Genomic DNA, 56,069 nt, shown 5'->3' with positions numbered 1-56,069 from the left:
GGCCTGCTGACCGGGCAATTTGCAAGATTCGCCAAAAAAGCAGAATTCTGGTCGGATTGTCCTACAAAACCGCTCTATCTCCTACATTACAGCCTATAGCGCGATGTTAATTTTATTGATACTTTCCGCAGCGGTGATCACCCCGGAGTTCTAATAATGAAAAAAGTAATGCTCAAGACCACACTTAGCCTCGCCGTTGCCATGGCATCCTCCCAACTGTTCGCAAGCGGTTTCGCACTGAACGAACAGAGCGTCAGCGGGATGGGTACGGGTTTCGCAGGTCGCTCCTCTTCTGCCGATGATGCAAGCACTGTCTACGGTAACCCGGCCGGTATGTCCCGCCTGAATGGCCAGCAAATCACCGGCGGTGTTGCTGCCATTGATGCGTCGACCGACATCAGCAATACCGGTGGCAACTCTCGCGGTACCAACAAAGGCGATATGGTTCCGTTCACCGCAGTGCCATTCGGTTTCTACACCAACAAACTCAACGATCAGTGGGCCATAGGCTTCGGTGTATACGCACCGTTCGGCCTGGTGACCGACTATGAAAACGGCTTCCAGGGCCGTGGCTTTGGCAGCAAGAGCGAAGTGAAGGTCATGACCTTCCAGCCAACTGTCAGCTACGCGTTCAACGACCGTGTATCCATCGGTTTTGGCCCGACCATCAACCGGATTTCCGGTGTGCTCGAGTCGGACAAGACCCTCAGCCCGCTTGCCTCCGATACCAACGTAAAAATCAAGGGTGACGATACAGCCCTGGGTTTCAACGTCGGCGTATTGGTCCAGGCCACCGACACCACACGCGTGGGCCTGACCTACCACTCGAAGGTCAAGTACAAGCTCGAAGGCCACACCACCGTCAGCGGCCCAGCGGCCACTCAGCCGTTCCTGCGTAACAACCGTTACGACGCCTCGCTGAAAATCGACACCCCAGAGTCCTACGACCTGTCCGTCACCCAAGACCTGACCGACGCCTGGAAACTCTATGGCGGTGCAACCTGGACGCGTTGGAGTCGCCTGAAAGAGATCACTGTCAACAACGAAGGCGTAACGGCCGCAGGCGGCTTACTGGCGCCAAGCCAACTAGGTTCCATCACCGAAGAACAAAATTGGCACGACACCTGGGCCTACGCCGTGGGTACCTCGTATCAGTTGACCAAGCAAGTCGTGCTGCGTACCGGCCTGACCTTCGACCAATCCCCGACCAACAACACCGATCGTTCGCCGCGCATCCCGACTGGCGACCGTACGATCTTCAGCGTGGGCCTGGGCTACAAAGTCATGGATAACATGACAGTCGACCTGGCGTATTCGTATCTGAAAGAAGAAGACGTCAAGATCAACCAAACTGCTGACGCCCCGTCGACAGCCAGTTACCGCGCCAAATACGAAAACAGTGCCAACGGTTTCGGCCTGGGCATGACCTACACCTTCTGATCCAGACGGGTGTAAAAAAGCCCCGACCTCCTGCAAAGGAGGCGGGGCTTTTTAGTGACCGATAATCAGGGTTTAGACGCTATAGCCTGCTCCACAGCCTTGATCAGATCCGGGCTGTCTGGCTTGGTGAGGCTGGAGAAATCGGCAATCACCTTGCCCTGGCGATCCACCACGTACTTGTAGAAATTCCACTTCGGCGCGTTGCTCTGCTGCGCCAATACCTTGAACAGGTGCACCGCGTCCGGTCCCTTGACCTTCTGCGGCTCGGTCATGGTGAAGGTCACGCCGTAATTCACGTAGCAGACCTTGGCGGTTTCTTCGCCGGTCTTGGCTTCCTGCTTGAAGTCATCGGATGGCACGCCGATCACCTCCAACCCTTCATCCTTGTAGCGCTGATACAGCACTTCGAGGCCTTTGAATTGCGGCGCGAACCCGCAAAAGCTCGCCGTGTTGACGATAACCAAGGGCTTGCCGGCAAAACGTTGGCACAGGTCGATGGATTCCTTGGCGCGCAGCTTGGGCAATTGACCCTCCAGCAACGGCGGGCAATCGGCAGCCAACGCCACGCCGCCAAAAGCAGCCATCAGCACGGGTACAGCAAGCCAGCGCATCTGCATGTCGAAACGTCCTTTAAAAAGTTCAGGGATCGAACTTAACAGATCGACGTACCCAGTTGCATCAACGCCAGGCCACCGCGCTGCCAGCCCCACCAGGCCAGGGCCAGCAACAGCGCTATCGCTGCTGCCCCGCCGAACCAATACCAGGTCGCACTCATGCCGCCTCCATCTGCGCCTGCAATCGCGCCACCGGCCGCTCACGCACCGGCCAATTCAAGGCTGCGGCGAGCACACTCAACAGGATCGCCACTTGCCAGATCAAATCGTAGTTACCGGTTCGATCATAGACTACCCCGCCCAACCAACCGCCAAGGAACGAGCCGAGCTGGTGGAAAAGGAACACGATCCCACCCAGCATGGACAGGTTTCGTACCCCAAACAACGTGGCGACCGTGCCGTTGGTCAGCGGTACCGTGGACAACCACAGAAAGCCCATTGCCATGCCGAACAGGTAGGCCGTGACCTCGGTCACCGGCGCCCACAGGAACAGTATGATCACCACCGCGCGCAGCAGGTACAACCCGGTCAACAAGCGCGGCTTGGACATGCGCCCGCCGAGCCAGCCGGCGGTGTAGGTGCCGAAGATATTGAACAGCCCGATCAACGCCAACACCGTGGTGCCGACCGTGGCAGGCAAGTGCTGGTCCACCAGGTAAGCTGGCAGGTGCACACCAATAAACACCACCTGGAAGCCACAGACGAAAAAGCCGAAGGCCAGCAGCCAGAACCCGGAGTGGGAGCAGGCTTCCTTCAAGGCTTCACGCAGGGTTTGCTGGCCAGCCATCACCGGCAGCGGGCGGTCCTTGAGCATGCTTACCAGAGGCAGGATCAGCGCCACCATCAGGCCCAGCGTCAGCAGGGCGGCCGACCAGCCCAGCCAACTGATCAAGCCCAAGGTGCCCGGCACCATGGCGAACTGGCCAAACGAACCGGCGGCGCTGGCAATGCCCATGGCCATGCTGCGCTTTTCGGGCGCCACGGCGCGGCCGACCACACCCAGAATCACCGAGAACGATGTACCCGACAGGCCGATACCGATCAGCAGGCCCGCACTCAAGGACAACGACCACGCCGAATCCGACATGCCCATCAACACCAGGCCTGCGGCGTATAACACCCCGCCGACAAACACCGCCTTGGTGGCGCCGAACCGGTCGGCCAGGGCACCGGTAAACGGCTGCGCCAGGCCCCAGATCAGGTTCTGCAAGGCGATGGCAAAGGCAAAGGTCTCACGGCCCCAGCCGAATTCGCTGCTCATCGGCTCCAGGAACAGGCCGAAACCGTGCCGCACGCCCAAGGACAACGCCAGGATCAGCGCACTCCCTAAAAGGATCCAACCGCTGGTGCGCCACATCGACGTCATTTCTTATTCTCCGCTCACGGGTATATACCCGCTTGTGTTCGAACAAACCCGCGTTCAGGCGAGTTCATCCAGCAAGGCCAACAGGGTTTCGCGTTTTTCCGCGCCGAGTTGATCGATCAATTTCTGTTGCGCCGCCTCCCAGGCGGGTAACGCTGCGGCCAGGCGCTCTTCACCGGCTGCGGTCAACAGCACCAGGCGGTTGCGCAGGTCATCGCCCTCCACCATCTGCACCAGGCCCTCACCTTCCAACACCCGCAGGTTGCGCCCCAAAGTGCTGCGATCCAGGCCCATGGCGTCGGCCAGGCTGGAAATGCTCGGTTGATCGAGGCGCTGCAAGTTGCACAGCAAGGAATACTGGGCGACGTTGATCCCGAAGCCGTCGAGGGCGCCGTCGTAATGCCTGCTGACGCCCCGGGCGGCACGTCGCAGGTTGGTGCATAAACATTGGGAGGCAAGCATGGAACGTGTATATACCCGCGATTAAGGAAATGCAAGAAAGTGTTACAACGCCAAACCGACCAGAACAGCGACTTCCAACAGCTCCAGCAGCGCGCCAGCGGTGTCGCCGGTGGTGCCGCCGAGACGATTGACCATCAGTTGACGCAGTCCCATGAAACACACAGCCGCGAGCAGCACGGCGAGCCCCCCGCTGAAACCGCCGATCAGGATGCAGGCCAGGCCACTGAGGATCAGCACCTGTTGACCGACGATGCGCGGTAAATGATCCGACAGCGCCTGGCCCAACCCACCCGCTCGCACATAACGCGTGGTCAGGAACAACCCTAGCATCGACGCCCGCCCGATCAACGGCGCGAGAATCAACGCCACACCGTTGTGCTGTTCGATCAAAGCCACCAGCGCGGTGAACTTGAGCAGCAACACCAGGCCCAGGGTGACCACGGCAATCGGCCCGCTACGCGGGTCTTTCATGATGCTGAGGGTGCGCTCGCGGTCGCCGAAGCCACCCAGCCAGGCATCGGCAGTGTCCGCCAGGCCATCGAGGTGCAGGCCGCCGCTGAGCAACACCCAGGCCGTCAGCAGCAGCGCGGCGTGCAACAACAGCGGTGATCCGGTCAATAGTGTGTTCAGGCCCCACAGCAGCACGCCGAACAGCAACCCGACCACGGGATAAAACAGCAACGAGCGCCCCAGCTCCTGCGGTTGCGGCATACCCGGCAGGCGAATCGGCAAACTGCTCAGGAACTGCACGGCGATCCAGAACGGCAGCATGCTCAGATTCCTTCCTTCAACACGCCATCGGCGGCGACTTGCAGGTTGAACAACCCGCCATGACCGACTTCGACATTCAGCAACTGCTCACGGGGCAGCCCCCGAGCCTGGGCCAACAGCAAACGCATCACCCCTCCGTGGCTGATCAACAGCACACGCTCACCGGCATACGCCTTATGCAGGCGTAGGACGGCGCCCAAAACCCGCTGGGAAAACTCGCTGACCGGTTCGCCCTCGGGCGGCGTGAAGCTATACGGATCGGCCCAGAACCGGCCCAAACCTTCGGAGTCGGTCTCCATCAGCGCCGCCGCACTCTGCCCTTCCCATGCACCGAAGTGCAGTTCTTGCAGATCCTTTTCCAGGCTCACCGGCAGATGCAGCCGCGCACCCAACTCATCCGCGAAGCGCGCGCAGCGTTGCAGCGGCGAGCTGATCAGCCGATCCCAAGGCCCCTGCGCCACCACGGCGGCGCGCATCTGTTCCCAGCCCTTGGCAGTCAATGCATCGTCCAGGCTGCCGCGCAGGCCACCCCCCAGTTCGGTTTCGCCATGGCGCAGCAGGTCCAGGTGCAAGGTCATGCCGGACGGTCTGCCACGGCCGCTTCGGCAAACGTCGCCATCTGCCCGTGCAGCGCACAGGCCAGGCGCAGCAACGGCACCGCCAACGCAGCGCCACTGCCCTCGCCCAGGCGCAGGCCCAGTTCCAGCAACGGCTGTGCGTCGAGGCTATGCAAGACATGGCGATGGCCAGGCTCCGCGCCGCGATGACCGAACAGCAGCCAGTCGCGGCACGCCGGGTTCAAGCGCGTGGCGACCAGCGCAGCGACGGTGCAGATAAACCCATCCACCAACACCACAATGCCTTCCTGGGCGCAGGCCAGATAAGCGCCCACCAAGGCAGCGATTTCAAATCCACCGAGATTGCACAGGGTTTGCAGCGCATCCCCGCGCTGCGCGGCATGCAAGGCCAGCGCGCGCTCGATCACCGCCACCTTGTGACTGACGCCTTGGGCATTCAACCCGGTGCCCGGGCCTGTCAGGTCGGTCACCTGGCAATCGAGCAAAGCGCAGGCCAGCGCACTGGCGGCGGTGGTGTTGCCGATGCCCATCTCGCCGCCGACAAACAACTGCGCACCGCTTTCACGGGCGCGCAGCACACTGTCGCGCCCCGCCTGCAATGCCAATCGGCCCTGGGCGCCGGTCATTGCCGAGCCCTTGACGAAATTGGCGGTGCCCGCGCCGAGATTCAGGTGACGGACGCCAGGCAGGCTCAGCGAAGGACTCACCGTGCCGAGGTCGACCACTTCCAACTGCGCATCCAGTTGCCGCGCCAATACGCTGATGGCCGCGCCACCGGTGACAAAGTTATGCAGCATCTGCCCGGTCACTTCCTGGGGAAACGCCGATACACCCTCGGCAACCACACCATGGTCACCGGCAAAGATGGCAATCCACAGCTGATCCACCGACGGTTTGACCTGGCCCTGCAAGCCGGCCAATTGCACCGCCAGCGCTTCCAGCTGGCCCAGGGAACCGGCCGGTTTGGTCAATTGCTGCTGGCGCGCCAGGGCTTGTTCGTACGCCGAGGCGTCAATGGCCTTACAAGGGTTGAGCCACCAGGTGTCAGTCATAACGCAGTACCTTTCAACGTCAGGGGCAGGCCGGCAACCGTCAGGACAACACGCTGACACTGCTCGGCCAAGGCTTGATGCAGCCAACCGGCTTCATCCACATAGCGGCGAGTCAATTCGCCCAGCGGCACGACACCCAGACCGGTCTCGTTGCTGACAAAAATAATTTCACCCGGCAGCACGGCCAGGGTTTCCAGCAATTGATCACGCTCAAACGCCAGGCGCTGCGCGTCTTCGAGCATCAGCAGATTGGTCAGCCACAGGGTCAGGCAATCCACCAGCAGGCAACGACCGGGCGCGGCGTTTTCGCGTAGCACCCGTGCCAGCTCGACAGGTTCTTCGATCAAACCCCAGTGATCAGGACGACGCTCACGATGCAAGGCAACGCGGGCATTCATCTCGCCGTCAAGCGGCTGGCTGGTGGCGATATAGATGACGGGCAAAGCGCTGTCGCTGGCGAGCTTTTCGGCCAGACGGCTTTTACCGGAACGAGCGCCGCCTAAAATCAGTTGAAGCATGAGACACCCCTTACCCAACCACCCATCCACGATGCGAAGCGAGTCGTTTTTGATCTGAAATCGCCCCGTAAACCACGCTGGCCGAACGCAGGAATGGGTATGTACACCCTTAAACCCCACACAGCTTGCGCAACAAATCGGTGTCCAAATGGTTCTCCACCAGATCCGCCAGGCGCTCGATATCGCGCTCGCGCAGGGCGTGGTAGTCCACCTCCTGCACAGCCTGCAACCCGGCCCAACGCAGCAACGCACTGCAGGCCGCCGGGGTCTCGAACAAGCCGTGCAGATACGTGCCGAGAATCTGCCCGTCAGCGCTTTGCGCGCCGTCACTGCGACCGTCCTCCAGCAGTACGGCGGCGTTCGACAGGGCAGCGCCGCACGTCACGCCCGCATGAATTTCATACCCGCTGACCTCGGCATCCTCCAGCAACAAACGCCCGCGAACATTACGCAGTTGCTTCTCTTCTTCCAGGGTGGTGCTGAACGCCAGCAGCCCCAGGCCGTCGCTGGAACCCGCTGGCCCTTCCAGGCCCAACGGGTCGTGCACCTGCTCACCGAGCATCTGCAAGCCGCCGCAAATCCCCAGCACCTTGCCGCCGTAGCGCAAGTGCCGCGCCACGGCGGTGTCCCAGCCATTGGCACGCAGGTAGGCGAGGTCGCTGCGCACGCTTTTCGAGCCGGGCAGGATGATCAGGTCGGCGGCCGGAATCGGCTGGCCCGGCCCGATGAACTGCAAGTCCACTTGGGGATGCAGGCGCAGCGGATCAAAATCCGTATGGTTGCTGATGCGCGGCAACACCGGCACAACTACCTTGAGCACCTGCGCCGCCTTGTCGGTTTGGCGCCGGTCGATGCCGTCCTCGGCTTCCAGGTGCAGGTCCATCACGTAGGGCAATACGCCGACCACCGGTTTGCCGGTGCGTGCTTGCAACCAATCCAGGCCGGGTTGCAGCAGTGCAATGTCGCCGCGAAAACGGTTGATGATGAAACCTTTGACCCGCGCCTGTTCGCTGGGCGAGAGCAATTCCAGGGTGCCGACCAGATGGGCGAACACCCCGCCGCGATTGATGTCGGCAATCAGCAGCACCGGGCAATCCACCGCTTCGGCGAAACCCATGTTGGCGATGTCGTTGGCGCGCAGGTTGATCTCGGCCGGGGAGCCTGCGCCTTCCACCATCACCACCGGGTAGGCTTCGCTCAACCGCGCGTGGGAAGCCAGCACTGCCTGCATCGCGGTGGCTTTGTAGTCGTGATAGACCACCGCGTTCATGCTGGTCACGGCGCGGCCATGGATGATCACCTGGGAGCCGGTGTCGCTGTTGGGCTTGAGCAGAACCGGGTTCATATCGGTATGGGGCGCCAGGTTGGCCGCCTGGGCCTGCACCGCCTGGGCCCGGCCGATCTCGCCGCCCTCGGCCGTCACCGCACTGTTAAGCGCCATGTTCTGTGGTTTGAACGGCACCACGGCAATGCCCTGGCGTACCAGCCAACGGCACAACGCGGTCACCAGGGTACTTTTGCCGGCATCGGAGGTGGTGCCTTGCACCATCAGCGTACTCATGAGGCGTCCTTGTAGGCTGCCAGCGCTTCGTCAAGGCGCAGCCAATCGGCCTCGGTGTCGGGCAGGCCAAACCGGACGCTGCTGTTGTGCACAAACAGGCGCAGCAAGATGCCGCGTTGCGCCATGAATTCGTGCATGCGCTCGGCGTGCGGGGTGATCAACCATTGGAACAACGCGCAGCCGCCCTGGGGTTGAAAGCCACGGCGTTCGAGCATTTCAAACAAACGCTGGGCGGCCTCGGTGCAGCGTGCCCGCTGCCGTGCATGGCCGGCGGTATCGCGCAGGCACACTTGGCCCAGCACCCGCGTCGGCCCGCTGACGGCCCACGGCCCGACCTGTTCGGCCAGCAGTTTGAGCAGCCTGCGTTCGGCCAGCACAAAGCCCAGGCGCACCCCGGCCAGGCCGAAAAACTTGCCGAACGAACGCAGCACAATCAGGCCGACCTGATGGGCCTGGTTCGCCAGGCTCAACTGCGGGGTGACATCCATGAACGCTTCGTCCACCACCAGCCAGCCGCCGCGCTGGGCCAGCCTTGTGTGCCAGTCCAGCAGGCGCTGCGGGGTCAGGCTAAGTCCGGTGGGGTTATTGGGATTGACCACCACCAGCACGTCGAGGCCGTCGAGGAAGAAGTCGACTTCCTGCTCCTGCACTTCACGCACCACGTAACCAGCGCGACGCCAGGCCTCGGCGTGCTCGGCGTAGCACGGCGACAGCACGCCGACCTTGCCGGCACGGCGCAGGCGTGGCAGCAATTGAATCGCCGCCTGGGAGCCGGGCACCGGCAGAACATGCGCGGCGCCGTAATACTCGCTGGCCGCCTGTTCCAGGCCGTCGTCCGATTCCGGCAAGCGCGCCCAGGCCCGCAGCGGAATCTCGGGGATCGGCCACGGCCAGGGCGCGAGGCCGCTGGAAAGGTCGAGCCAATCGGCCTCGGCAATCCCGTACTGAATCGCTGCCTTGCGCAGCCGGCCACCGTGCTCAAGCATAAAATTGCCCTCCCACGCATAGAATCAGCAACCACAACCATACGCCGCGCTGCACCAGTTGCCAGCCACGGTCGATGGAGTCGGCATCCGCCGCCGGGCCTTCGCCCAGTTGCGGACGATGGTGCACCTCGCCGTGGTAAATCGCGGCGCCACCCAGCTCAACGCCCAACGCGCCTGCACCGGATGCCATCACCGGCCCGGCATTGGGGCTGTCCCAGGTCGGCCCCTGGGTGCGCCAGCATTTGAGGGCCAGGCGGGTTTTGCCCAGCACGGCGTAGGTCAAAGCCACCAGGCGTGCAGGAATATAGTTGAGTACATCGTCGATCTTGGCCGCGGCCCACCCGAAGCGCTCGAAGCGTTCATTGCGATAGCCCCACATGGCGTCGAGGGTGTTGCTCAGGCGGTAGAGCACTACGCCTGGCACACCGGCGACGACAAACCAGAACAGCGCGGCAAACACCGCATCGCTGCCGTTTTCCAGCACCGATTCGGTGGCGGCGCGGGCGACTTCGGTGCGGTCCAGCTCACTGGTCTGGCGGCTGACCAGGTAGCTCACCCTTGTGCGGGCTGCGTCGAGGTCATCGCTGCGCAGGGCCTGGGCCACCGGGATCACATGCTCGCCGAGGCTGCGCATGCCGAGGGCGCAGTACAACGCGAGGATCTCCAGAACCCAGCCGATATACGGCGCCCACGACAACGCGGTGGCCAGCAGGGTCAACGGCACCACGGCGATAAACCACGCGGTCACGCCATGGCTGCGCCAGCCACGGCCACCGCTGTTGAAACGCTGCTCGATGCGCCCGGCAAAATTGCCGAACGCCACCAGCGGATGCCAGCGCCTGGGCTCGCCCAGCAGCGCATCCAGCGCCACCGCAGCGACACACAGCAAGGCCACACTCATTGACTCACTCCCCACACATTCTCATACAACATGTCACTCAACGGCCGAGGCTCGGTCCAGCCTTCGAGCTGCAACATCGGTGCCGGGTAAAATTCCGTCACCGGCCCCAGGCACAAGACCGCCAGGGGTTTCGCACCGGGCGGCAGGCCCAGCAGGTCGGCCAGGGCCTGGGGTTCGAACAGCGAGACCCAGCCCATGCCCAGCCCCTCGACCCGCGCGGCCAGCCACAGGTTCTGGATCGCACAGGACAGCGACGCCAGGTCCATCTCCGGCAGGGTACGCCGCCCGAAGATGTGGCGCTCGCGATCATCCATCAACGCCGCCACCAGCACTTCGGCGCAGTCGTGGATACCTTCGACCTTGAGCTTCATGAACGCGTCGGAGCGCTCGCCCAACGCCTCGGCGGTGCGCACGCGCTCTTCTTCCACCAACTGTTGAATCTGGCTTCGCAACGCGCGGTCGCTGATGCGGATAAACCGCCAAGGCTGCATCAGGCCGACGCTGGGGGCCTGGTGCGCGGCCTGGAGCAGGCGATGCAGCAATTCGGGGGCGACCATGCCGCCGCTGAAGTGACGCATGTCGCGGCGTTCGGCGATGGCGCGGTAGACGGCGTCGCGGTCGGCCTGGGGGAAAGCGTTGTCGGTCATAGCCCTATTGGGGGCAAGCCCCCTCCCACAGTGGATAGGGTTTCAGCTCGGTCCGGCGCAAACAAGGCGGCTACCGCCGTCGGATTCGACGGGAAATAGAAGTGCACGTAAGAGGCGGTCATCCGCCCCTGTCGGAAGACCGCTTCGGCACCGCGCCCGCCGTTCGGGCTGAGGCCACGGGCAATCGGCTGGCACTCGGTGCTGGTCAGGGAATGATGATACGTGTGCCCGCGCAGCACGCCTTCCGGCAGTTCGACGCTTTGCAGGGCCAGGGCGGCCAGTTTCTTTTGCATCACCGCATCGCCTTGCAGCAGGCCGACCAGTTCGGCGCGGATGCCGTCGACATCGGTGAGCGAATCCAGCAGGTAGAGCATGCCGCCGCACTCAGCGAGCAAGGGCTTGCCGGCGGCATGGTGGTTACGAATAGCTTCAAGCATCGGGGTGTTTTCCGACAGCGCCTGGTGATGAAGTTCCGGGTAACCGCCGGGCAAATAGAGGCTGTCAGCCTCGGGCAGCTGGCGATCATGGATCGGCGAGAAAAACGTCAGTTCGGCCCCCATCGCTCGCAGCAGGTCAAGGCTGGCGCCATAGGTAAAGGCGAAGGCTTCGTCACGGGCCACCGCAATGCGTACACCGGCCAGCAACGGCTCGGCCGCGATCACTTCCGGCGCGGCGAAGGTCACCGGTGGCGGCAATGCAACTTCACAGCTGCTGCCCAATGCCTGGGCGGCGGCGTCCAGGCGCACGTCGAGATCGTTCAGCTCGCTGGCTTGCACCAGGCCCAAATGGCGGCTGGGCAGTTCGATCCCGGTTTCGCGGGACAGTGCGCCATACCAGCGCAGGCCTTCGGTCAGGCTACCTTCCAGCAGTTGCGCATGGCGCAGGGTACCGACGCGGTTGGCCAGCACCCCGGCGAATGGCAGGTCCGGCTGATAGCGCGCCAGGCCTAGGGCCAGGGCGCCAAAGGTCTGGGCCATGGCGGTGCCGTCGATTACTGCGAGCACCGGCACGCCGAAGTGCCGCGCCAGGTCGGCGCTGGACGGTGTGCCATCGAACAGACCCATCACGCCTTCGATCAGGATCAGGTCGGCCTCGCCCGCCGCTTCCCACAGCAGGCGACGACTTTCCTGCTCGCCCACCATCCACATGTCCAACTGATACACCGGCGCACCGCTGGCGCGCTCGTGGATCATCGGGTCCAAGAAGTCCGGGCCGCATTTGAACACGCGCACCTTGCGCCCCAGGTTGCGGTGCAAACGGGCCAGCGCGGCGGTGACGGTGGTTTTGCCCTGGCCGGACGCCGGTGCGGCGATCAGGACGGCCGGGCAATGACGGGGCTGATTCAAAGTTCGACGCCCTTCTGTGCCTTGATACCGGCCTGGAACGCGTGCTTGAGCATGCCCATTTCGGTGACGGTGTCGCCCATTTCGATCAATTCAGGCTTGGCGCCACGGCCGGTGACCACCACGTGTTGCATCGGCGGACGGGCCTGCAGGTCGCTCAGAACCTGATCGAGGTCCAGGTAGCCATGCTTGAGGGCGATGTTCAGCTCATCCAGCACCACCAGGCCGATGGTGGGGTCTTGCAGCAGTTCACGGGAGACGGCCCAGGCGGCTTCGGCGGCGGCGATATCGCGTTGGCGGTCCTGGGTCTCCCAGGTGAAGCCTTCGCCCATCACGTGGAAACGCACCTGTTCGGGGAAGCGACGGAAGAACAACTCCTCACCGGTGCTGTTGCGCCCCTTGATGAACTGCACCACACCACACTGCATGCCGTGGCCCATGGCGCGCGCGAGCATGCCGAATGCGGAGCTGCTCTTGCCTTTGCCGTTGCCGGTCAGCACCAGCAGCAAGCCGCACTCATTGGGGGAATTGGCGATGCGCTCGTCGATCACGGCTTTTTTGCGCAGCATGCGCGCCAGGTGGCGTTCGTCGCGGTCGGGGGTATCGGTCATGGCAGCTCTCCGTTGGGGCTGGACAAAAACGGCAGGCAGGAAAAAACAGACAGCCAAGCATCGCCCACCGTGATGCTGTTGGATGATCCAGGCCGGTCTCCGGGCTCATGAGTGGCGCGCTTGCTCATCTACAGAGCGAACACGCCGACGGCGCGCCTTCCCATATCGCGGGCGATACAGTGGCAAAAGGCACCGTCTTGACTCATTTACCGTTGCGGGGGCAGCGCCGGAATCGCGGCAGCACTGTGTACAAGTGCGCTCGCTCACCGGCTTCCCTGTTTCACTCGGTCGACCCATGGGTCACAGAGCACCTGGAACAAGCCGCGAAGGTTAGTGGGTTGGGGGTGGAGCGTCAATTAAAGCTGGCCTTGCACTTGAACCATCGCACCAGCGCCCTCCTCTACCCTTACAGGTATCAAGGAGAACACCATGCATAAAACCAGACTCGCCCTACTCATCATGCTCGCCGGCACCCTCGCGGCCTGCGGTGAAAGCTCCACCCTGCAGGTGTCAGACGGCACCGGGCCATCGCCCAAGCTACCGGAGCCAAACAACACCCTGATTCCCACCGTGAACATTGCCCCGGCAATCGGTTGGCCAGAGGGCGTGAAGCCGACCGCAGCGGCCGGCACCCAAGTGGCGGCGTTCGCCGAAGGCCTGGACCACCCGCGCTGGCTGTATGTGCTGCCCAACGGCGATGTGCTGGTGGCAGAAACCAATGCGCCGCCCAAACCGGATGATTCCACGGGCATTCGCGGCTGGGTCATGGAGAAGGTCATGGGCCGCGCCGGCGCCGGGGTGCCAAGCCCGAACCGCATCACCCTGTTGCGCGATGCCGATCACGATGGCGTCGCCGAGACCCGCACGGTGTTCCTGGAAAACCTCAACTCGCCCTTCGGCATGACACTGGTCGGCAATGACCTGTACGTGGCCGATTCGGACAAGCTGTTGCGCTTCCCCTATCAAGCGGGCGAAACCGCGATCAAGGCACCTGGCACCAAGGTGGTCGACCTGCCGGGCGGCCCCCTGAATCACCACTGGACCAAGAACGTGATCGCCAGCAAGGACGGCAGCAAGTTGTACGTGAGCGTTGGCTCCAACAGCAACGTCGGTGAGAACGGTCTTGAAGCGGAACAGGGCCGCGCGGCTATCTGGAAAGTGGATCGCGCCAGCGGCCAGCACCGCATTTTCGCTTCCGGCCTGCGCAACCCTAACGGCATGGCCTGGGAACCCCAGAGCGGCAAGCTATGGACAGCGGTAAACGAGCGCGATGAGATCGGCAGCGACCTGGTGCCGGACTACATCACCTCGGTCAAGGATGGCGGGTTCTATGGCTGGCCCTTCAGCTATTACGGCCAGCATGTGGATGTGCGCGTCACACCGCAGAACCTGGACCTGGTCGCCAAGGCAATTGCGCCGGACTATGCGGTAGGGCCGCACACGGCGTCTTTGGGCCTGACGTTCGCCGAGGGCAGCAAACTCCCGGCGCCGTTCAGCAACGGCGCATTCATCGGCCAGCATGGCTCGTGGAATCGCAAGCCACACAGTGGCTACAAGGTGATCTTCGTACCGTTCGAGGCAGGCCAGCCTAAGGGCCAGCCAGTGGATGTGCTGACCGGGTTCCTCGATAACGATGAGAAAGCCATGGGCCGGCCCGTGGGCGTGGTGATTGATCAGCAGGGTGATCTGCTGGTGGCGGATGATGTGGGGAATAAGGTGTGGCGGGTGTCGGCGGCTAAATAAACGCTCCTAGAAGCAACACAAACCCAATGTGGGAGGTGGCTTGCTCCCTCCCACATTGAGCTTGGTGTTTGACTCAGGGATTACGTGCCAGATTTGCTGGCAACACACGCTTGGCGCTCAGATAAGCATTCTGCCAATACGCCTTGGACAAGGTATCCAGCTTCACCGTACCGCCGGTTTGCGGCGCATGGACAAAGCGGCCTTCGCCCACATAGATCCCGGCGTGGCTGACCTGGGAACCGCCACCGGTGGCGAAGAACAGCAAATCGCCGGTCTGCAGGTTCTGCTCGCTGACGTCCTGGGCGCGCATCACGATCAGTTCGCGGGTGGTGCGCGGCAGGGAGATGCCGGCGGCGTCGCGGAAGACAAAGCCGATCAGGCCGCTGCAATCAAAACCCGAGTCCGGCGTGTTGCCGCCCCAACGGTAAGGCGTGCCGACCAGACCCAGCGCACGAAAGAGCACGTCTTCGGCCGCAGGCGAGAAATTCTGGGTGGAATAGTTGAATACCGGCTTGGGCTTGACCGCAACGGGAGCAGGCGGCGGCCGGCTGGCGCAGGCGCTGATAAGCGCGGCGCAGAGAATAAGGAGCAGGCGGGCTGTGGTCGACATGTGCAGAACAATCCTGGTCTGGATGCGGCTATCGCTGCCGAACGCTGAAAACCAGAACGCGCAAGCAAAGCTCGCGCGAACGGATTACAACAATGTCCAGGGATTCTAGCGCTTACACGTCAAACTTCAAGTATCACTTTAAGTTTACTTACTGGCGGTAACCGTAGTCGGGGCCATGGCGAGTGCGCGCTTGGCTTCGATGAAGGTTTTGCTCCAGTAGCTGTCGCCCAGGCTGTCGACTCGAACACCGCCACTGCGACGACTGCTGGAGTGGATAAACTGGTTATCGCCCAGGTAGATACCGGCGTGGCTTACGCGACCACGGCCTGCTGTACTGAAGAAAAGCAGATCACCGGGCTTGAGGTTATTGCGCGCGACCAACGGTGCTTTAACGTTGATCATTTCGCGAGTGGAGCGTGGCAGGTTCATGCCAGCTTCTTCACGAAACAGGTAGCCGATAAAACCGCTGCAGTCGAAACCGGCCTCAGAGGTACCGCCGAAACGGTAACGGGTACCGATCAGGGACATGCCGCGTTCGAGGATGCTGTCGGCCAGAACTGGAAGCTGGTAAGGCTTGTTGCCGGAAAAATCGGCCAGTTCCTTTTCGGTTGCTTGCTCTTCTTTATAAAGCGTTTCTTCATAAACAGAAGCAGATTGTGCAGCAACGAATTTTGCCTGGGACTGTTGTTGAGTTTTTTGCTGCTCAACCACCTGTTGAGGGTGGGAGGCGCAACCAAACAACAGGGTAACGAGTGCGAGGGGCACGAGGGGTGCGAAGCGATTTAGCATGGGCACGACCGTGGCTGGTATGTAAAGAAGTCGAGACTATGCCTTCTATCACATCGATTTGCAAATTCAATCGTGATCTATGTGACTTCGCGATTGGACTATGACATCTAAGCCGTAATTCCATTTATCGGTTCAAATGCGTAGCCAACGTGGCTTAAACGCAGGATTTCTGGCGCCTGTAAATTGCCGAATCCCGTAGATTCAACCAGTTACCAGCCCAAAGTTTCTTTGAGAAAAGGGATCGTCAATTTTCGTTGAGCCTGCAAAGAGGCCTGATCGAGCTGTTCGAGCAAATCGAACAACGCGCTCATGCTGCGGGTGCCACGGGTGAGGATAAAGTGCCCGACTTCATCGGTGAGGTGCAGGCCGCGACGGGATGCGCGCAATTGCAGGGCGCGCAATTTGTCTTCGTCGGACAGCGGGCGCATCTGGAAGATCAGCGCCAGGGTCAGGCGCGACTTGAGGTCGGCCAGCTTCACCGGCAACTCGCGTGGCGAGGTAGAGGCAGCAATCAACAAGCGCCGGCCGCTGTCACGCAAGCGGTTGAACAGATGGAACAGCGCCTCTTCCCAATCCGCCTTGCCGGCCACCGCCTGCAGATCGTCCAGGCACACCAGTTCGTATTGCTCAAGGTTGTCGAAGATCCCGATGCCCCGATCCATCAACTCGGCCAGGGGCAGGTAGACCGCCGGCTCGCCCATCTGCTCGAAACGCAGGCACGCAGCCTGCAACAGGTGGGTACGCCCCACGCCGTGCTTGCCCCACAGATAGATCAGGCTTTCGGTCCACCCGGCGTCGGCTTCGCAGAGCCGCTCGACATAGCCGAGTGCAGCGGCATTGGCGCCTGGGTAGTAATTGATAAAGGTAGCGTCATCACGCAGACGCACACCTAAGGGCAGCTGAATCGGTTTCATGCTGACTGAACGGCTCCCATCGAACCGTTAGTGGCCTCTGTGTAAAGTTTGCAAAGTTTATACCCGTGACGCCGGCCGCACAATGCAGCAGACCACAAGCAAAATCAAAGGTTTGCGTTAACTCGCCGGTTTTAAGCGGATTGTTTGACGCCGTAGCCCCATAAACAACAAACCCGGCCGAAGCCGGGTTTATGACGCAGCGGTTACAGCTCGGGGTCTTCGACCCCCGTATAGGCGTCGGAATCCTTGTACAAATCGTGCATGTGGCGCACCAGCACCATGATCACCGCCGCCACCGGCAGGGCCAGCAGGATGCCGGTAAAGCCGAACAGCTCGCCGCCCGCCAGGATCGCAAAGATCACCGCCACCGGGTGCATGCCAATCCGGTCCCCCACCAGCAACGGCGTGAGCACCATGCCCTCTAAGGCCTGGCCGACCATGAACACCGCGACAATCCCCAGCATCGGGTACAGGTCGCCGCCAAACTGGAACAGCCCGGCTACCAACGCCGCGCCGATACCGATCACAAAGCCCATATACGGCACGATAGCGGCAAGGCCGGCAATCAGGCCGATCAACAGGCCCAGCTCCAGGCCGATGGCCATCAAGCCTGCCGCGTAGATGACCCCCAGTGCCAGCATCACCAGCAACTGCCCGCGCACAAAGGCGCCAAGCACCTCATGGCACTCGCCGGCCAGGGCCACGATGCGCTCTTCGCGGCTGCGTGGTAGCAGGCTGCGGATCTTGGCCATCATGATGTCCCAATCGCGCAGCAGGTAAAACGCCACCACCGGGATCAGCACCAGGTTGGTCAGCCAGCCGATCAGCGCCAGGCTGGAGGCGGTCGCCTGACTGAGGATCACCCCCACAATATCGGTGGTCTGCCCCATGTGCTCGCTGATCGCCGCCTTGACCTTGTCGAACTTCCAGAAACCGTCCGCCAGCCCGAGCTTGGTTTGGGCCCACGGCATCGCCGTGTGCTGCAGCCAGTCGAGCATCTGCGGCGCCAGCTCATAGAGCCGAAACAGTTGCTTGGCCAGCATTGGCACCAGCACCAGCACCAGCGCGGTGATGATCAACGTGAACAACGCAAACACTGCAACCACACCCAAGGTCCGCGACAGACCGGCTTTTTCCAGGCGATCCACCACGGGATCGAACAGATAGGCGAGCAGCAACGCAACCAGGAACGGCGTCAGGATCGAATGCAGCAAGAACACAAAAACGCACAGCAGGACTATCCCGCCAAGCCACACCCAACGACGCGTATCCGCCATAAACCACTCCATTACTTGCTTCTATCTATATAGGAAGAACTTTTACCAGCGAAAACGCAGTTGCGCCTGAGGCTCCGGGGCGGCGACCGGTTGCGTACCATCGACGACCGGTTGCTGAGTTGGGGCCTCACCCGCAGGCACCTCCTGCAATTTGGCCAGGCTCAACTGGGTACGCAACTGATCGGCGCTGCCGTTGACCCGGTACACAATACGATTGCCATCCACCCATTGCGGCTGACCGCCAAACGGCTCAAGCAGGTGCCCCAACGCCGCGTACCGCTCCAGGTTCATGCCCTGCACTTCCAGCAATTGTTCGGTACTCACACCGGGCTTGACCGCAAAGCGCGGCGCCAGTTTTTGGCTGACAGCCAGCATGACCGCATCGGCCAGCGCGCCAGTGTCGGCGCCTTGCGCGGTGCCCTGCTCGCTCTTGTCGCCCAGCCATAGTCGCCATTTGGCCTGCCATTGATTGCCTTCCTGGCGTGCATGCACGGCAAGCAAGGCGTCGGCACCGTAGCGCTCGGACGCGGCACGCAACGGTGTGGCGTCGGCACTTTCCAGATTCGGCGCCGTGGCGACGACCTGCTCATCCAGATCCCCCAGCGGCAGGCGCAACGGCAAGCCACGGTGTTGTGCCGCACGGCGCAACGCCTGGGCGACAGCCTGACCATCGCCGACCAGGCTGCTGCCTTCGGTGGAGTCGTTCAGCCACCAGCCGAGGATCGATGGCCGGTTGCTGCCCCAGATCGACAGGCCGGCGTCACGCAAGGCGCGATCAGTGCTGACCGGATCGAAGTCCACTTGCAAGCTCTCGGGCGGGCCGGCGTCGTAACCGTATTGAGTGATGATTTGCTGCGGATCCTTGCGAATCGCCGCCAGGCCCGGGCCTTCGGCGGCCTTGGCATCGCCGGTGAGGCGGATGACCAGGGTCTGCACCGCACGCTGAGTGGCCTGGTCGCGCTCTTGCGGGGACTGGCTGCTGACCGGTTCAAGTACTTGATAAAGGCCATTGAGAGTTTCGGCATGACTCGCCAGGCTGATCAACGACAAGCAGCCTACAAAAAAGACATTACACAGACGCATGGAAGATTCCCGAACGACAAATTTAGCGGCTGGAACAGACCGCGTGAAATCGGCATAGCCAGGCTGTGACCACAGCGACAACTAAAACATTCACGGGGTCCCGGTAAGTTTTCGCCATGTCATTAACGACAGCGGTTTAAAGGCTATACCTTAATACGTGCCTGAACAGACCCGATTAGCATTTTTTTAACCTGCTTTTTTAAATCTATGTGCCCTGCCCGTCGGCCCGAGGATGGCCGCTGCCCCTCAAGCCTGATAAAATCGCGCGCCTTCGCAGACCGTCAACGGCTGGGCCTTTTACCAAAAGCGCCTGCCCGCTCGGTCGTTACCCCTGAATCCCCCCTAAAGGCCTGGATCATGAGCAAGCAACCCTCCCTGAGCTACAAGGACGCCGGTGTAGACATCGACGCCGGTGAAGCATTGGTCGAACGCATCAAGAGCGTTGCCAAGCGCACTGCGCGCCCCGAAGTCATGGGCGGCCTGGGCGGTTTTGGCGCCCTCTGCGAGATCCCGGCCGGCTACAAGCAGCCTGTATTGGTTTCCGGCACTGACGGTGTGGGCACCAAGCTGCGCCTGGCACTGAACCTGAACAAGCACGACAGCATCGGCATCGACCTGGTGGCCATGTGCGTCAACGACCTGGTGGTATGCGGTGCCGAGCCGTTGTTCTTCCTCGACTACTATGCCACCGGCAAGCTGAACGTCGAGACCGCCACCCAGGTGGTGACCGGCATCGGCGCCGGCTGCGAACTGTCGGGTTGCTCCCTGGTCGGCGGCGAAACCGCTGAAATGCCAGGTATGTACGAAGGCGAAGACTACGACCTGGCCGGCTTCTGTGTCGGCGTCGTGGAAAAAGCCGAGATCATCGACGGCTCCAAAGTGGCTGCCGGTGACGCCCTGCTCGCCCTGCCATCGTCCGGCCCGCACTCCAACGGCTACTCGCTGATCCGCAAGATCATCGAAGTGTCCGGCGCCGACATCGAGAACATCCAACTCGACGGCAAACCGCTGACCGACCTGCTGATGGCCCCGACCCGCATTTACGTCAAGCCGCTGCTCAAGCTGATCAAGGACACCGGCGCCGTCAAGGCCATGGCCCACATCACCGGTGGCGGCCTGCTGGACAACATCCCGCGCGTACTGCCAAAAGGCGCCCAGGCGATCGTCGACGTGGCCAGCTGGCAGCGTCCTGCGGTATTCGACTGGCTGCAAGAGAAAGGCAACGTCAACGAAACCGAAATGCACCGCGTGCTGAACTGCGGCGTGGGCATGGTCATCTGCGTGGCGCAAGAACACGTTGAAACCGCGCTGAACGTTCTGCGTGAAGCCGGCGAGCAGCCTTGGGTCATCGGCCAGATCGCCACCGCCGCCGAAGGCGCGGCTCAGGTTGAACTGAAGAACCTCAAGGCGCATTGATGTCCCAGACCTGTGATGTCGTGGTGCTGCTCTCCGGCACCGGCAGTAACTTGCAGGCCCTGATCGACAGCACGCGCACCGGCGACAGCCCGGTGCGCATCGCTGCGGTGATCTCCAACCGCAGCGACGCCTACGGCCTGCAACGCGCCAGGGACGCGGGTATCGAAACCCGCTCGCTGGATCACAAGGCTTTCGAAGGCCGCGAGGCCTTCGACAGCGCCCTGATCGACCTGATCGACGCCTTCAACCCCAAACTCGTGGTACTGGCCGGTTTCATGCGCATCCTCAGCGCTGATTTCGTGCGCCACTATGAAGGGCGCCTGCTGAATATCCACCCGTCCCTGCTGCCCAAATACAAAGGCATGCACACGCACCAGCGCGCGCTGGATGCCGGTGACAGCGAGCATGGCTGCAGCGTGCACTTCGTCACCGAGGAACTCGATGGCGGGCCTCTGGTCGTACAGGCAGTGGTTCCGGTAGAGTCTGACGACTCCGCGCAGACACTTGCGCAGCGGGTTCATACCCAGGAACACAGGATTTACCCGCTGGCTGTGCGCTGGTTTGCCGAGGGGCGGTTGATTCTTGGTGACCAGGGTGCATTATTGGACGGCCAGTTACTTGCGGCCAGCGGCCACTTGATTCGAACCTAGGAGATTTTATGCGTCGCGCCTTGCTCTTCGCTTTTGCGCTGTTCGCCTTGCCTGCCGTGCAAGCGGCAGATCTACACCCGTTCTCCGCCAGCTACACCGCCGACTGGAAACAGTTGCCCATGAGTGGTTCGGCAGAACGCAGCCTGACCAAGAACGGTGACGGCACCTGGACCTTGAACTTCAAGGCTTCCATGATGATCGCCAGCCTGACCGAAACCAGCGTGATCCTGTTTGATAAGGACACTCTGCAACCCAAGAGCTACACCTTCGAACGCGGCGGTTTGGGCAAGGCCAAAAAGATCAACCTGGACTTCGATCCGTCGACCAAAAAAGTAACGGGTTTTGAAAACAAAGACCCGGTCAACGTCCCTCTGCAAAGCGGCATGCTCGACAAATCGACGTACCAGCTGGCCCTGCAACGCGACGTCGCAGCGGGCAAGAAAAGCATGAGCTACAACGTGGTTGAAGGCACTGACGTCGACACCTACGACTTCCGCGTGATCGGCCCGGAAAAAGTCCAGACCAAGGTCGGCAGCATTGACGCGATCAAGGTTGAGCGCGTACGCGACCCGACTCAAAGCAAGCGCATCACCCAGATGTGGTTTGCCAAGGACCTGGGCGGCATTTTGGTAGCCCTGCGCCAGGTGGAAACCGACGGCAAGGAATACAACATCATGCTGCAGGACGGCACCGTTGACGGCAAGGCCATCAAGGGCAGCTGATTGGCTTGATGAGCTGAAAAGAGCCTCGCTGAATGCGGGGCTTTTTTTCGTCTGGGGGTTTTGGGTTCAAGTGTCTGCCGTCATCGGGAGCAAGCCCCCTCCCACATTTGAACTGCGAACACTTTCCCCTGTGGGAGGGGGCTTGCTCCCGATGGCGCCGGCATGACCAACACAGCCGGTATCAAGCTGCCGCCCAACATGAAACTTCTGTCATAAACCTCTAAAGCGGTTTACTTAGCAAGCTAACAAACCGTATAAAAAGACCTGCGACGACTTGCCGCATACCCACCAGAAATTGGAGCAAGCAGATGACTGTAAAAGTAACTGAACGCGACGACGAACATATGTCCCACGAAGCGCTGGGCCATGGGATTCATATCTGGGATGTCCACCAACAAGACCTGCTGGTCGGCATGTTTCACAACGAGAGCGATGCTCATAATTATAAAAACGAGCTTGAATCGCTTGAGTTGAAGCGCCAGGCACAAAGCTCCTGAAACTTCGAAATCCTGTAGGCCCCCCAGCCCCACGCAGCTGGGGTGCCTATCAAACACAAACCCCGCCTTTTGAGCGGGGTTTGTGTGTTCTGGGGCTGCTCCGCAGCCCAACGCAGGGCAAGCATGCTCGCCACCATTCGTTGCTACAGCCTTACCACATCAGATCATCCGGGATCTGGTAAGCGGCGTACGGATCGTCCTCATCCGGCACCTGGCTTTCGGTGAGGATGTTGAGCTGCACGATACGCTCCGGTGCACGCTCCTGGATCTTCAGCGCCGCTTCACGCGGGATCACCTCGTAGCCACCGCCGTGATGCACGATGGCCAGGGAGCCGTTGCTCAGCTTGTTGCGCATCAACGTGTTGACCGACAGGCGCTTGACCTTCTTGTCATCCACGAAGTTGTAGTAGTCCTCGGTGGTCAGCTTAGGCAGGCGCGAGGTCTCGATCAGTTGCTTGACCTGGGCCGTACGGGCCTTGGCCTCGGCTTTTTCCTGCTGCTGGCGGTTGAGTTCCTGGTCACGCTTGACCTTCTCGGCGTGCGCCTCGGCGGCCAGGCGAGCCTGGGTGTCATCGGCCTCGATCTGGCCCTTGTGGACCAGCCGCTGCTGCTTCTGTTTTTCTTTGCCGACCTGCTTGGCCTGCTTTTGGTTGACCAGACCTGCTTTGAGCAACTGGTCGCGAAGGGAAAGGCTCATGGTGCTTACTCACTTAGGCAACTGCTCAACCGCAGCTGGACACGTTCTTTTCCTGACGTTTGGCTTCGCCCCACAGGGCGTCCAACTCTTCGAGGGTGCAATCTTCTATGGGTTGGTGGGTGTCGCGCAATGCCTGTTCGATAAATCGGAAACGTCGTTCGAACTTTGCATTGGCGCCACGCAGTGCTGTTTCCGGATCGACCTTGAGGTGACGGGCCAAGTTGACCGCCGCGAACAGCAGGTCACCGACTTCATCGGCGATGGCCTCCGGGTCGTTGTCAGCCATGGCTTCGAGCACTTCATCCAGCTCTTCGCGCACGTTATCCACCACCGGCAACGCCGATGGCCAGTCGAAGCCGACCTGGCTGGCGCGCTTCTGCAACTTGGCGGCCCGGGACAAGGACGGCAACGCAGTCGGCACATCGTCCAGCAGGGACAGTTGCTCCGGCGCGTCGGATTTTTCCGCACGCTCCTCGGCCTTGATCTGCTCCCAGCGCTCCTTGACCTGTTCTTCGCTGAGCTGAGGTATATCCAGCGGCGCATACAGATCGCCGGTCGGGAACACATGGGGATGACGGCGAATCAGCTTGCGGGTGATGCTGTCGATCACCCCGGCAAATTCGAAACGCCCTTCTTCCCGCGCCAGCTGGCTGTAATACACCACTTGGAACAACAGGTCGCCCAACTCACCCTGCAGATGATCGAAGTCGCCGCGCTCGATGGCGTCGGCCACTTCGTAGGCCTCTTCCAGGGTGTGCGGGACAATGGTGGCGTAGGTTTGCTTGATGTCCCACGGGCACCCGTATTTCGGGTCTCGCAGGCGGCTCATCAGGTGCAGCAGGTCTTCAAGTGAATACATCTTTCTGTGTCCGATCAGTGTGGGAGGGGGCTTGCTCCCGATAGCGGTGCGTCAGCCACCAGATGTATCAACTGACAGCCTGCTATCGGGAGCAAGCCCCCTCCCACCTTTAGCCTGCATTCATTCCGCGAATCATGGGGTACGGTTGCGCCGCGTCTCAATGATGTTCGGCAACTGGGAAATCCGTCCCAGCAACCGCCCCAGTGCGTCCAGCCCCGGAATCTCGATGGTCAGGGACATCAGCGCAGTGTTGTCCTCTTTGTTCGAGCGGGTGTTGACCGCCAGCACGTTGATGCGCTCATTGAGCAGCACTTGCGAGACGTCACGCAGCAGGCCGGAACGGTCGTAGGCACGGATGATGATGTCCACCGGGTAGGTGAGCACCGGCACCGGGCCCCAGCTGACCTGGATAATCCGCTCCGGCTCGCGCCCGCCCAGTTGCAGCACCGAGGCGCAGTCCTGGCGGTGAATGCTCACGCCACGGCCCTGGGTGATGTAGCCGACGATGGCATCCCCCGGCAACGGCTGGCAGCAGCCGGCGATTTGCGTCAACAGGTTACCGACGCCCTGGATCTGGATATCGCCGCGCTTGCCGGGCTTGTAGCCGGTGGCTTTGCGTGGGATCAGCTCCAGTTGTTCGTTGCCGCGCTCCGGCTCGACCAGTTGCTGGGCCAGGTTAACCAGTTGCGCCAGGCGCAGGTCGCCGGCACCGAGGGCGGCGAACATGTCTTCGGCAATCTTCATGTTGGCTTTTTCGGCCAGCTTGTCGAAGTCCACCTGCGGCAGGCCCAAGCGGCCCAGCTCGCGTTCGAGCAGGGTCTTGCCGGCGGCGACGTTCTGGTCGCGTGCCTGCAACTTGAACCAATGCACGATCTTCGCCCGCGCCCGCGATGTGGTGATGTAGCCCAGGTTCGGGTTCAGCCAGTCGCGGCTCGGCGTGCCGTGCTTGCTGGTGATGATCTCGACCTGCTCGCCGGTTTGCAGGCTGTAGTTGAGCGGTACGATGCGCCCATTGATCTTCGCGCCCCGGCAGTTATGGCCGATCTCGGTGTGCACACGGTAGGCGAAGTCCAGCGGCGTGGCGCCCTTGGGCAAGTCGATGGCATGGCCGTCGGGGGTAAAGATGTAGACCCGGTCCGGCTCGATATCCACCCGCAGCTGTTCGGCCAGGCCGCCGATGTCGCCGAGTTCTTCGTGCCACTCCAGCACTTGGCGCAGCCAGGAGATTTTCTCTTCGTACTGGTTGGACCCGGCCTTGACGTCGGTGCCCTTGTAGCGCCAGTGCGCGCACACGCCCAGCTCTGCCTCTTCGTGCATGGCGTGGGTGCGGATCTGCACTTCCAGCACCTTGCCCTCGGGGCCGATCACGGCGGTGTGCAGCGAGCGGTAGCCGTTTTCCTTGGGGTTGGCGATGTAGTCGTCGAACTCCTTGGGAATGTGCCGCCACAGTGTATGGACGATACCCAGCGCGGTGTAGCAGTCGCGCATTTCCGGTACCAGAACGCGCACGGCGCGCACATCGTAGATCTGGCTGAAGGCCAGGCCCTTGCGCTGCATTTTGCGCCAGATCGAATAAATGTGTTTGGCACGACCGCTGATGTCGGCATCGACCCCGGTGGCCTGCAACTCGGCGCGCAACTGGCCCATCACGTCGCTGATAAAGCGCTCGCGGTCGAGCCGCCGCTCATGCAGCAACGTGGCGATCTGTTTGTATTGATCCGGTTCGAGGTAACGGAAGGACAAGTCCTCCAGCTCCCACTTGATATGGCCGATACCCAGGCGGTGGGCCAGCGGCGCATAGATGTCGAAGACTTCGCGGGCGACGCGGTTGCGCTTTTCGTCGTCGGCGGTCTTCACCGCACGGATCGCGCAGGTGCGCTCGGCCAGCTTGATCAGGGCGACACGCACATCGTCGACCATCGCCACCAGCATCTTGCGCAGGTTTTCCACCTGGCCCTGGGTGCCCAGCACCATGGACTGGCGCGGGCTGAGGCTGGCGCTGATGGCGGCCATGCGCAGCACGCCGTCGATCAGCTTGGCCACAACCGCGCCAAAACGCTGGCTGACGGTCGGCAACTGAATGTGCCCTTCACGCACGCCGCGATAGAGCACGGCGGCGATCAGTGAATCCTGGTCCAGCTTGAGATCGGCGAGGATCTCGGCGATTTCCAACCCGGTTCGAAAGCTGGAAGTGCCTTCGGCCCAAAGGTTCTTGGCTGCATTGTCTTGTTGCTCAGACTCGCGAGCGAACTCGCAGGCTGCTTTCAAGGCTTCACGGTCCAGTGCCGGGTCGACACTGATGGCATGATCCAGCCATGCCTCGAGATTGATACTGCCGTCGGTGTTGATCGGCTGGTGTGCTCTCACCTGTACCATCTTGCTTACCTTCCCTACGACGCACCTTGGATGCGCCAAAATCATCGCCGACCTTTTTACTGCGAACTCCGTGGCAGATCATAGGCCTTGGAGAACGCAGGCCAGTCGGATTAAACGGGCATCCTAGCCCGCTTCAAATAACGCCATGGCCTCGACATGCGCTGTCTGCGGAAACATGTCGAGGATCCCGGCACGTTTTAGCCGGTAGCCTTGCTTGACCAGCTCAACCGTGTCCCGCGCCAGCGTCGCCGGGTTGCAGGACACATACACCAGGCGCTTGGCCCCCAGGGTGGCGAGCTTGCGCACAACCTCTTGGGCACCATCGCGGGGTGGGTCCAAGAGTACCGCAGAAAAGCCCTGTTTGGCCCATTCCGCGTCAGTCAAAGGCTGGGACAAATCGGCCTGAAAAAACTGCGCATTATGCAAATTATTGTTGATGGCGTTCTGCGCAGCCCGGCCCACCATGGTCTGCACACCTTCCACCGCCACCACTTCGCGCACCTGTTTCGCCAGTGGCAGGGCAAAGTTGCCCAGGCCGCAGAACAGGTCCAGCACCCGCTCATCAGGCTGCGGCGCCAGCCAGTCCAGGGCCTGGGCAACCATCGCCTCGTTGACTCCGGCGTTGACCTGGACAAAATCCCCTGGTCGGTACGCCAACTCCAAATTCCACGTGTCCAATCGGAAACCTAGTGATTGATCGGGCTCAATCGGTTCCGGCTGACCTTCCCCATGCAGCCACAGCTGGGCTTCATGGAAGCTGCAAAATTCTTTCAGGATCAGCAGGTCCGCGTCCGACAACGGCGCCATATGCCGCAGCAGCACGGCGACGGACGAGCCACTGAACAACTCCACATGTCCCAGGGCCTGAGGTTTGCTCAAGCGACGCAGCATGTTCGGCAGGCGCTGCATGATCGGTTGCAAGGCCTGTACCAGCACCGGGCAATCATCGATGGCGACGATGTCCTGGCTGGCCACGGCGCGGAAACCCACCTCGAGTTTTTTCGCCTTGGCATCCCAGCGCACGGCCACGCGGGCGCGGCGTCGGTAAGCGAATTCCGGCCCGCTCAGCGGTGCAGCCCACTCCTGCGGTTCGACACCGGCCACGCGGGACAGTTGCTCGGCGAGCATGCGCTGTTTCAGGGCAAGTTGTTCGTCATGGGGCAAGTGCTGCACGCTGCAACCACCACAGCGGCCGAAGTGCGCGCACGGTGCCGGACGACGCAGCTCGCTGGCCTTGAACACGCGTTCGGTGCGGGCCTCGACCACTTTGCCGTGGGTGCCCAACACTCGCGCTTCAACCTCTTCGCCGGCCAGCGCACCGTTCACAAACCAGGTGCGGCCTTCAAAGAACACGATGCCGCGGCCGTCGTTGGCCAGGCGCTCGATGGTCAGGCGTTGCTTCTTGCCCACGGGAATCTGTGGGGCCCGGCTGCCGCCCGTCGGTTGGAAGCGCAGGCCTCTCTCGTGCTTGGCCATCAGTTGGGTTCGTCGAAAATGCCGGTCGACAAGTAACGGTCGCCTCGGTCACAGATGATCGCGACGATCACCGCGTTTTCCACTTCCTTGGACAAGCGCAACATACCCGCCACGGCACCGCCGGACGACACGCCGCAGAAGATGCCTTCTTCACGCGCCAGGCGGCGGGTGGTGTCTTCGGCTTCACGCTGGGCCATGTCGATGATGCGGTCCACGCGCGTCGCGTTGTAGATCTTCGGCAAATACTCTTCGGGCCAGCGCCGAATCCCCGGGATGGCCGCGCCTTCCATCGGTTGCAGGCCGACGATCTGGATCGCCGGGTTCTGCTCCTTGAGGTAGCGCGAGTTGCCCATGATGGTGCCGGTGGTGCCCATGGAACTGACGAAATGGGTGATGGTGCCCTGGGTCTGGCGCCAGATTTCCGGACCGGTGGTGGTGTAGTGCGCTTCGGGGTTGTCCCCATTGGCGAACTGGTCCAGCACCTGGCCACGGCCTTCGGCGGCCATGCGCTCAGCGAGGTCGCGGGCGCCTTCCATGCCTTCTTCCTGGGTGACCAGCACCAACTCGGCGCCATAAGCGGTCATCGCCGCCTTGCGCTCGGCGCTGCCGTTGTCGGGCATGATCAGCACCATCTTGTAACCCTTGATCGCGGCGGCCATGGCCAGGGCGATCCCGGTGTTACCGGAGGTGGCTTCGATCAGGGTGTCACCGGGCTTGATCTGCCCACGCAGCTCGGCGCGGGTGATCATCGACAGCGCCGGGCGGTCTTTTACCGAGCCGGCCGGGTTGTTCCCTTCGAGCTTGAGCAACAGGGTATTGCTGGTTTCACCCGCCATGCGTTGCAAGCGGACCAGGGGCGTGTTGCCGACGCAATCGGCGATTGTAGGGTACTGCAAGGTCATGGCGTATTCGCAATCCAGACTGCGGGGGCGAACATCATACCGGGAAAGGTCGGCGGGCCATATCACGCAAAGTGCGGTGCTTATGGCTTAAAGGAATAAGCGGAAAAGAGGGTGAGCTCGAGGGCCCCATCGGGAGCGAGCCCCCTCCCACACTGGACCGCATTCTCATGCTGGAACTCGTTCGAATGTGGGAGGGGGCTTACTTCCGACGGCCGCGCGTCGATACCCCGCCTAGCCCAAATGCCCATCGCCATGATTTTTCTGAAAGACCTCCTCCCCCATCGCCGCAATCTGCCCTTCGATCAAGGCGTCAAACGGCTTGAGCAACGGTTCAAACGACACCGGCGCCTCCAGCACCTGCAACGCCTGCACAATCGCCTCCACCGTCGACAACGCCCCTGGCCCGGGCGCCTTGCGTAATCGGTAGCGAGACACGGCGCCCTCGACCAGCGTCACTCGAGGCAGCGCCGCCAACAACGGATTGAGGTGCAGCAGTTTGCGCGCCTTGCGCCAGGTGCCGTCGGGCACCACCAGCAACAGCGGCTGATCGCCGGGGGCATAGGCTTGCAACGGCTGTGCATCGTCAGCCGGAAACAACAGCCGCGCCTGATAGCCGGGCGGGCTCAACAAGGTTGGCAGGTCATCAAAGACCTCGCCCACTACCAACTGCGCATTGTTCAACCCCAGCGCCGCCAGCCGCGCGGTGTTGAGCGCATGGTTGACCTCGCTCGGGTGCTGCAACAGCAACACGCGGGTACGGCTGTCGAGATTGGGGATCAGCGCGCACAGGCAATGGACAACAGGCCTGAGGCAGCGGGAGCATTGGGGTCGGGACATGGTTGTTCAGGCCTGATTGAGCTGGGCTTTGAGTAAATCGCGGAAGGTCTGGATCAACGGCTCGCGACTGCGGCCCCGGCGCATGATCATCGAGAACGGCGCCTGGTAGCCGAAGGTGGCCGGCAGCAATACGCGCAGGTCGCCCTTGTCGGCCCAGGCCTGGGCGTAGTGTTCGGGCAGGTAGCCGATGTAGGCACCGGAGAGCACCAGGATCAGTTGCGCCTCCATACTTTCCACGGTAGCGGCGCTGTGCTTGAAGCCGTGGCGCGCCAGTTCGGCCTGGCTCCAGTAACCGCGGCCGACCATGCGTTGCTGGGTGATCACTTGTTCAGGGATGCGACGCTCGTTGAACAACGGATGGCGGGTGCTGCAATACAACCAGTGTTGCTCGCGGTACAGCGGCATGTAGATCAGCCCGCTCATGCGATTGGAAAAGGCGCCGATGGCCAGGTCCAGGCGGTTGTCCTGCACACCGAGTTGCAGTTCGTAAGGGCTCATCACCGATAAATTCAGGTGCACCGCCGGGTGCTCCAGGCTGTAGGCGCCGATAACCTCGGCGAACGGCAAGGCGTTATCGCTTACGGTGGAGTCGAGCACGCCGAGCTTGAGCGTGCCGCGTAGCTCGCCCTTGAGCGCGGCGGCGTATTGCTCGAAGCCTTCCAGCTCACCCAGCAGGCGCAAGGTTTCCTGGTGAAACAGCTCGCCTTTGCTGGTCAGGCTGAACCCACCCCGCCCGCGATGGCACAGCACCAGGCCCAACGCGCTTTCCAACTGGCTCATATAGGTGCTGATGGCCGAAGTGGACAGGTTGAGTTCGTGCTGGGCGTTGGCAAAGCCCTGGTGGCGCACGACGCTGACGAAGATGCGCAGGAGTTTCAGGTCGGGCAAGGCGTTGGCCATGGTTGGCTCCGGGTATAGATCTCAGCAGTCTACCTGCGCGCTTTAGTTTAGAAAAATCTGAACTAAGTATTTGCCCCTGCCGATTCTTCCCACCACGGGCTTTTCGCAGAATCGGCCCCTGATAAACACAACAACGATGAGGCAATCCCGTGGACAAGATTTTCCACCAACCACTGGGCGGCAACGAAATGCCGCGCTTCGCCGGCATCGCCACCATGATGCGTCTTCCCCACCTGCAATCGGCCAAGGGCCTGGATGCGGCCTTTATCGGCGTGCCCCTGGACATCGGCACCTCGCTGCGTGCCGGCACCCGCTTCGGACCGCGTGAAATCCGCGCCGAGTCGGTGATGATCCGCCCCTACAACATGGCCACCGGCGCCGCGCCATTCGACTCGCTGTCAGTAGCGGATATTGGCGACGTTGCGATCAACACCTTCAACCTGCTGGACGCCGTGCGCATCATCGAAGAGGCCTACGATGAGATTCTCGAGCACAACGTGATCCCGATGACTTTGGGCGGCGACCACACGATTACCTTGCCGATCCTGCGGGCGATCCACAAAAAACACGGCAAGGTCGGGCTGGTGCACATCGATGCCCACGCCGACGTCAACGACCATATGTTCGGCGAGAAAATCGCCCACGGCACCACCTTCCGCCGCGCCGTGGAAGAAGGCCTGCTTGATTGCGACCGCGTGGTGCAGATCGGCCTGCGTGCCCAGGGCTACACCGCCGAGGACTTTAACTGGAGCCGCAAACAGGGCTTCCGTGTGGTGCAGGCCGAAGAATGCTGGCACCACTCCCTCGCGCCACTGATGGCCGAGGTGCGGGAAAAAGTCGGCGGCGGCCCGGTGTACCTGAGCTTCGATATCGACGGCATCGACCCGGCCTGGGCGCCCGGCACCGGCACCCCGGAAATCGGCGGGCTGACCACCATCCAGGCGATCGAAATCATCCGTGGCTGCCAGGGCCTCGACCTGGTTGGTTGCGATCTGGTAGAAGTTTCGCCGCCCTACGACACCACCGGCAACACCTCGCTGCTGGGCGCCAACCTGCTGTACGAGATGCTCTGCGTACTGCCTGGCGTGGCGCACCGTTGATGAGCGTGCCGCAGGTATTGAAAGCCGCCGCCGACCTGGTGTCGGCGTTTGCGCGCAACGACCGCGCCGCCTACTTCGGCGCGTTCACGGCCGATGCCAGCTTTGTGTTTTACACCCTCCCCCAGCCGCTGCTCAGTCGCGATGCCTACCAGGCGTTGTGGGACAGCTGGCGTCGGGATGAAGGGTTCGAGGTGCTGTCCTGCACCTCGAGCAACGCCGTGGTCAGCCTGCAGGGGGACGTGGCGATATTTATTCATGACGTGGCCACCGAGCTGCGCATGAACGGGGAGCAATTCTTTAGCCAGGAACGCGAGACCATTGTCTTCAAACGCCAAGGATCTCGCACAGAACAACAAGAAGGCCTGTGGCTGGCCTGTCACGAACATTTGTCCGCTATGCCGGAAGGGCTGCCGCCCCCTTAGCCACTGTGATCGGAGCTGATCATGAATAATAAAAACAACGATAAAAGTATTCGCAAAATAGAAACCAACGGGGTCGAACAGATCCCGGACAACGAGCGTACGGCCACCCCCAAGGATCTGTTCCGCCTGATCTTCGGCGGCGCCAATACCTTTGCCACCGCTGTGCTAGGTTCCTTTCCGGTGTTGTTCGGCCTGTCGTTCCAGGCTGGCGTCTGGGCGATTGTGCTGGGTGTGCTGGTGGGTGCGTTGATCCTCGCCCCCATGGGCCTGTTCGGGCCAATCAATGGCACCAACAACGCGGTGTCTTCCGGTGCGCACTTCGGCGTGCACGGGCGGATTGTCGGTTCGTTTCTGTCACTGCTGACGGCGATTGCCTTCTTCTCACTGTCGGTGTGGAGTTCAGGCGATGCGCTGGTCGGCGGTGCGAAACGGCTGATCGGCCTGCCGGAAACCGACCTGACCCTGGGCCTGGCCTACGGCGTATTCGCCATGCTTGTCCTGACGGTGTGCATCTACGGCTTTCGCTTCATGCTGTGGGTCAACCGCATTGCGGTCTGGGCGGCAAGCCTGCTGTTTCTGTTGGGCATCTTCGCGTTCGCGCCGACCTTCGACAGCCACTTCGCCGGCACCGTAGCCCTGGGCCAGACCGGCTTCTGGGCGGCCTTTATCGGCGCGGCGCTGGTGGCCATGAGCAACCCGATTTCCTTCGGGGCGTTCCTGGGTGACTGGTCACGTTATATCCCGCGTGAGACGCCGAAAATGCGCATCATGCTGGCGGTGGTCCTGGCACAAATCGCCACCTTGATCCCGTTCCTGTTCGGCCTGGCCACCGCGACCATCGTGGCGATCAAGGCGCCGGACTACATCGCGGCCAACAACTACGTCGGCGGCCTGCTGGCGGTGGCACCCGCCTGGTTCTTCCTGCCGGTGTGCCTGATCGCAGTGATTGGCGGCATGTCCACCGGCACCACCTCGCTGTATGGCACCGGCTTGGACATGTCCAGCGTGTTCCCGCGCGTGCTGTCGCGGGTCAAGGCCACGCTGCTGATCGGGGTGATGTCGATTGCCTTCATCTTTATCGGACGTTTCGCCGCCAACCTGGTGCAGAGCGTATCGACCTTCGCCGTGCTGATCATCACCTGCACCACGCCGTGGATGGTGATGATGATCATCGGCCTGATCGTACGTCGCGGCTTCTACTGCCCGGATGACCTGCAGGTCTTCACCCGTGGTGAAACCGGCGGCCGCTACTGGTTCAGCCATGGCTGGAACTGGCGCGGGCTGGGGGCCTGGATCCCGAGCGCGCTGGTGGGCCTGTGCTTTGTCAACTTGCCGGGACAGTTTGTCGGGCCGCTGGGCAACCTGGCGAACGGCATCGATATCAGCCTGCCGGTGACGCTGGGGTTGGCGTCGGTGGTTTACCTGACGTTACTGCGTGTGTTTCCGGAGCCGGCTTCGGTGTATGGCCCCAATAGTCCGCTTCGCAGCCCTGCGGGAGCAAGCTCCGCTCCCACAGCAAGTTCGCCTGTTACCTAAAACAATAATCGGAGACCCGCCGTCATGGCTTTGGATTTATTCGTCGTACTCATCTACGCCGCCGGCATGCTCGTGCTCGGCTATTACGGCATGCGCCGCGCCAAGACCCACGAAGACTACCTGGTGGCCGGTCGGAACCTGGGCCCGTCGCTGTACATGGGCACTATGGCCGCCACGGTACTGGGGGGTGCATCCACCGTCGGTACTGTGCGCCTGGGTTACGTGCATGGCATCTCCGGCTTCTGGCTGTGTGCCGCGCTGGGCATGGGGATCATCGCGCTGAACCTGTTCCTGGCCAAGCCGCTGTTGAAGCTGAAAATCTTCACCGTCACCCAGGTGCTGGAAAAGCGCTACAACCCCATGGCCCGCCAAGCGAGTGCGGTGATCATGCTGGCCTACGCGCTGATGATCGGCGTGACCTCGATCCTGGCCATCGGCACGGTGCTGCAAGTGCTGTTCGGCCTGCCGTTCTGGATCTCGGTGTTGCTGGGCGGTGGTGTGGTGGTGGTCTACTCGACCATCGGCGGCATGTGGTCGTTGACCCTCACTGACATCGTGCAGTTCGTGATCAAGACCGTCGGCCTGATGTTTATCCTGCTGCCGATCTGCCTGTACCGCGTCGGCGGCTGGGATGAGCTGGTGGCCAAGCTGCCGGCATCGAGCTTCAGCTTCACCGCGATCGGCTGGGACACGATCATTACCTACTTCATGATCTACTTCTTCGGCATCCTGATCGGCCAGGACATCTGGCAGCGAGTGTTCACCGCCCGTGACGAAAAGGTTGCCAAGTACGCAGGCACTTTCGCCGGTTTCTACTGCATCCTCTACGGCCTGGCCTGTGCACTGATCGGCATGGCGGCCCATGTACTGATTCCGGACCTGGATAACGTCAACAACGCGTTTGCGGCCATCGTCAAAGCCTCGCTGCCAGACGGGATTCGTGGCCTGGTGATCGCTGCGGCACTGGCGGCGATGATGTCCACCGCCAGCGCCGGCTTGCTCGCCGCCTCCACCGTATTGACCGAAGACCTGCTGCCACGTTTGCGCGGCGGTAAACAATCGAGCCTGGCAATCAACCGCCTGTTCACCATGCTGACCGGTATCGTCGTGCTGGGCATCGCATTGGTGGTCAATGACGTGATCAGCGCCCTGACCCTGGCCTACAACCTGCTGGTGGGTGGCATGCTGATCCCGCTGATCGGCGCGATCTTCTGGAAGCGGGCGACCACCTCGGGGGCGATTACGTCCATGACCCTGGGCTTCGTGACGGCGCTGGTGTTCATGTTCAAGGATGGGTTGGATGCGAACACGCCGATCTACTACAGCCTGGCGGTGGCGCTGGTGAGTTTTGTGCTGGTGAGTGTGTTGTCACGCCGGCCACAGGCGCAGGTGGCTCGGACGGTGTAAGAAATAGGGGGTTTAGAGCGGTTTTTTCAGCGGGTGCGACGTCGGATGTCGCACCCGTTTTTTCATTAATACCGTGCCGAACCTGCAGACGCCTTTGCCTGGATGATCTCCTGGACCAATGAAGCCCACACCAATCCCTGCGTCGTCCCCCCGGCATATGTGCCTCCGGCGGCAATGCGGTTGTAGGCGGAGCAATAGACTATCGACAGTCCATCCGGAGTGCCAGGCCTGGCACATTCGATAATTTGCAAGTCGCCACTTTCGATTGCCCGGCGGTAAGACTTTGGAAAGTGACGAGAGACGGCGGTCTGACATGCCGTCAGTATCTGCTCCTTGTACGTGGTCGTGGAATCGGTCGGAACCTGCCCACCGGAGACAAGAATATAGTCCCCGTCTAATCGACAGTTCATGACGCCGATGGGCAGATCGTACTGCAGTTTGAGTCCGCGCATTCCGACACCTTCACTACCAACAGCAGGCATCTTGAAAAACCAGCCGATGATCGCGATGACTTCTTCTTCCTCGATCCCCATGGCAGTGACGACGAAGTGTTCTCTGCTCAACTCAGCAATTTGGACAGGGCTTAGATGCTGGGGTAGGAACTGAACCCCAGAGCGCGCCAACAGAGCCACTATCTCATCCCTCAGATGGGAAAATTCCAGATCGTAGCCCGATACTTCAATAGCCCGACCAATCCCTGGGACGCCATAACTTGCCTGGAATTGCAGGCGACTGATCTCTGCAAGTTCACATCCTGGCTTGCCACTCGGCCAAGGCCTTTTTTCGATATCGCGTTGCTCGTGGATCGCAATCTCTACGCCACTAGCGTCGTCCATATACGCTCTTACAATCCGAGACCGTGCAAATCGTGCCAACGATGGATTGTCGGTCAGAAACTTTTCAAACAGCTCAATGCCTGCGCGATTGCACTCTACGGCCAAGTACTGATTTCCAGGCGTTAGATAATCGTTACTCAGCGGCTTTGCAGTCGTCTCCGTGGCTGACAGATGGCGCATGTTCACCTGCTTATGACTGGCTCCATCGCTCTGCTGATGTCCTCCGTAGACCGAGACCTGATAGTTGGCCAGGCGCAACATCACGGCTTGGAGCAGGCCGTTGATACCTCGACCGATGATCGATACGCGCGGCGCGCCAGCATCTGCCTGTTGCGCGGGGATCGTCAATGAGTGGGCAAGTTTGCGCCTGACCAGGCAGCGCAAGGCGGTCAGACTCAGTTGAATTGAGACGGCATAGTCAAGGTCGCCATGGCAGGCTTCAGTCATTGCCGCCTGGGTTGTAAGGGTCGCCGGTTTACGCCACTTGGAGACACTGCAGCCGAGTGCCTGCGCGCGCCCCCGAAATGCATCGAGTGTCCCAGGCCCGTAGTCCAATACAAGCTGGATACCTTCAGCCCTTGCCAGGGCCCGCAACGCGTCGTCGCTGAAGACATCCGGCTTGGCGACGCAGACCAGGCGAGCTTGCGTGTGCAGGCACTGAATGAGGGCCTGATCAATGCGATGGGTGGACTCATCATTCAGGGATAAACAGATAGCGACAGCACGAGCCCCCTCCAGCACCTCGTGCCAGTCCAGACCAAAGGACACTCGACTGTCGGAACAGGCTTTGCCGAGAGTGTCCGGCCTCGGACCCTGTCGATCCAATACCTGGATCCGAACCTCAGGATCCCGATCAAGCAACACCTTGACCAGCTCTCTGCCCACGTTGCCGTATCCCAGTACACAGATGTCACGGGGCAGGGAGCCATCGGCGAGTGTCAGCCAGCGTGCCATATAGGCGGCAACATGCGGCGCGTTGACCCCCGGCGTATTGACCACGCGGATGTCGTTGGAACCGCAAAGGTCCATTCGCACCTTATCCAGGCTCGTACCTCTGCGGATCAAATGGAGCTCGCCAAACGGGTGGGATATGCGCCATTGGGCGATGACGTCGGCATCGATCGCCTGGTCCCCGACAATGATCGCCGATGGACTCAGGAGACCGATCTGTATGAGCAGATCGTGTTTGGTCAATGTCGGGGGAAAGAACACTACATTGCTGGGTGCGTGAGCCTTCCAGGCTCTCGACACCGGTGCGAGATGCAGGATATTTCCGGTTATGGCGATAAGGGACGCGGCGACTGGCGGAATGGAAGAGAGCCTCATAGCTGTGTCTCCAGCAATTCTGACTGACTAATGCCTCGCAGAGAGCCATTCAATGAAGGGTGGGGCGTTATTAAAATGCCCTTGAGGAACTCAACCTACGCTCATCGTTTGAATTGAATAAGCCAGCCGTTTCTGATGAACAAGTAGCCTGATTCCGACACTTGAAAGTCAAAAGCCTGACTGACCTGCATAGATTCGGACTACTCCCCGTGTCACAGAGGAACAACAGACATATCCTGGAAGCAGACGCTTCCATCGGAACGATTGTTCAGATCACCTGGGGCGAGTGAGTGTTGTGGAGTGAGGGGGTTATCGCGAGGGGTGACTCGGGCGGCGGGAGATAGGACTGGTGCAAAACAAACTGTGAGAGCGGGCTCGCCCGCGAAAGCGCTGGATCAGTCAATCATTCCGTTAACTGACACGCCGCATTCGCGAGCAAGCCCGCTCCCACCTTTAATCCTGCTTCGACCGGAGATTATCTGCGGCGAGGACGACGCTGCTCGTCATCGGTACGAATGGGCACCGGTTGCAGCGGTGGCTCGATCAGGCCCAGCGCAACGCCGAGGTCGTGGAGCCAGTTTTGAATTTTCTCTTTCATGGTTTGCCCCCTTTGAGGGTAATGCTGGTAGGCGCAAGTTCTGTCGCCTTTTCCTACACTGATAGTAGCCCTAAGTCCTACGTATTGCTTGAACGAAACCACAACGAACTATTACTGAATTGGTCCAAATCCTGACGGATCGTTCAAGCAATCGCACGTGCGTCTTGCAGGACCTCGGCCCTGCCCTCTTGCTGCAGGTCGATCCATGCATTGAGGTTAGCGCCGAGCATACCCTTTCGCCACATCAGCCAGGTGGTCGCAGTGGCAAAATGCCCTGTCAGCGGATGAACGGACACGCTGTCCTTGCCCGGCAAGCTGTCGAGCATGGATTCGGCCATCAGCGCCACGCCAGAACCGGCGATGACACAGGCAAGCATGCCTTGATAAGACTCGATCTCAATCGCTCGCCCCATGGCGACGTGCTCGTGGGAAAACCAGGTTTCCAGGCGCGTGCGATAGGCGCAACTGCGGCGGAAAGTGAACACCGAACGGCCCGCAACGTCCTGTGGCCCGCGCACCGGCGGATGGTCGGCTTCGCATATGAGCACCAGGCGCTCTTCGCACAGGGCTACACCGTCCAACGAGGCGATAGTGATGGGCCCGTCCACAAAAGCAGCATCCAGGCGCCCGGTAATTAACCCTTCGAGCAATTCACCGCTGGGCGCCGATTGCACCTGCAAGTTAACCATCGGGTACGCCTTGTGATAACGCGCCAACAACTTCGGCAAATGCACCGCCGCCGTGCTGTACATGCTGCCCAGTACAAAATCGCCGGCCGGTTGCCCGCCTTGCACGGCGCCATGGGCTTCATCGTGCAGCGCCAGCAGACGGGTGCTGTAGTCCAGCAATACCTTGCCTGCCGGAGAAAGCTGCAAGCGCTGGCGTTCGCGCACAAACAACTCCACGCCCAGCTGTTCTTCCATCTGCTTGAGCCGGGTCGACAAGTTCGATGGTACTCGATGCAGGCGCTCGGCAGCGCGGGTGATGGAGCCCTCTTCCGCGACGGCCTGGAAAATCCGCAATTGACTGAATTCCACACCTTTCTCCAAAACTGAACAAGTTGCTCACTATTATTCATTTTTACAGAAAGTCAATCCGCTTTAGCCTGACGGTATTCGCTTACCAGCAGGACACCTGACCATGTCACCCCCGATCCGCTTACTCGCCAGCTTTATCGCCCTGATGATGGCCATGGGCATCGGCCGCTTCGCCCTCACCCCGCAAATGCCCCACTTGCTCAGTGAAGGACAGATCGACCTGACCGGCGCCGGACTGATCGCGGCGGCCAATTACCTGGGCTACTTCGTGGGCGCGGTGGATTCGATTTTTGCGCGCAGCCATCACCATGTGCGGGGTCGCCTGTATGGCGGGCTATGGTTGTGCGTGTTGCTGACCCTGGCGTCGTACTGGGCCCATGGGTTCTGGCCGCACTTGCTGCTGCGTTTCGGAACCGGCGTTGCGAGTGCCTGGGCACTGGTGATGATCACCAGCCTGAGCCAGCCGCTGGCGATTGCCGCCGGGCGTGCACGCCTGGGTGCCCTGGTGTTTGCCGGGCCGGGGCTGGGGATTGTGCTGACCGGGTTACTCGCGCTGGGCTCCAACCTGTTGGACCAGAGCTCTGCAACGTTGTGGCTGATCTATGGTGGGGTGGCGCTGGTGATGCTACTGGCAATCTTGCCCTTCCTGCCCCAGCCGTCCGCCGTTACTGCGCCTGTGGCAAGCCACGCCGACACGGCCAGCAACGGCAGCACTACCCACCTGTGCTGGATCTATGTGTTGTTCGGCCTGGGCTACATCATTCCCGCGACGTTCCTGTCACAAATGGCCAGCGCGCAATTCAAGGGCGCCTGGCAGGCCGATCTGTTCTGGCCCTGCTTTGGTTTGGCGGCGGCGATTGGCGTGGTGGTCGCAAGCCTGCGTCCCAAGGATCCGGACACCACCCGTCGCTGGCTGATGACTACGTTGTGGCTGCAAGCGGCCGGCGTATTCGCCTGCCTGCTGGGTAACGGTTGGGGGCTGGCGCTGGGGGTGTTGCTGTGCGGCGCGCCATTCCTGGCCTGCATGCAGTTGGTGATGGCGCGCCTGCGGGAGATTGCGCCCCACGGCTATCAGCGCAACACCGGGCTGTTGACCGCCAGCTTTGCCATCGGCCAATTGAGTGGACCGTTGCTGGCGTCGGTGAGCAGCCACCTGAGCGGTGGCCTGCAACCCGCGCTGGTGATCGCCGGTGCAGGCCTGTTAGCGGCGGGAGGGGTGTTGGTCAGCCCGCGACCAACGGTGCCGGCGCGCGAACCTGCTCTCGCCGCGCCAACACCAGGAAAAACAGCCCACCCAGGAAGCAACCGGTAAACCAGGCAAAGTTAGCCATGCCCTGCAACGCCGGCGTGAAGGTGATCGCGACACCCACCAGTGTCGCGGGCACCAATGCCTTGACCGCCGTCCAGTTCACACCGCCATCGAAGTAGTAGCGCCCGCTCGGGCTGTCATCGAACAGCGCGTCCACGTCGATCTTCTGCTTTTTGATCAGGTAGAAGTCCACCAGCAAAATCCCGAACAACGGGCCGATAAAGGCCGCGAGGATATCCAGGGTGTAGTGGATCATCAGCGGGTTATTGAACAGGTTCCACGGGGTGATGAAGATCGAAGCCACGGCGGCGATCATGCCGCCGGCGCGCCAGCTGATTTTGCTCGGTGCGACGTTGGCGAAGTCGAACGCCGGGGAAACGAAGTTGGCGACAATGTTGATGCCAATGGTGGCCGTGACAAAGGCAAAAGCGCCGAGCAGCACCGCCATGCTGTTATCAATACGCGAGACGGTCGCGATCGGGTCATGGAGCATTTCACCAAACACCGGCAAGGTGCCCGAGACGATGACCACGGTCACCAGGGAAAACGCCAGGAAGTTCACCGGCAGGCCCCAGAAGTTGCCGCGCCGCACATCCTGCATACTGCGGCAGTAACGGCTGAAATCACCGAAATTCAGGGTCGGCCCGGAAAAGTACGACACCACCAGCGCCGTCGCCACGATCACCTGACCGACCGCCTGCCAACCCGACAGGGATTTTTCCGACAGGGTAAAACTGATATTCGCCCACCCTGCCTTCCACACGATCCAGCCGGCCAGGGCAAACATCACCGCGTAGACCACCGGCCCCGCCCAATCGATAAAGCGGCGAATGGACTCCATGCCGGCCCAGAACACGGCCGCCTGCAACACCCATAAACTGAGGAAACCAAACCAGCCCAAGTAAGACAGGCCAGCAAAATGCGGCTCTGCATACACCGCCATCTGTGGGAAAAAGCGCAGTACCACAATGATCAAGGCACTCGACGCCAGGTAGGTCTGAATTCCGTACCAAGCCACCGCAATCAGACCGCGAATCACCGCGGGAATATTCGCGCCGAACACACCAAACGCCAACCGGCAGATCACTGGATAGGGCACGGCGGCCTGCTGGCTGGGCTTGGCCACCAGGTTGGCAATCAATTGCACGATGCAAATGCCTGCCAGCAAGGCAATCAACACCTGCCAACTGGCCAGCCCCAGGGCGAACAGACTGGCGGCGAACACATAGCCACCCACGCTGTGCACGTCACTCATCCAGAAGGCAAAGATGTTGTACCAGGTCCACTTTTGCGGCAATGGGCCCAGGTCCTGGTTGTAAAGGCGTGGGCTATAGCCTTTGGGCAATTGTTCGATCATCGCTGGGCTCCTCGTAATACCGGCCTGCGCTTCCGTCACGGGGTGCATACGGGAGGCGGCCTGGTTTGTATACGAGATAGTCAGCAGAATACGTGCCAATAGAACACAATCCCTCTGCAACGGCGTTTCAAAGGGGTATACGGAGGTTTAGTAACGAGGATTGCGCTCAGCAACGGTGCAGATCAATCCTGTACACAATCATCGGTGCACCCGATGTGCACAAAAGTACCCGACCGTGCAGCACGCCGCTGTGAGGAAGGCGCCCCAGGCCATGTCCATCATCGCCAATCCGCTAGACCAGCCTTGCAGCGTGGCCCAGTTGCTCAGGTCGTAGGTGCCGTAGGCCACCAGACCCAGCAACGCACCCAGTCGGGCTGCGCGTTGCCAGCTGGCGCTGGGCAAGACCACGAACACCACGCAACCGAGGACATACAAGAGATAAAACAGCACGGCAGGCAACAGGCGAGGCTGATCAAGCATCAGCGGGCCCAGCAGGGATTTGTAGGTCGGGCCCATGAGGACACCGAGCCAGAGGCCGTCGAGGATCAGGAAGGCAAGCAAGGTGCCGAGGTAGGCGAAGACAGACTTCTTGGGCATTGATGCAGCCTCTGCAGGAGCGAGCTTGCTCGCGAAAACATTCCAGGCGCATCACGGTGTCGGATGTACCTTTTTCGCGAGCAAGCTCGCTCCTACAGAGAGCAAAGCGCACTCAGCTTAGTTCAATGCGATCCGCGTGAATCACGATCTGGCCCTGCTTGTAGAGCGCACCAATGGCCTTCTTGAAGTTGCCTTTGCTCACGCCAAACAAGTTGCTGATCACCGCCGGGTCACTCTTGTCGCTGACCGGCAAACTGCCGTTGTTTTCACGCAACTTGGCGAGGATCTTCGAGTTGAGGCTGGAGGCCGCTTCCTGGCCAACCGGTTGCAGGCTCAGGCTGATGTTGCCATCGGCGCGGATCTCTTTGATAAAGCCTTTCTCTTCCTTGCCCGGGCGGAGGAACTTGAACACTTCGTTCTTGTGGATCAGGCCCCAGTGCTTGTTGTTGATGATCGCCTTGAAGCCCATGTCGGTGGCTTCGGCGACCAGCAGGTCGACTTCCTGGCCCACGACGTAGTTGGCCGGCGTCTTGTCCAGGTAGCGGTCAAGGCGCGCGGTGGCGGTAATACGCTTGGTGTGTTTGTCGAGATAGACATGCACCACGCAGTATTCACCGGCGGTCATCTGACGTTTTTCTTCCGAGTACGGGAGCAACAGATCCTTTGGCAAACCCCAGTCGAGGAACACGCCAATGCTGTTGACTTCCACGACTTTCAAACTGGCAAATTCGCCAACTTGAACTTTCGGTTTTTCGGTAGTGGCGATAAGTTTGTCATCGCTGTCCAGATAAATGAAAACGTTAAGCCAATCTTCATCTTCACTGGGAATATCCTTGGGGATATACCGATTAGGCAAGAGGATTTCGCCATCTTGCGCACCATCGAGGTACAAACCAAAGTTAGTGTGTTTAACCACTTGCAAGCTGTTGTAGCGCCCGACTAAAGCCATTTCCAATACCCTCATTGCGTGGGCGGCATTCTACCCGAGTTGCGCCTGCCACGCGCGCGCGCCTGAAAAATCGCGGGTTTACCTGGCGTTCCAGTGGCACCGCCCCGCTCGTCCGATCATTCGGCTGAATTTTGCCACGCCACCCGTGCCGGCTCAGCCCGTGGTTTCGAGTTAAAACAGGAAGTTAGGGGCTAATTTCAAAGATAAACTTTGGCTGTTTTCAGCTGCTGCTTTTATTCCCGGGGGATATTTACCAAGCAATTGTCAAGTATTTCCTGTACGATGCCTGGCCAAGTTAATTTTCTACAGGTTAGTGGCCGCCATGCGTGTAAAAGCATCCAACAGCAAAGCAAAGCCAGCTCCCGCCGTTGAAACCAGCGAATCGATCAACAGCCAGATTGCTGCTTTCCTCAAGTCCGGTGGCGAAATCCAGCAAATTGCCAAGGGCGTGAGCGGCCAGACTTTCGGCCCGTCCAAGCAGATCAGCCTGGGTAAAAAGTAATACCGCGCAGCACATCTGGTCCCTAAGCGTCTTACCTTCAAGGCGCTAGGACTAGAGCCCGAAATACCCTCTCGCATCACCTTCAGAACGTGCAAATCGACGAACGGGGCTCACCTCCTGAGATTCGCCGGTATGCTTGCACACGTCTAGCACGGGCATCTGCCCTATTTCTCCGTTACTGCTCCTCGCTTTTCATGGAGTGAAGCATGCTTAAACGCTGCATTTTCGTGGCCAGTATCCTGGCGGCCAGCCCTCTCGCCGAAGCGCAGATTTTCCAGCGTGAACTGGGCGACTTCGACCTGAAATTGGGCACCACCCCCAGCCGCAGCATGGCCCAAGGCCTGGTCAAGCCGACCTCGCCGGGCAATGACTCATTTCATGGCGGGCTGGACCTGAGTCATGACAGCGGCCTGTACTTTGGCCAGTTTTCTCCGAACATGGGCCTGTCGCCGGCCAGCACTCTCGAAGTCGATTCGTATATGGGATTCAAGCACCCTTTCGACCGGACACTGGGCTACGAAGTCGGTCTGATCCACTACAGCTACCCCAAGCTCAGCCCCCTCGACAGCCAGGAGCTCTACGGCGGCCTCAACCTGCTGGGCAATCGCTTCGGCGCTTCCTTCAGCAACGACCCGGACCGCCAGGACAGCACCCTGTTCGCCGACCTCAGCGGCACCCAGCCCTTCGGCATCGGCGTCAGTATGAAATACACCACCCATCAACTGGGCACCCCGACCTCAGTGGAGGGGGGGTCCATCAGCAGCTTCAGCGACTGGTCGATACAGTTCTCCCGCGCCTGGAAGGGCATCGACCTGGACCTGATCTACAGCGATTCCAGCCTCAGCGGCGGCGATTGCTCGGCCTATTCCGGACACAATTCGCAATGCGATGGCCTGTTGACCTTGAAGGCGATGCGGTCGTTTTATTGATGGGCTGAACTGTCGCGTGCGCCGCGGGTTCACATGCATTAACTCCCTCTGCGCAAGGACACGCCCATGCTGCATCGGCTCAAACTGCTGGTGGTATTCCTGACCCTGAGCCTGGTGCTCGCGGGCTGCAACCGCGTGGGCCTGGCCTATCGCAACCTGGACGTGATCATCCCCTGGACCCTCAACGACTACTTGGACATGAATGCCGGGCAGAAGAGCTGGTTCAACGACACACTCAAGGAACACCTGGCCTGGCACTGCACCACACAATTGCCGGGTTACCTCGACTGGCTCGACCGCCTGCAAGCAATGGTCGAGAGCAACCAGGTCACCGATGCAGCGCTGCAAACCCGCACGGTTGAGGCCAAGCAGGCAATTGCCGAAGTGGCGCGGGAAATCACACCGTCGGCGATCGAATTGTTACAAGGGCTGGATGACCAACAGGTCAACGACATGAACGATGCCCTGGCCAAGGACCTGCGCAAACGCCAGGACGACTATCTTAAGCCGCCGCTGGCCAAGCAGATCCAGGACCGCGCCGAGCGCATGAACAAGCGCCTGAATGCGTGGATGGGGCCGCTGAGCGATAGCCAGAAAAACCGGGTGATGGCCTGGTCCATCAGCCTGGGCGAGCAGAACGAGCAGTGGATCGGCAACCGTGCCCACTGGCAGGCACAATTCATCGACGCCGTGCAGCAGCGCCACGACACCGACTTCCCGCAGAAGATGCAGCAATTGCTGGTAGACCGCGAAAGCCTGTGGACACCGGAGTACCGCGCCGCTTATGCACAGACCGAAGCCGCTGCGCGCAGTCTGATCGTCGACTTGATGGCCGAAAGTACCGTACAGCAGCGCCTGAAATTAACGCAGAAAATCGACGGCGTACGCAGCGACTTCAAAGCACTTAAATGCCTCAAGGCCGCTGCGAATTAATGTGGGAGGTGCCCGCTCAGGCAATCTGCGCCTTCGAAGCCACTTCGGAAAAAGTCGCGGGGTCCAACGCATCCGCCTGCTCATCCAGCACCTGACGCGGGTGATCATTGCCCGGGATGGAGCTGTCGATCAGCGCCAATAGCTGCGCACCCAGTGCGGTGAGAATGAAATTCTCACCATTGCCGCCTTCTTCCTCAGGGCGCGACTCGATAAACCCACGCTTGAACAACAGCGCCTCGTAATCGGCAGCCGTCTTTTTCAACGCATCCAGATTGCCCGTGGATTCGCCCGCCGTGGCCTTCTCGGCCGCTTCCTGCTCGGCGTATTTGCGCGGGGCAAAACTGCCTTCGCCGTTCTGCACTTCGTGCAGCAGACGTTCGATCAGATCCCAATTGTAAGTCGTCATCCTGATTCCTCCTGCAGGCCTAAGGAAAGTAGCCTGCCTGTAGGAGTGACCCTGCGCGCCTGTGGCCGTTCAGACCAACCGACGGACGTCATTTCTCTGAACTTTCCAGACGTTCACCACCTCAACTGAGCATCACCGCCAAGGAGGTCCGATCATGAAAACCCTGAAAAACCTGGCCATCGCCGCCACGCTGCTCACCGCCCTGCCCGCCTGGGCCTGCACCCCGGAAGAGGCCACGGCCAAGCGCGAGCAGTTGGCCCAGGAAGTGGCCAAACTCACTGAGCAGAACCCGACCAAGGCCAAGGAGATGAACGACGAGCTGCAGAAGATGGACCTGGATACTGAAAGCGCAGAGTTCCCCGACAAGTGCCAGTTGATCGACGCCCGGCTCAAGGAATTGAAAGAAGCTGCCGCCAAAGCGAAAAACTGAGGTTATAAAAAAACCGGACAACGTCCGGTTTTTTCACATCCCTCAAGCCTTACTCGGCAGCGGGTGCTTCTGGCTTGCGACGCTTGAGCGGCGCCATACCATCCTTGCTGACGAGCGAGAGGTTGTCGGTCTTCGGCCGGTTGGCGATCTTGCGCTTGGTCGGCGACTTGGCACCGGCCTTTTTCTTGTCGCCCTTGGCGTCGGTCTTTTTCTTCTTCACGCCAACCGCCTTGCCCGACGCCTTGACCTTTTTCGGCCCGGTGTAGGTGCCTTTGACCTCCTTGATGGTGCGGCGCTCGAACGACTGCTTGAGGTAGCGCTCGATGCTCGACATCAGGTTCCAGTCGCCGTGGCAGATCAGCGAAATCGCCAGGCCATCGTTGCCGGCACGCCCGGTACGGCCGATACGGTGCACGTACTCGTCGCCGCTGCGTGGCATGTCGAAGTTGATGACCATGTCCAGGCCGTCCACGTCCAGGCCGCGCGCGGCAACGTCGGTGGCGACCAGGATCTTCACGCCGCCGGCCTTGAGGCGGTCGATGGCCAGTTTACGGTCCTTCTGGTCTTTCTCGCCGTGCAGCACGAACGCTTTGTAGTCCTGGGCCACCAGACGACCGTATATGCGGTCTGCGGCAGCGCGGGTGTTGGTGAACACGATGGCCTTCTGATAGGTCTCGTTGGCCAGCAGCCAGTTGAGGATCTGTTCCTTGTGCACGTTGTGGTCAGCGGTGACGATCTGCTGGCGCGTGGTGGCGTTCAGGTCGCTGACGTTGTTGACCTGCAGGTGCTCAGGATTGTTCAGGACCTTGGCGACCATGTCACGCAGGGTCGAACCGCCGGTGGTGGCGGAGAACAGCATGGTCTGCTGGCGATTCACGCATTCAGCCACCAGGCGCTGCACGTCGTCGGCAAAGCCCATGTCGAGCATGCGGTCGGCTTCGTCGAGTACCAGCACTTCGACTTCCTTGAGGTCAAGGTTACCGGCGTTGAGTTGCTCGATCATGCGGCCCGGCGTACCGATCAGGATGTCCGGCACCTTGCGCAGCATGGCGGCCTGGACCTTGAAGTCTTCGCCACCGGTGATCAGGCCGGACTTGATGAAGGTGAACTGCGAGAAGCGCTCGACCTCCTTCAAGGTTTGCTGGGCCAGCTCGCGGGTTGGCAGCAGGATCAGGGTCTTGATGCTGACGCGGACTTTGGCCGGGCCGATCAGGCGATTGAGAATCGGCAGGACGAAAGCGGCGGTCTTGCCACTCCCGGTTTGAGCCGTCACCCGCAGGTCACGCCCTTCGAGCGCGAGCGGGATGGCCGCTGCTTGCACAGGCGTAGGCTCGACAAATTTCAGCTCGGCCACGGCTTTGAGCAGGCGTTCGTGCAGGGCGAATTGGGAAAACACGGGTGCTACCTCGAAGAAATACAAAAAATCAGCTGCATAGGGTACCGGTTTCGGGCGTCCAAACCGAGTGTCTTTACGCGAACGGCGCTAATCAATTGCTTTTTTGTCAGAGTATTTGTCCACGGCATCAACTTTGTTGCACTTAAATGCTCTAATCGCGCCGTCTTGTCTTACAGAAGAATCGGTTTCATCCATGGATATCAAACAGCTCTGGCTCAACGTCCAAGACCTTTGGGGCACCCTCGACGAACACCCGCTGCTGCATGCCAGCCTCGGTTTCCTGGTGTTGCTGGTGGTGGCCCTGCTGCTCGGGCGGGTGGCCCGTTACCTGATCCTCCACGCCGTCAAATTGCTCGGCCGGCAACCGGCGCTGCACTGGCTCAACGACCTGCGGCACAACAAAGTCTTCCATCGCCTGGCGCAGATGACGCCCTCGCTGGTGATCCAGTTCGGCCTGTACCTGGTGCCCGCCCTGAGCAAGACCGCGATCCTGTTTATCGGCAACGTGGCCCTGGCATTGACCATCCTGTTCCTGGTGCTGGCCCTGAGCGCGCTGCTCAACGCCCTGCTGGACATCTACGCCCGCACCGAACACGCGCGTACCCGCTCGATCAAAGGTTATGTGCAGTTGGCGAAAATGGTGCTGTTCGTGTTTGGCGCGATCATCATCGTCGCCACATTGATTGACCGTTCACCACTGTTGCTGCTGTCAGGCCTGGGCGCCATGTCGGCAGTGATCCTGTTGGTCTACAAGGACACCCTGCTGTCGTTCGTCGCCAGCGTGCAGCTCACCAGCAACGACATGCTGCGCGTCGGCGACTGGATCGAAATGCCCCAGGTCGGCGCTGACGGCGATGTGGTGGACATCACCCTGCACACGGTCAAGGTGCAGAACTTCGACAAGACCATCGTCTCCATCCCGACCTGGCGCCTGATGTCCGAGTCGTTCAAGAACTGGCGCGGCATGCAGGCCTCCGGTGGGCGACGCATCAAGCGCAGCCTGTTTATCGATGCCAGCGGCGTGCGCTTCCTGCGTGACGATGAAGAAGTGCGCATGACCCAAGTGCACCTGCTCACCGACTACATCGGGCGCAAGCAGGCCGAACTCAAGGCCTGGAACGAAGCCCAGGGTCACAGCGCGCAACTGTCGGCCAACCGCCGGCGCATGACCAACCTCGGCACCTTCCGCGCGTATGCCCTGGCCTACCTCAAAAGCCATCCGGACATCCAGCCGAACATGACCTGCATGGTGCGCCAGATGCAAACCACCGCCGAGGGCGTGCCGCTCGAGATCTACTGCTTCACACGCACCACCGTATGGGCCGATTACGAGCGGATCCAGGGGGATATCTTCGACTACCTGCTGGCCGTATTGCCGGAGTTCGGACTGAACCTGTACCAGCAACCCAGCGGCACCGATCTGCGCACCGGGATACTGGCGCTGGCACACAATACCCGAACCGCGGAAACCCCGGAGTACTGACAACAATACCGGCGAGGGGCTGGCAAGCGCCTCGCCGGAAGGTGCTAGAAGCGTTGGAACGGTATTGATCCAATACACCACTGATAAGGCGGCAAGTTCACGTGCAACTTGAGCCACCGCTGACGCCCCCCCCACAATAAAAGCCGGCAACTATGTGTAGCCGCTGCTGCCGATTATTCAACCGACTTACCCCATAAAGAAAATTCTTCCTATACCTTTAGTGAATTTCACTACTTGCGCGCACTATTTCTAATCTGTTTTAAAAAAAACCAACGCCTTAGCATCTGGCCATCAAACAACGCCAGCAGAAGGCCAACCTCATGTTATGGACAACTCAGCTTTCCGATAATGCAGCAGACTTTGTATTAAGCTCGAATGCCGAAGCATTGACCCAATATTGTGGTGCTGGCGCCTTTGCTCAACCCTGCGACTTTTATACCCAAAGCCCCTACCAGCGACCTTCGCGGCCGCAGGACGTAACCGATTCAATCATCACCACCTGCTTGACCAGCGACCAGCTTTCAAACAGTCAGCATCTATTGGCGCAACGGTTGTTATTGAATATCTACGAGCAAGACCTGGTCTTCTTGCCCAAGCCGCCATTGGAACTGGACTTCAAGGCGTTCAAGCGCTTCTATGATCCGCAGCATGCGGCCAGTGGCAAAAAGATCCGCCCGTTGCTGGAACACTACCTGTACAACTGGCTCAAGGAAGAAGTGCATATCAACGGCCCTTGGTGCCTGGACTCTTTTATCGCCCACACCGATAAAGTATTGGATGACGTCGCCCAGTCCGAATCCAAACTCCATGAAGTGCTGACCACCAGCCGCCACCCCGAACGTGCCGCCAGGTTTTTCATGACGCAATGCGCAGGAGACTTCCTCAGTGAAGCGTCGGCCATGGCCCGCAACGTGCTGGGTAACAGCGGCGTGTACACCAGCGAATTGTTCAAGATCCTGATCGACGAGTACGGCTACGGCGTCGACAAAAAGAAACACAGCACTATTTTTGAAGACATGCTCCAGGACATGGGCATGTCCCATCACGTGCACCATTACTGGCAGTTCTATACCCCGGCGTCGCTGTCGCTGACCAACTACTTCCACTACGTATCGGCCAACCATGGCGAGCTGTTCCGCTATATCGGCGCCATGTACTACACCGAAGCCACATTGGCCCTGACGACCAAGCACCAGTCACGCGCGATCAAGACCATCTTCAACGGCAGCGTCTCCACGGACTATTTCGATGAGCATGCCCACATCGATGTGCACCACGGAAGAATGGCCCTCCAGCGCCTGATCATTCCCATGATCAAGCAGTTCGGCACCAAGATCATCCCCGACCTTATTCGCGGCTTTGAAGAGTTCAGGCTGCTTCAGGACATCGCCGACGAAGAGTTGTATGCCCATATCAAATGGCATGACGCGTTCGATGAGCATCGGGCACAGGCAGCGGCGCTCCAGGGCCACAAACCCGTGGACCTGAGGATTACCGAGCCTGAACACGAGTTGTCGGTGCTGCATACCCACCCGAATGACGAACTGTTCTGGGTCGAATCAGGCGAGCTGGAGTTTGTCGCCAGCCCCGAACTGACGGTGCGCCTCAAGGCCGGCGAAGGCGTGGTGATTCCCAAGGGAATGCTGCATGGCACCCGCATCACCAGCCCGTCCTGCACGTACACCGTCACCGCCATCTGAGTGGGCAACCCAATGAAAGCCATCAGCCTGAATCTCAACCACGCCAACTATGTGGCCGTGGAGGAAAGAACCTACTTTCTCAAGCGCCATGCGTATTCGACGCAATTGCTGCCCACCGCGTGCCCCCATCGTGGCGGCCCGCTGCATATGGGCGAAGTGACAGGCGACGGCCAAAGTGTGATCTGTCCCTGGCACGACAACGCCTACAAGGTCTGCAACCTGGAAAAGAAGGCGCTGCCCACTGTGCGCGTCAGAAACCAGATAAGCACCGTCGTCGGCGACACCGAGCGCTGTGTGCCGCTGCTTAAAATCTCCCGTTACGACTGATGAAGCCCATGAATACTAAATCGACACTGACCGCGTTCTATTCAATCGTGACCCTCTTCACCGGCCTCGACATGGCGATTGTCATCGCTATGGTCTGGTTCGGCCTGGAGACCACCGGCTCAACATTCCTGGTCGGCGCCACCTTGTGCGTGGCGACTGTAGTGCCGTATTTATGCGAGCAGTACATCGGCCGGTTCTTTACCATTGAACTCAGCCTGAAACGGCTGCTGTACATTCGCCTGGCGGCCTTCGCCGCGGTACTGGGGCTGTCGTTTACCCAGGCCGCCCTGCTACCGATCGGCTTCCTGGCCATCGCGTTCGTGGTGGGCGTCACCGACTACTTCACCATCAGCACCCTGGAATCGAAAAATACCAAGCTGGTGCTGGCCGGCCTCACCGACAGCGATACCTGCGCGCGGTTGATGCAAACCTCCATACAGATCGGTGCCTTCGGCGGTGCGCTCCTGGGCGGGTTGATCGTGGATGTGTTTTCGGTCAACCAGACGCTGCAAATCATCAGCCTGGCGGCGATTCTCTCGCTCGCGGCCATCCTCCTGGTGGCCGACAACCCCAACGAGCACGCCGCCGAACAGGCCACAGGGCCCTCCACTGCGCGTCCGCTGGACCTGCCGCGCAACCTCTACATCCTGATCATCGTGTTGAGCATGATCGGTTTCCATATCGGCGCGTTCAACAGCCTGGTGCCCATCGTTTTTCAAAAGCTCAATGAGTGGAATGCCACCCTGTTTGGCGTCGCCAGTGGCCTGGCAGGCCTGGGCGCCTTCAGCGCCGCCGTGTTGCCGCGCATCAAGCTCAACAGCTACGGGGCCATCGCGCTGGTGATACTGGCGGACGTGGCAATCGTCTACTTCCAGAACCTCTACGTGATGATGGCCGCGGCCTTCCTGCTGGGTTTTTGCATCAACAGCCTGCGGATCCAGTTGCGTAAAACCCTGATCGAGTCGGCGCCCAACGCCCGGGTAGCTGACGTGATCGCGGCCAAAAGTTCGCTCTACTACCTGCTGGTCAGTGGCTCGGCACCTATGATCCTGACGTTCTTCACCACCTCCGGATTTCTCGGACTCGAAGGCGCCCGCCTGTTGATGGTCGTCTCCGCCGGCCTGTTGGCCACCGCCGTACTGGCGTGGAACCTGACCCCGGCCGCCGCGCCCACCGCCACCACGGAATAAGGAATGCACGACGTGAAAACCGTACTGATCGTTGACCCGTTCTCCACGGGCAAACTCTACGCGCCCTTGCTCAATGCGCAGGGCATACGGTGCATCGCCGTGATCTCCACACGCGCCTTGCCTGAACACTTCACCAACGACCTGATCACAGAAAACTTCCATGAGGTGTATGCCTGGGAAGAGAGCCTGTTGATAACCCTGGAAACCTTGTCACCGAGCGCCGTGATCGCCGGTTGCGAAACCGCGATCTACCTCACGGACTACCTGACGGAGCTGCTCGACATCCCAGGCAACAGCCGTATCACCAGCGACCTGCGGCGCAACAAGTTCTCCATGCAGCAGGCGCTGAAAAAATACCAGCTGGCTCACATCGATTCGCACCTGCTGAGCTCACCGAGCCGCATCGGTGAAGTGCTGGCCAAACTCGACGAGGCGGCCACCTATGTGGTCAAGCCGCTGAACTCGGCCGCCACCGAAGGGGTGGTGTTTGCCCGGGGCAAGCGCGAAGTGGAGACCGCCTTGAAAAACGCGGCCTGGCAGCAGAAAAACGACCTGGGCGAAGTCAACCTCGGTTTTATCGTGCAGTCGTTCATCGCGGGACCGGAGTACGTGGTGGATATGGTCGCCTTTGACGGAACCTACATCGTTGCCAGCGTCTGCAAGTACACCAAGATCCAAAAGAACGGCAGCATGTTTGTCTACGAAAGCCTCGACACCCTCGACCCTCGGGCTGCAGAACTGCAACCGCTGACCGATTACGCCCGCCAGGCGGCAGCGGCCCTGGGCGTGCGGGTGGGGCCGATTCACATGGAAATCATCTGGTCTGAGGCCGGGCCGGTGATGATCGAGGCCGGCGGTCGCTTGCACGGGGGCATCGCGCCCCTGCTGTTCCAGCAGGTGTATCACCCCGACTTGCTGTCACTGTCGATCGACAGCTACCTCGGCCACCCACGCCCCCAGGCCGATGCGGTCAGCCAGATCAGCCATGGCCGGATCGGTTTCTTCTGCTCCGATGAACGCCATACCTTCGATCTTCCCTCACCCCAGGCCATACAAAGCGCCCAGGCAGACGAGGCCTATTGCGGGCACCGTTATTTCATCAGCGCCGGCGATACCACGCCGGTCACGATCGACTTCGCCACCTGTCCGGGGCTGTTCTGGCTGCAAAGTCCTTCGGCGCAGCAACTGGACGTCAGTACCGTCAACCTGCGAAAAACACTGTGGGGCTAAGGTTATGAAAAGTCGTTTGATCATCAGAAAGTCAGCCTGTGAGCTGGGCATCAATAATGCGTGCGCCGCCGTTATCGAAGACATCACCGTCTCGGATGACCAGAGCTTCGTCGGGGTACTGCAAAGTAACCTGAACCACGTGGCCTCGCGCCTTAACGAGCTGGACTCGAACGTCGTGTACGAAGGGTTTGCCAGGCAGCTCAAAAAACTCGGCTACGAAAATACCGTCAGTGCCAACGAAAAGCTGCTGCGACGCTTCATCGCCAAAGGCGTGTATCCCATCAACAACATCGTCGACGCCTATAACGCGGTCGCGATCCGGCATGGGGTCAGCATTGGCGTGCACACCTATCATCAGAAGGACGACATCTACGTGATGCGCTCGGATAAGCCGAGGGTGCTACGCCCACTGTTCGCCAAGAAGGCCATCACGATTCCCGTTGGCGATATCGTCTATACCTGCGGTGATGTGCCGTTGGCGAGCATCGGCAAGGTGGATGCCGATGCCCATGACTTCCGGCTGACGAAAGACTCGTCGAGGTTGTTGGTGGTGATCCTGGGGCATGACGACACATCGTTCCAATTCAACCAGGCGGTCATCGAAGAACTCGTGGACACCCTGCGTCAGAAAATGCCGAACCTGAGCCATCATTTTCTTGAAACCGTTCGCGATCACGCCTGAAGCATAGGTCCAGCAGATAGGGCTATTGTGGCCGGCGCCTAACGCCAGGCCTTCAGCACGGGATTGACCACGACTTCTTTCACATGCTCGATCTTCAGCAGGCTGTCCTTGAAGACCATCAGTTCTTCAAAGCTCCTGTACCGAACGTCGAGCATCATGTCCACGTCGCCAAACAGTGAATAGGCATGCACCACCTGGCTGAACTGCTGGATCTTCGGAAACACCAGATGGCAATTGCTGCCATTGAGCGTCAGCATCAAGAACGCCGCTTGCAGGGTCTCATCGCCCTCCGCGACGTTGATGGTGAAGCCCAGGATGATGCCTTTTTCAATCAGCTTTTGAACGCGCGACTCCACGGCGGTTCGAGACTTGTGAACTTGCCGCGCCAATTGCGCAAGGCTGACTCGGGAGTCATCCTTCAAGGCTGCAATGATCAGTTCATCAATCTTGTCCACTCTGCCGCCCCCACACTGTTCTTTTCGATAGCAGACTTTCATTGCCGCTCACGCATGCCCATGGCCCATTACGTCGCAGACTGTACGCCAGGCGCGGGCTTTACGCCCAATCGACTTATCCACACCGCCCCCAGAATCACCAAACCACCCAAGGCCAGGCGGCCCAGCGGCTCATGCTGGTTCCAGATCAGCAGGTTCAGCAACAATCCTACCGGCACATGCAGGTTGTTCATCACCGCCAGGGTTCCGCCATGCACCAGGCAGGCGCCCTTGTTCCACCAGTAAATGCCCAGGGCAGTGCTGACCAGCCCGAGGAACAGCAGGACACCCCATTGCAGTGGCGCTTGCGGCAAGAAGTCAGCCTTGCCGAACAACAGGAATGCCGGCAGCACCACCAGTAACGCGCCGAGGTAGAAGTAACCGAAGCGCCGGTAGTGCGGCAGGTTGCTCGGGTAGCGTGCCACCAGGTGCTTGTACATCACTTGCCCCGCGGCGTAGGTGAAGTTAGCCAGTTGCAGCAGCAAGAAACCCATCAGGAAGTGCGAGGTGATCTGGTCGAAGCGAATCACCGCCGCCCCCGCTACTGCCACCAGAGCAGCAACCAGTGCCCACGGGTTGAAGCGCCGGTTGAGTGCGTCTTCGATCAGGGTCACGTGCAACGGCGTGAGGATGGTGAACAGCAGCACCTCCGGCACCGTGAGTACACGAAAGCTCAGGTACAGGCACACATAGGTCACGCCAAACTGCAGCGCGCCGATCACCAGCAGGCCGCGCATAAAGGCAGGTTCGACCGAGCGCCAGCGGGTCAGCGGGATAAATACCAGCCCGGCCAGCACTACACGCACCAGCACCGCGAAGTAGCTGTCGACGTGACCGGCGAGGTATTCGCCGATCAAGCTGAAGGAAAATGCCTGAATCAGGGTGACAACCAGTAGATAGCCCATGTACGCCTCGCATCGAATGGGCGGGACATTAAAGGTTTTCGGCGATTGAAGAAACTCGAGGCAAAAAAAACCCGACCTCGCTAAAGCGGCAGTCGGGCAGGAGCACTCAGGAGCAACAAGTGCAAAGGGAGGTTCGTTACGCGTACTTGAAGGGTTTGCGTGGCACTAGATAAACACCGTGCGATTATCTGACGATTAAAGGATCAAGCGACCTGGGCCAACAGCGCCTTGGCGTGGTTGATGCCCTTTTCCTGAAAGTCGCCACTCAGGTTCACCCCTTCGGCGTGAATGAACGTGACGTCGTGGATGCCGATAAAAGCCATGACCTGGCGCAGGTAGGGTTCCTGGTGATCGGAAGTGGCGCCGGTGTGAATACCGCCGCGAGCGGTCAAC

At 60.5% G+C, this 56,069-nt stretch carries 59 protein-coding genes and 1 riboswitch (2 of these 60 running past the window's edge); of the genes, 22 read left to right on the top strand and 37 right to left on the bottom strand.

From position 1 onward, the window contains the following. On the top strand, positions 1-10 hold the final stretch of the coding sequence (locus tag M2397_RS13010) for a hypothetical protein (protein ID WP_065946840.1). 473 nt of this gene lie to the left of the window's left edge; the window shows 10 of its 483 coding nt (coding positions 474-483); its start codon lies beyond the left edge, outside the window; the stop codon is at positions 8-10. A 146-nt stretch (positions 11-156) separates the two neighbouring features. After that, complete coding sequence (locus M2397_RS13005; protein ID WP_259243464.1) at positions 157-1,440, top strand: OmpP1/FadL family transporter; 1,284 nt, start codon at positions 157-159, stop codon at positions 1,438-1,440. A 65-nt stretch (positions 1,441-1,505) separates the two neighbouring features. Here the strand turns inward: M2397_RS13005 and M2397_RS13000 are convergent, their stop codons facing one another. The 14 genes from M2397_RS13000 to cobO form a co-directional block, all read right to left on the bottom strand. Next, on the bottom strand, positions 1,506-2,057 hold the full coding sequence (locus M2397_RS13000; RefSeq protein WP_259243463.1) for a glutathione peroxidase: 552 nt from the start codon (positions 2,055-2,057) through the stop codon (positions 1,506-1,508). A gap of 35 nt (positions 2,058-2,092) precedes the next feature. Continuing rightward, complete coding sequence (locus tag M2397_RS12995; RefSeq protein ID WP_259243462.1) at positions 2,093-2,215, bottom strand: hypothetical protein; 123 nt, start codon at positions 2,213-2,215, stop codon at positions 2,093-2,095. After that, entirely contained in the window at positions 2,212-3,411 is a 1,200-nt protein-coding gene (locus M2397_RS12990; protein WP_259243545.1) for an MFS transporter, read from the bottom strand. Before M2397_RS12990 ends, M2397_RS12995 begins: the two co-directional genes overlap by 4 nt. A 63-nt stretch (positions 3,412-3,474) precedes the next feature. Then, positions 3,475-3,879, bottom strand: a complete 405-nt coding sequence (locus tag M2397_RS12985) for a MarR family winged helix-turn-helix transcriptional regulator (RefSeq protein ID WP_090400092.1) — start codon at positions 3,877-3,879, stop codon at positions 3,475-3,477. Between the two features lie 42 nt (positions 3,880-3,921). Further along, positions 3,922-4,650, bottom strand: a complete 729-nt coding sequence (locus M2397_RS12980) for an adenosylcobinamide-GDP ribazoletransferase (protein WP_259243461.1) — start codon at positions 4,648-4,650, stop codon at positions 3,922-3,924. A 2-nt stretch (positions 4,651-4,652) separates the two neighbouring features. Beyond that, a complete protein-coding gene (gene cobC / locus M2397_RS12975) occupies positions 4,653-5,228 on the bottom strand; it encodes an alpha-ribazole phosphatase family protein (RefSeq protein WP_167656586.1) in 576 nt (191 codons plus the stop codon). Next, on the bottom strand, positions 5,225-6,280 hold the full coding sequence (gene cobT / locus M2397_RS12970) for a nicotinate-nucleotide--dimethylbenzimidazole phosphoribosyltransferase (RefSeq protein ID WP_145336982.1): 1,056 nt from the start codon (positions 6,278-6,280) through the stop codon (positions 5,225-5,227). Before cobT ends, cobC begins: the two co-directional genes overlap by 4 nt. After that, on the bottom strand, positions 6,277-6,798 hold the full coding sequence (gene cobU, locus M2397_RS12965) for a bifunctional adenosylcobinamide kinase/adenosylcobinamide-phosphate guanylyltransferase (RefSeq protein WP_259243460.1): 522 nt from the start codon (positions 6,796-6,798) through the stop codon (positions 6,277-6,279). Before cobU ends, cobT begins: the two co-directional genes overlap by 4 nt. Before the next feature lie 109 nt (positions 6,799-6,907). Further along, entirely contained in the window at positions 6,908-8,359 is a 1,452-nt protein-coding gene (locus M2397_RS12960; protein ID WP_259243459.1) for a cobyric acid synthase, read from the bottom strand. Then, positions 8,356-9,345: a threonine-phosphate decarboxylase CobD gene (gene cobD / locus M2397_RS12955; RefSeq protein WP_131698610.1), complete on the bottom strand. Its 990-nt coding sequence runs from the start codon at positions 9,343-9,345 to the stop codon at positions 8,356-8,358. Before cobD ends, M2397_RS12960 begins: the two co-directional genes overlap by 4 nt. Beyond that, on the bottom strand, positions 9,338-10,246 hold the full coding sequence (cbiB, locus tag M2397_RS12950; protein WP_131698611.1) for an adenosylcobinamide-phosphate synthase CbiB: 909 nt from the start codon (positions 10,244-10,246) through the stop codon (positions 9,338-9,340). The genes cobD and cbiB overlap by 8 nt, the downstream gene beginning before the upstream one ends. Next, positions 10,243-10,893, bottom strand: a complete 651-nt coding sequence (bluB, locus tag M2397_RS12945; RefSeq protein WP_131698612.1) for a 5,6-dimethylbenzimidazole synthase — start codon at positions 10,891-10,893, stop codon at positions 10,243-10,245. Before bluB ends, cbiB begins: the two co-directional genes overlap by 4 nt. Then, positions 10,890-12,239, bottom strand: a complete 1,350-nt coding sequence (locus tag M2397_RS12940; protein WP_145336985.1) for a cobyrinate a,c-diamide synthase — start codon at positions 12,237-12,239, stop codon at positions 10,890-10,892. The genes bluB and M2397_RS12940 overlap by 4 nt, the downstream gene beginning before the upstream one ends. Then, positions 12,236-12,847 carry a cob(I)yrinic acid a,c-diamide adenosyltransferase gene (gene cobO / locus M2397_RS12935; protein WP_027603802.1) on the bottom strand — a complete coding sequence of 204 codons (612 nt, stop codon included), beginning with the start codon at positions 12,845-12,847 and terminating at the stop codon, positions 12,236-12,238. The genes M2397_RS12940 and cobO overlap by 4 nt, the downstream gene beginning before the upstream one ends. A gap of 72 nt (positions 12,848-12,919) precedes the next feature. Further along, positions 12,920-13,177: riboswitch (cobalamin riboswitch) on the bottom strand. Between the two features lie 99 nt (positions 13,178-13,276). On the opposite strand from cobO, the gene M2397_RS12930 reads away from it, so the two are divergent. Further along, on the top strand, positions 13,277-14,590 hold the full coding sequence (locus M2397_RS12930) for a sorbosone dehydrogenase family protein (RefSeq protein WP_259243456.1): 1,314 nt from the start codon (positions 13,277-13,279) through the stop codon (positions 14,588-14,590). A 73-nt stretch (positions 14,591-14,663) separates the two neighbouring features. Here M2397_RS12930 and M2397_RS12925 read toward each other — a convergent pair whose 3' ends face one another. The 5 genes from M2397_RS12925 to M2397_RS12905 all read right to left on the bottom strand — a co-directional run bounded on the left by M2397_RS12925 (position 14,664) and on the right by M2397_RS12905 (position 19,263). Next, a complete protein-coding gene (locus M2397_RS12925) occupies positions 14,664-15,200 on the bottom strand; it encodes a C40 family peptidase (RefSeq protein ID WP_131698615.1) in 537 nt (178 codons plus the stop codon). A 144-nt stretch (positions 15,201-15,344) separates the two neighbouring features. Continuing rightward, positions 15,345-15,989, bottom strand: coding sequence for a C40 family peptidase (locus M2397_RS12920; RefSeq protein ID WP_053133099.1), 645 nt, complete (start codon positions 15,987-15,989; stop codon positions 15,345-15,347). A 209-nt stretch (positions 15,990-16,198) separates the two neighbouring features. Continuing rightward, complete coding sequence (gene hda, locus M2397_RS12915; RefSeq protein ID WP_027603798.1) at positions 16,199-16,903, bottom strand: DnaA regulatory inactivator Hda; 705 nt, start codon at positions 16,901-16,903, stop codon at positions 16,199-16,201. Positions 16,904-17,106: 203 nt separating this feature from the next. Beyond that, positions 17,107-18,180, bottom strand: a complete 1,074-nt coding sequence (locus M2397_RS12910) for an AI-2E family transporter (protein WP_259243453.1) — start codon at positions 18,178-18,180, stop codon at positions 17,107-17,109. A 42-nt stretch (positions 18,181-18,222) separates the two neighbouring features. Beyond that, complete coding sequence (locus tag M2397_RS12905) at positions 18,223-19,263, bottom strand: DUF2066 domain-containing protein (protein ID WP_131698617.1); 1,041 nt, start codon at positions 19,261-19,263, stop codon at positions 18,223-18,225. 357 nt (positions 19,264-19,620) lie between these two features. Here M2397_RS12905 and purM point away from each other — a divergent pair, with 357 nt between their 5' ends. The 4 genes from purM (at position 19,621) to M2397_RS12885 (ending at position 22,548) form a co-directional block, all read left to right on the top strand. Then, positions 19,621-20,679, top strand: coding sequence for a phosphoribosylformylglycinamidine cyclo-ligase (purM, locus tag M2397_RS12900; RefSeq protein ID WP_014719398.1), 1,059 nt, complete (start codon positions 19,621-19,623; stop codon positions 20,677-20,679). After that, positions 20,679-21,329 carry a phosphoribosylglycinamide formyltransferase gene (gene purN / locus M2397_RS12895; protein WP_259243451.1) on the top strand — a complete coding sequence of 217 codons (651 nt, stop codon included), beginning with the start codon at positions 20,679-20,681 and terminating at the stop codon, positions 21,327-21,329. The genes purM and purN overlap by 1 nt, the downstream gene beginning before the upstream one ends. A gap of 8 nt (positions 21,330-21,337) precedes the next feature. Beyond that, a complete protein-coding gene (locus M2397_RS12890; protein ID WP_131698618.1) occupies positions 21,338-22,051 on the top strand; it encodes a DUF3108 domain-containing protein in 714 nt (237 codons plus the stop codon). Between the two features lie 308 nt (positions 22,052-22,359). After that, positions 22,360-22,548: a hypothetical protein gene (locus M2397_RS12885; RefSeq protein ID WP_131698619.1), complete on the top strand. Its 189-nt coding sequence runs from the start codon at positions 22,360-22,362 to the stop codon at positions 22,546-22,548. Between the two features lie 151 nt (positions 22,549-22,699). Here the strand turns inward: M2397_RS12885 and M2397_RS12880 are convergent, their stop codons facing one another. The 7 genes from M2397_RS12880 to M2397_RS12850 form a co-directional block, all read right to left on the bottom strand. Then, positions 22,700-23,245 (bottom strand): DUF2058 domain-containing protein, encoded by a 546-nt coding sequence (locus M2397_RS12880; protein ID WP_028617375.1) that lies wholly within the window; start codon positions 23,243-23,245, stop codon positions 22,700-22,702. 25 nt (positions 23,246-23,270) lie between these two features. Beyond that, on the bottom strand, positions 23,271-24,104 hold the full coding sequence (gene mazG / locus M2397_RS12875) for a nucleoside triphosphate pyrophosphohydrolase (RefSeq protein WP_131698620.1): 834 nt from the start codon (positions 24,102-24,104) through the stop codon (positions 23,271-23,273). 132 nt (positions 24,105-24,236) lie between these two features. Next, positions 24,237-26,480 carry a GTP diphosphokinase gene (gene relA, locus M2397_RS12870; protein ID WP_027603791.1) on the bottom strand — a complete coding sequence of 748 codons (2,244 nt, stop codon included), beginning with the start codon at positions 26,478-26,480 and terminating at the stop codon, positions 24,237-24,239. 123 nt (positions 26,481-26,603) lie between these two features. Continuing rightward, on the bottom strand, positions 26,604-27,956 hold the full coding sequence (gene rlmD / locus M2397_RS12865; RefSeq protein ID WP_259243447.1) for a 23S rRNA (uracil(1939)-C(5))-methyltransferase RlmD: 1,353 nt from the start codon (positions 27,954-27,956) through the stop codon (positions 26,604-26,606). Further along, positions 27,956-28,858, bottom strand: coding sequence for a cysteine synthase CysM (gene cysM / locus M2397_RS12860; RefSeq protein WP_015885254.1), 903 nt, complete (start codon positions 28,856-28,858; stop codon positions 27,956-27,958). Before cysM ends, rlmD begins: the two co-directional genes overlap by 1 nt. Before the next feature lie 231 nt (positions 28,859-29,089). Next, entirely contained in the window at positions 29,090-29,695 is a 606-nt protein-coding gene (locus M2397_RS12855) for a tRNA-uridine aminocarboxypropyltransferase (protein WP_145336989.1), read from the bottom strand. Positions 29,696-29,701: 6 nt separating this feature from the next. Next, a complete protein-coding gene (locus tag M2397_RS12850; RefSeq protein ID WP_131698623.1) occupies positions 29,702-30,595 on the bottom strand; it encodes a LysR family transcriptional regulator in 894 nt (297 codons plus the stop codon). Between the two features lie 149 nt (positions 30,596-30,744). Between M2397_RS12850 and speB the strand changes: the two genes are divergently transcribed. Genes speB through M2397_RS12830 form a run of 4 tightly spaced genes read left to right on the top strand, consistent with a single transcriptional unit; the run spans position 30,745 to position 35,060 of the window. Further along, entirely contained in the window at positions 30,745-31,695 is a 951-nt protein-coding gene (gene speB / locus M2397_RS12845; protein ID WP_027603787.1) for an agmatinase, read from the top strand. Continuing rightward, entirely contained in the window at positions 31,695-32,117 is a 423-nt protein-coding gene (locus M2397_RS12840; protein WP_145336990.1) for a nuclear transport factor 2 family protein, read from the top strand. The genes speB and M2397_RS12840 overlap by 1 nt, the downstream gene beginning before the upstream one ends. 21 nt (positions 32,118-32,138) lie before the next feature. After that, positions 32,139-33,653, top strand: coding sequence for a cytosine permease (locus tag M2397_RS12835; RefSeq protein ID WP_259243444.1), 1,515 nt, complete (start codon positions 32,139-32,141; stop codon positions 33,651-33,653). A 24-nt stretch (positions 33,654-33,677) separates the two neighbouring features. Continuing rightward, positions 33,678-35,060, top strand: coding sequence for a sodium:solute symporter (locus M2397_RS12830; protein WP_184743608.1), 1,383 nt, complete (start codon positions 33,678-33,680; stop codon positions 35,058-35,060). A gap of 65 nt (positions 35,061-35,125) precedes the next feature. On the opposite strand, the gene M2397_RS12825 is transcribed toward M2397_RS12830, so the two are convergent. The 3 genes from M2397_RS12825 to M2397_RS12815 form a co-directional block, all read right to left on the bottom strand. After that, positions 35,126-37,222 carry an NAD(P)-dependent oxidoreductase gene (locus tag M2397_RS12825; protein WP_259243435.1) on the bottom strand — a complete coding sequence of 699 codons (2,097 nt, stop codon included), beginning with the start codon at positions 37,220-37,222 and terminating at the stop codon, positions 35,126-35,128. A 475-nt stretch (positions 37,223-37,697) separates the two neighbouring features. After that, a complete protein-coding gene (locus tag M2397_RS12820) occupies positions 37,698-37,820 on the bottom strand; it encodes a PA1414 family protein (protein WP_003193089.1) in 123 nt (40 codons plus the stop codon). A 143-nt stretch (positions 37,821-37,963) separates the two neighbouring features. Further along, on the bottom strand, positions 37,964-38,857 hold the full coding sequence (locus tag M2397_RS12815) for a putrescine utilization regulator PtrR (protein WP_131698628.1): 894 nt from the start codon (positions 38,855-38,857) through the stop codon (positions 37,964-37,966). A gap of 103 nt (positions 38,858-38,960) precedes the next feature. On the opposite strand from M2397_RS12815, the gene M2397_RS12810 reads away from it, so the two are divergent. Next, on the top strand, positions 38,961-40,169 hold the full coding sequence (locus M2397_RS12810; RefSeq protein ID WP_184743610.1) for an MFS transporter: 1,209 nt from the start codon (positions 38,961-38,963) through the stop codon (positions 40,167-40,169). On the opposite strand, the gene M2397_RS12805 is transcribed toward M2397_RS12810, so the two are convergent. The 3 genes from M2397_RS12805 to M2397_RS12795 form a co-directional block, all read right to left on the bottom strand. Next, positions 40,081-41,523 (bottom strand): NCS1 family nucleobase:cation symporter-1, encoded by a 1,443-nt coding sequence (locus M2397_RS12805; RefSeq protein WP_131698630.1) that lies wholly within the window; start codon positions 41,521-41,523, stop codon positions 40,081-40,083. The genes M2397_RS12810 and M2397_RS12805 overlap by 89 nt on opposite strands. Before the next feature lie 198 nt (positions 41,524-41,721). After that, positions 41,722-42,120 carry a DUF2177 family protein gene (locus tag M2397_RS12800; protein WP_259243433.1) on the bottom strand — a complete coding sequence of 133 codons (399 nt, stop codon included), beginning with the start codon at positions 42,118-42,120 and terminating at the stop codon, positions 41,722-41,724. 112 nt (positions 42,121-42,232) lie between these two features. Beyond that, positions 42,233-43,069: a S1 RNA-binding domain-containing protein gene (locus tag M2397_RS12795; protein ID WP_053133042.1), complete on the bottom strand. Its 837-nt coding sequence runs from the start codon at positions 43,067-43,069 to the stop codon at positions 42,233-42,235. A gap of 322 nt (positions 43,070-43,391) precedes the next feature. On the opposite strand from M2397_RS12795, the gene M2397_RS12790 reads away from it, so the two are divergent. The 3 genes from M2397_RS12790 to M2397_RS12780 all read left to right on the top strand — a co-directional run bounded on the left by M2397_RS12790 (position 43,392) and on the right by M2397_RS12780 (position 45,433). Further along, positions 43,392-43,571, top strand: a complete 180-nt coding sequence (locus tag M2397_RS12790; protein ID WP_003193095.1) for a hypothetical protein — start codon at positions 43,392-43,394, stop codon at positions 43,569-43,571. Between the two features lie 206 nt (positions 43,572-43,777). Beyond that, positions 43,778-44,500: a TorF family putative porin gene (locus tag M2397_RS12785; RefSeq protein WP_259243431.1), complete on the top strand. Its 723-nt coding sequence runs from the start codon at positions 43,778-43,780 to the stop codon at positions 44,498-44,500. A 66-nt stretch (positions 44,501-44,566) separates the two neighbouring features. Further along, on the top strand, positions 44,567-45,433 hold the full coding sequence (locus M2397_RS12780) for a DUF6279 family lipoprotein (protein WP_131698634.1): 867 nt from the start codon (positions 44,567-44,569) through the stop codon (positions 45,431-45,433). Positions 45,434-45,449: 16 nt separating this feature from the next. On the opposite strand, the gene M2397_RS12775 is transcribed toward M2397_RS12780, so the two are convergent. After that, positions 45,450-45,839 (bottom strand): transcriptional regulator, encoded by a 390-nt coding sequence (locus tag M2397_RS12775; RefSeq protein ID WP_131698635.1) that lies wholly within the window; start codon positions 45,837-45,839, stop codon positions 45,450-45,452. Between the two features lie 154 nt (positions 45,840-45,993). Between M2397_RS12775 and M2397_RS12770 the strand changes: the two genes are divergently transcribed. Beyond that, positions 45,994-46,269 (top strand): hypothetical protein, encoded by a 276-nt coding sequence (locus M2397_RS12770; protein WP_131698636.1) that lies wholly within the window; start codon positions 45,994-45,996, stop codon positions 46,267-46,269. Positions 46,270-46,318: 49 nt separating this feature from the next. Here M2397_RS12770 and M2397_RS12765 read toward each other — a convergent pair whose 3' ends face one another. Further along, positions 46,319-47,665 carry a DEAD/DEAH box helicase gene (locus M2397_RS12765; RefSeq protein WP_090400172.1) on the bottom strand — a complete coding sequence of 449 codons (1,347 nt, stop codon included), beginning with the start codon at positions 47,663-47,665 and terminating at the stop codon, positions 46,319-46,321. 193 nt (positions 47,666-47,858) lie between these two features. Here M2397_RS12765 and M2397_RS12760 point away from each other — a divergent pair, with 193 nt between their 5' ends. The 6 genes from M2397_RS12760 (at position 47,859) to M2397_RS12735 (ending at position 54,277) form a co-directional block, all read left to right on the top strand. Beyond that, positions 47,859-49,148: a mechanosensitive ion channel family protein gene (locus M2397_RS12760; RefSeq protein WP_131698637.1), complete on the top strand. Its 1,290-nt coding sequence runs from the start codon at positions 47,859-47,861 to the stop codon at positions 49,146-49,148. 551 nt (positions 49,149-49,699) lie between these two features. Next, positions 49,700-50,848, top strand: coding sequence for an iron-containing redox enzyme family protein (locus M2397_RS12755; RefSeq protein WP_237683204.1), 1,149 nt, complete (start codon positions 49,700-49,702; stop codon positions 50,846-50,848). Between the two features lie 12 nt (positions 50,849-50,860). Next, positions 50,861-51,175, top strand: coding sequence for a Rieske 2Fe-2S domain-containing protein (locus M2397_RS12750; protein ID WP_131698638.1), 315 nt, complete (start codon positions 50,861-50,863; stop codon positions 51,173-51,175). A gap of 8 nt (positions 51,176-51,183) precedes the next feature. Further along, the gene (locus M2397_RS12745; protein ID WP_145336996.1) at positions 51,184-52,365 is read left to right on the top strand and encodes an MFS transporter; all 1,182 of its coding nucleotides are present in this window, start codon (positions 51,184-51,186) and stop codon (positions 52,363-52,365) included. A 3-nt stretch (positions 52,366-52,368) separates the two neighbouring features. Next, on the top strand, positions 52,369-53,595 hold the full coding sequence (locus tag M2397_RS12740; protein ID WP_205885925.1) for an ATP-grasp domain-containing protein: 1,227 nt from the start codon (positions 52,369-52,371) through the stop codon (positions 53,593-53,595). A 4-nt stretch (positions 53,596-53,599) separates the two neighbouring features. Continuing rightward, positions 53,600-54,277: a phenylalanine--tRNA ligase beta subunit-related protein gene (locus M2397_RS12735; protein WP_131698640.1), complete on the top strand. Its 678-nt coding sequence runs from the start codon at positions 53,600-53,602 to the stop codon at positions 54,275-54,277. A 38-nt stretch (positions 54,278-54,315) separates the two neighbouring features. Here M2397_RS12735 and M2397_RS12730 read toward each other — a convergent pair whose 3' ends face one another. The 3 genes from M2397_RS12730 to M2397_RS12720 form a co-directional block, all read right to left on the bottom strand. Further along, positions 54,316-54,732, bottom strand: coding sequence for an Lrp/AsnC family transcriptional regulator (locus M2397_RS12730; RefSeq protein ID WP_027603763.1), 417 nt, complete (start codon positions 54,730-54,732; stop codon positions 54,316-54,318). A gap of 68 nt (positions 54,733-54,800) precedes the next feature. After that, a complete protein-coding gene (locus tag M2397_RS12725) occupies positions 54,801-55,676 on the bottom strand; it encodes a carboxylate/amino acid/amine transporter (RefSeq protein ID WP_131698641.1) in 876 nt (291 codons plus the stop codon). A gap of 203 nt (positions 55,677-55,879) precedes the next feature. Beyond that, on the bottom strand, positions 55,880-56,069 hold the 3' portion of the coding sequence (locus tag M2397_RS12720; protein WP_131698642.1) for an FMN-dependent NADH-azoreductase. 410 nt of this gene lie beyond the right edge of the window; the window shows 190 of its 600 coding nt (coding positions 411-600); its start codon lies off the right edge, out of view; it ends in the stop codon at positions 55,880-55,882.

The organism is Pseudomonas sp. BIGb0381, assembly GCF_024809815.1.
GTDB lineage: Bacteria > Pseudomonadota > Gammaproteobacteria > Pseudomonadales > Pseudomonadaceae > Aquipseudomonas.
This window is presented reverse-complemented; position numbering and strand designations above follow the sequence as displayed.

Bases quoted from the DNA above. Each gene is read 5' to 3' on its own strand.
- M2397_RS13005 (WP_259243464.1), top strand. From the start codon at position 157: ATGAAAAAAGTAATGCTCAAGACCACACTTAGCCTCGCCGTTGCCATG.
- M2397_RS13000 (WP_259243463.1), bottom strand. From the start codon at position 2,057: ATGCAGATGCGCTGGCTTGCTGTACCCGTGCTGATGGCTGCTTTTGGC.
- M2397_RS12995 (WP_259243462.1), bottom strand. From the start codon at position 2,215: ATGAGTGCGACCTGGTATTGGTTCGGCGGGGCAGCAGCGATAGCGCTG.
- M2397_RS12990 (WP_259243545.1), bottom strand. From the start codon at position 3,411: ATGTGGCGCACCAGCGGTTGGATCCTTTTAGGGAGTGCGCTGATCCTG.
- M2397_RS12985 (WP_090400092.1), bottom strand. From the start codon at position 3,879: ATGCTTGCCTCCCAATGTTTATGCACCAACCTGCGACGTGCCGCCCGG.
- M2397_RS12980 (WP_259243461.1), bottom strand. From the start codon at position 4,650: ATGCTGCCGTTCTGGATCGCCGTGCAGTTCCTGAGCAGTTTGCCGATT.
- cobC (WP_167656586.1), bottom strand. From the start codon at position 5,228: ATGACCTTGCACCTGGACCTGCTGCGCCATGGCGAAACCGAACTGGGG.
- cobT (WP_145336982.1), bottom strand. From the start codon at position 6,280: ATGACTGACACCTGGTGGCTCAACCCTTGTAAGGCCATTGACGCCTCG.
- cobU (WP_259243460.1), bottom strand. From the start codon at position 6,798: ATGCTTCAACTGATTTTAGGCGGCGCTCGTTCCGGTAAAAGCCGTCTG.
- M2397_RS12960 (WP_259243459.1), bottom strand. From the start codon at position 8,359: ATGAGTACGCTGATGGTGCAAGGCACCACCTCCGATGCCGGCAAAAGT.
- cobD (WP_131698610.1), bottom strand. From the start codon at position 9,345: ATGCTTGAGCACGGTGGCCGGCTGCGCAAGGCAGCGATTCAGTACGGG.
- cbiB (WP_131698611.1), bottom strand. From the start codon at position 10,246: ATGAGTGTGGCCTTGCTGTGTGTCGCTGCGGTGGCGCTGGATGCGCTG.
- bluB (WP_131698612.1), bottom strand. From the start codon at position 10,893: ATGACCGACAACGCTTTCCCCCAGGCCGACCGCGACGCCGTCTACCGC.
- cobO (WP_027603802.1), bottom strand. From the start codon at position 12,847: ATGACCGATACCCCCGACCGCGACGAACGCCACCTGGCGCGCATGCTG.
- M2397_RS12930 (WP_259243456.1), top strand. From the start codon at position 13,277: ATGCATAAAACCAGACTCGCCCTACTCATCATGCTCGCCGGCACCCTC.
- M2397_RS12925 (WP_131698615.1), bottom strand. From the start codon at position 15,200: ATGTCGACCACAGCCCGCCTGCTCCTTATTCTCTGCGCCGCGCTTATC.
- M2397_RS12920 (WP_053133099.1), bottom strand. From the start codon at position 15,989: ATGCTAAATCGCTTCGCACCCCTCGTGCCCCTCGCACTCGTTACCCTG.
- hda (WP_027603798.1), bottom strand. From the start codon at position 16,903: ATGAAACCGATTCAGCTGCCCTTAGGTGTGCGTCTGCGTGATGACGCT.
- M2397_RS12910 (WP_259243453.1), bottom strand. From the start codon at position 18,180: ATGGCGGATACGCGTCGTTGGGTGTGGCTTGGCGGGATAGTCCTGCTG.
- M2397_RS12905 (WP_131698617.1), bottom strand. From the start codon at position 19,263: ATGCGTCTGTGTAATGTCTTTTTTGTAGGCTGCTTGTCGTTGATCAGC.
- purM (WP_014719398.1), top strand. From the start codon at position 19,621: ATGAGCAAGCAACCCTCCCTGAGCTACAAGGACGCCGGTGTAGACATC.
- purN (WP_259243451.1), top strand. From the start codon at position 20,679: ATGTCCCAGACCTGTGATGTCGTGGTGCTGCTCTCCGGCACCGGCAGT.
- M2397_RS12890 (WP_131698618.1), top strand. From the start codon at position 21,338: ATGCGTCGCGCCTTGCTCTTCGCTTTTGCGCTGTTCGCCTTGCCTGCC.
- M2397_RS12885 (WP_131698619.1), top strand. From the start codon at position 22,360: ATGACTGTAAAAGTAACTGAACGCGACGACGAACATATGTCCCACGAA.
- M2397_RS12880 (WP_028617375.1), bottom strand. From the start codon at position 23,245: ATGAGCCTTTCCCTTCGCGACCAGTTGCTCAAAGCAGGTCTGGTCAAC.
- mazG (WP_131698620.1), bottom strand. From the start codon at position 24,104: ATGTATTCACTTGAAGACCTGCTGCACCTGATGAGCCGCCTGCGAGAC.
- relA (WP_027603791.1), bottom strand. From the start codon at position 26,480: ATGGTACAGGTGAGAGCACACCAGCCGATCAACACCGACGGCAGTATC.
- rlmD (WP_259243447.1), bottom strand. From the start codon at position 27,956: ATGGCCAAGCACGAGAGAGGCCTGCGCTTCCAACCGACGGGCGGCAGC.
- cysM (WP_015885254.1), bottom strand. From the start codon at position 28,858: ATGACCTTGCAGTACCCTACAATCGCCGATTGCGTCGGCAACACGCCC.
- M2397_RS12855 (WP_145336989.1), bottom strand. From the start codon at position 29,695: ATGTCCCGACCCCAATGCTCCCGCTGCCTCAGGCCTGTTGTCCATTGC.
- M2397_RS12850 (WP_131698623.1), bottom strand. From the start codon at position 30,595: ATGGCCAACGCCTTGCCCGACCTGAAACTCCTGCGCATCTTCGTCAGC.
- M2397_RS12840 (WP_145336990.1), top strand. From the start codon at position 31,695: ATGAGCGTGCCGCAGGTATTGAAAGCCGCCGCCGACCTGGTGTCGGCG.
- M2397_RS12835 (WP_259243444.1), top strand. From the start codon at position 32,139: ATGAATAATAAAAACAACGATAAAAGTATTCGCAAAATAGAAACCAAC.
- M2397_RS12830 (WP_184743608.1), top strand. From the start codon at position 33,678: ATGGCTTTGGATTTATTCGTCGTACTCATCTACGCCGCCGGCATGCTC.
- M2397_RS12825 (WP_259243435.1), bottom strand. From the start codon at position 37,222: ATGAGGCTCTCTTCCATTCCGCCAGTCGCCGCGTCCCTTATCGCCATA.
- M2397_RS12820 (WP_003193089.1), bottom strand. From the start codon at position 37,820: ATGAAAGAGAAAATTCAAAACTGGCTCCACGACCTCGGCGTTGCGCTG.
- M2397_RS12810 (WP_184743610.1), top strand. From the start codon at position 38,961: ATGTCACCCCCGATCCGCTTACTCGCCAGCTTTATCGCCCTGATGATG.
- M2397_RS12805 (WP_131698630.1), bottom strand. From the start codon at position 41,523: ATGATCGAACAATTGCCCAAAGGCTATAGCCCACGCCTTTACAACCAG.
- M2397_RS12800 (WP_259243433.1), bottom strand. From the start codon at position 42,120: ATGCCCAAGAAGTCTGTCTTCGCCTACCTCGGCACCTTGCTTGCCTTC.
- M2397_RS12795 (WP_053133042.1), bottom strand. From the start codon at position 43,069: ATGGCTTTAGTCGGGCGCTACAACAGCTTGCAAGTGGTTAAACACACT.
- M2397_RS12790 (WP_003193095.1), top strand. From the start codon at position 43,392: ATGCGTGTAAAAGCATCCAACAGCAAAGCAAAGCCAGCTCCCGCCGTT.
- M2397_RS12785 (WP_259243431.1), top strand. From the start codon at position 43,778: ATGCTTAAACGCTGCATTTTCGTGGCCAGTATCCTGGCGGCCAGCCCT.
- M2397_RS12780 (WP_131698634.1), top strand. From the start codon at position 44,567: ATGCTGCATCGGCTCAAACTGCTGGTGGTATTCCTGACCCTGAGCCTG.
- M2397_RS12775 (WP_131698635.1), bottom strand. From the start codon at position 45,839: ATGACGACTTACAATTGGGATCTGATCGAACGTCTGCTGCACGAAGTG.
- M2397_RS12770 (WP_131698636.1), top strand. From the start codon at position 45,994: ATGAAAACCCTGAAAAACCTGGCCATCGCCGCCACGCTGCTCACCGCC.
- M2397_RS12760 (WP_131698637.1), top strand. From the start codon at position 47,859: ATGGATATCAAACAGCTCTGGCTCAACGTCCAAGACCTTTGGGGCACC.
- M2397_RS12750 (WP_131698638.1), top strand. From the start codon at position 50,861: ATGAAAGCCATCAGCCTGAATCTCAACCACGCCAACTATGTGGCCGTG.
- M2397_RS12745 (WP_145336996.1), top strand. From the start codon at position 51,184: ATGAATACTAAATCGACACTGACCGCGTTCTATTCAATCGTGACCCTC.
- M2397_RS12740 (WP_205885925.1), top strand. From the start codon at position 52,369: ATGCACGACGTGAAAACCGTACTGATCGTTGACCCGTTCTCCACGGGC.
- M2397_RS12735 (WP_131698640.1), top strand. From the start codon at position 53,600: ATGAAAAGTCGTTTGATCATCAGAAAGTCAGCCTGTGAGCTGGGCATC.
- M2397_RS12725 (WP_131698641.1), bottom strand. From the start codon at position 55,676: ATGGGCTATCTACTGGTTGTCACCCTGATTCAGGCATTTTCCTTCAGC.